The 57,203-nt window shown below is 68.2% G+C and carries 54 protein-coding genes, 3 tRNA genes and 1 pseudogene (2 of these 58 running past the window's edge); 42 read left to right on the top strand and 16 right to left on the bottom strand.

The features are described 5' to 3' along the window. The 5 genes from nuoL to EL340_RS07840 all read left to right on the top strand — a co-directional run. A protein-coding gene (gene nuoL, locus EL340_RS07860; RefSeq protein WP_126414148.1) for an NADH-quinone oxidoreductase subunit L crosses the window boundary here: on the top strand, positions 1-135 show its 3' portion. It extends 1,860 nt beyond the left edge of the window; the window shows 135 of its 1,995 coding nt (coding positions 1,861-1,995); the start codon falls outside the window, past its left edge; the stop codon is at positions 133-135. Positions 136-150: 15 nt separating this feature from the next. After that, positions 151-1,743, top strand: coding sequence for an NADH-quinone oxidoreductase subunit M (locus EL340_RS07855; RefSeq protein ID WP_126414147.1), 1,593 nt, complete (start codon positions 151-153; stop codon positions 1,741-1,743). Further along, positions 1,740-3,347 (top strand): NADH-quinone oxidoreductase subunit NuoN, encoded by a 1,608-nt coding sequence (gene nuoN / locus EL340_RS07850; protein ID WP_126414146.1) that lies wholly within the window; start codon positions 1,740-1,742, stop codon positions 3,345-3,347. The genes EL340_RS07855 and nuoN overlap by 4 nt, the downstream gene beginning before the upstream one ends. Continuing rightward, positions 3,344-4,450: a polyprenyl synthetase family protein gene (locus EL340_RS07845; RefSeq protein ID WP_126414145.1), complete on the top strand. Its 1,107-nt coding sequence runs from the start codon at positions 3,344-3,346 to the stop codon at positions 4,448-4,450. The genes nuoN and EL340_RS07845 overlap by 4 nt, the downstream gene beginning before the upstream one ends. Positions 4,451-4,622: 172 nt before the next feature. Further along, a complete protein-coding gene (locus EL340_RS07840) occupies positions 4,623-5,921 on the top strand; it encodes an OmpA family protein (protein ID WP_126414144.1) in 1,299 nt (432 codons plus the stop codon). On the opposite strand, the gene EL340_RS07835 is transcribed toward EL340_RS07840, so the two are convergent. Beyond that, the gene (locus EL340_RS07835) at positions 5,892-6,641 is read right to left on the bottom strand and encodes a transposase family protein (protein WP_197722279.1); all 750 of its coding nucleotides are present in this window, start codon (positions 6,639-6,641) and stop codon (positions 5,892-5,894) included. The genes EL340_RS07840 and EL340_RS07835 overlap by 30 nt on opposite strands. 218 nt (positions 6,642-6,859) lie before the next feature. Here EL340_RS07835 and EL340_RS07830 point away from each other — a divergent pair, with 218 nt between their 5' ends. Next, positions 6,860-7,102 carry a hypothetical protein gene (locus EL340_RS07830; protein WP_126414143.1) on the top strand — a complete coding sequence of 81 codons (243 nt, stop codon included), beginning with the start codon at positions 6,860-6,862 and terminating at the stop codon, positions 7,100-7,102. Between the two features lie 14 nt (positions 7,103-7,116). On the opposite strand, the gene EL340_RS07825 is transcribed toward EL340_RS07830, so the two are convergent. Then, positions 7,117-7,788 carry an HNH endonuclease signature motif containing protein gene (locus tag EL340_RS07825; protein WP_126414142.1) on the bottom strand — a complete coding sequence of 224 codons (672 nt, stop codon included), beginning with the start codon at positions 7,786-7,788 and terminating at the stop codon, positions 7,117-7,119. A 2,902-nt stretch (positions 7,789-10,690) separates the two neighbouring features. Between EL340_RS07825 and EL340_RS07815 the strand changes: the two genes are divergently transcribed. From EL340_RS07815 to EL340_RS07810, 3 genes are all read left to right on the top strand, one after another. Beyond that, on the top strand, positions 10,691-12,172 hold the full coding sequence (locus EL340_RS07815; protein ID WP_126414141.1) for an FAD-dependent oxidoreductase: 1,482 nt from the start codon (positions 10,691-10,693) through the stop codon (positions 12,170-12,172). Between the two features lie 566 nt (positions 12,173-12,738). Next, positions 12,739-12,984, top strand: coding sequence for a hypothetical protein (locus EL340_RS14930; RefSeq protein WP_134771934.1), 246 nt, complete (start codon positions 12,739-12,741; stop codon positions 12,982-12,984). 79 nt (positions 12,985-13,063) lie between these two features. After that, entirely contained in the window at positions 13,064-13,828 is a 765-nt protein-coding gene (locus tag EL340_RS07810; RefSeq protein ID WP_164719359.1) for a radical SAM protein, read from the top strand. 16 nt (positions 13,829-13,844) lie between these two features. Here the strand turns inward: EL340_RS07810 and EL340_RS07805 are convergent, their stop codons facing one another. Beyond that, a complete protein-coding gene (locus tag EL340_RS07805) occupies positions 13,845-14,807 on the bottom strand; it encodes an IS630 family transposase (RefSeq protein WP_232022928.1) in 963 nt (320 codons plus the stop codon). Positions 14,808-15,027: 220 nt separating this feature from the next. Next, on the bottom strand, positions 15,028-15,171 hold the full coding sequence (locus EL340_RS14925) for a hypothetical protein (protein ID WP_164719358.1): 144 nt from the start codon (positions 15,169-15,171) through the stop codon (positions 15,028-15,030). Positions 15,172-15,386: 215 nt separating this feature from the next. On the opposite strand from EL340_RS14925, the gene EL340_RS07800 reads away from it, so the two are divergent. The 11 genes and pseudogenes from EL340_RS07800 to EL340_RS07750 all read left to right on the top strand — a co-directional run bounded on the left by EL340_RS07800 (position 15,387) and on the right by EL340_RS07750 (position 24,431). Continuing rightward, on the top strand, positions 15,387-16,094 hold the full coding sequence (locus EL340_RS07800; RefSeq protein WP_101558692.1) for a hypothetical protein: 708 nt from the start codon (positions 15,387-15,389) through the stop codon (positions 16,092-16,094). 7 nt (positions 16,095-16,101) lie between these two features. After that, positions 16,102-16,791 carry an ATP-binding cassette domain-containing protein gene (locus EL340_RS07795; protein ID WP_126414139.1) on the top strand — a complete coding sequence of 230 codons (690 nt, stop codon included), beginning with the start codon at positions 16,102-16,104 and terminating at the stop codon, positions 16,789-16,791. Positions 16,792-17,173: 382 nt separating this feature from the next. Continuing rightward, entirely contained in the window at positions 17,174-17,518 is a 345-nt protein-coding gene (locus EL340_RS15390; RefSeq protein ID WP_232022927.1) for a hypothetical protein, read from the top strand. Positions 17,519-18,080: 562 nt separating this feature from the next. Continuing rightward, positions 18,081-18,863, top strand: a pseudogene (locus EL340_RS15940) (IS1634 family transposase); the annotation flags it as partial. Further along, positions 18,861-19,358, top strand: coding sequence for an alanine dehydrogenase (locus tag EL340_RS15935; RefSeq protein ID WP_408608583.1), 498 nt, complete (start codon positions 18,861-18,863; stop codon positions 19,356-19,358). The pseudogene EL340_RS15940 and the gene EL340_RS15935, both read left to right, overlap by 3 nt. Before the next feature lie 3 nt (positions 19,359-19,361). Continuing rightward, positions 19,362-19,946 (top strand): GNAT family N-acetyltransferase, encoded by a 585-nt coding sequence (locus EL340_RS07775; protein ID WP_126414136.1) that lies wholly within the window; start codon positions 19,362-19,364, stop codon positions 19,944-19,946. A 33-nt stretch (positions 19,947-19,979) separates the two neighbouring features. After that, a complete protein-coding gene (gene htpX / locus EL340_RS07770) occupies positions 19,980-20,849 on the top strand; it encodes a zinc metalloprotease HtpX (protein WP_126414135.1) in 870 nt (289 codons plus the stop codon). A gap of 2 nt (positions 20,850-20,851) precedes the next feature. Beyond that, positions 20,852-21,388 carry a P-loop nucleotide/nucleoside kinase family protein gene (locus EL340_RS07765; RefSeq protein ID WP_126414134.1) on the top strand — a complete coding sequence of 179 codons (537 nt, stop codon included), beginning with the start codon at positions 20,852-20,854 and terminating at the stop codon, positions 21,386-21,388. 59 nt (positions 21,389-21,447) lie between these two features. Next, positions 21,448-22,461: a phosphotransferase family protein gene (locus EL340_RS07760; RefSeq protein WP_126414133.1), complete on the top strand. Its 1,014-nt coding sequence runs from the start codon at positions 21,448-21,450 to the stop codon at positions 22,459-22,461. A gap of 78 nt (positions 22,462-22,539) precedes the next feature. Next, entirely contained in the window at positions 22,540-23,799 is a 1,260-nt protein-coding gene (locus EL340_RS07755; protein WP_126414132.1) for a sensor histidine kinase, read from the top strand. After that, the gene (locus EL340_RS07750; protein ID WP_126414131.1) at positions 23,787-24,431 is read left to right on the top strand and encodes a response regulator; all 645 of its coding nucleotides are present in this window, start codon (positions 23,787-23,789) and stop codon (positions 24,429-24,431) included. The genes EL340_RS07755 and EL340_RS07750 overlap by 13 nt, the downstream gene beginning before the upstream one ends. Here the strand turns inward: EL340_RS07750 and EL340_RS07745 are convergent. Continuing rightward, on the bottom strand, positions 24,400-25,695 hold the full coding sequence (locus EL340_RS07745; protein ID WP_126414130.1) for a serine hydrolase domain-containing protein: 1,296 nt from the start codon (positions 25,693-25,695) through the stop codon (positions 24,400-24,402). The two genes, EL340_RS07750 and EL340_RS07745, sit on opposite strands and share 32 nt — an antisense overlap. Before the next feature lie 34 nt (positions 25,696-25,729). Between EL340_RS07745 and EL340_RS07740 the strand changes: the two genes are divergently transcribed. Beyond that, on the top strand, positions 25,730-26,353 hold the full coding sequence (locus tag EL340_RS07740) for a TetR/AcrR family transcriptional regulator (RefSeq protein WP_126414129.1): 624 nt from the start codon (positions 25,730-25,732) through the stop codon (positions 26,351-26,353). Positions 26,354-26,410: 57 nt separating this feature from the next. On the opposite strand, the gene EL340_RS07735 is transcribed toward EL340_RS07740, so the two are convergent. After that, a complete protein-coding gene (locus EL340_RS07735) occupies positions 26,411-26,908 on the bottom strand; it encodes a YajQ family cyclic di-GMP-binding protein (RefSeq protein WP_126414128.1) in 498 nt (165 codons plus the stop codon). A 158-nt stretch (positions 26,909-27,066) separates the two neighbouring features. On the opposite strand from EL340_RS07735, the gene EL340_RS07730 reads away from it, so the two are divergent. The 6 genes from EL340_RS07730 to EL340_RS07705 all read left to right on the top strand — a co-directional run bounded on the left by EL340_RS07730 (position 27,067) and on the right by EL340_RS07705 (position 29,836). After that, positions 27,067-27,148 (top strand) — tRNA-Tyr (locus EL340_RS07730). Positions 27,149-27,260: 112 nt separating this feature from the next. Next, positions 27,261-27,333 (top strand) — tRNA-Thr (locus EL340_RS07725). 38 nt (positions 27,334-27,371) lie between these two features. Further along, positions 27,372-27,445 (top strand) — tRNA-Met (locus EL340_RS07720). A gap of 61 nt (positions 27,446-27,506) precedes the next feature. Then, positions 27,507-27,677, top strand: coding sequence for a 50S ribosomal protein L33 (gene rpmG / locus EL340_RS07715; protein ID WP_126414127.1), 171 nt, complete (start codon positions 27,507-27,509; stop codon positions 27,675-27,677). 112 nt (positions 27,678-27,789) lie between these two features. Beyond that, the gene (locus EL340_RS07710; RefSeq protein ID WP_232022926.1) at positions 27,790-28,626 is read left to right on the top strand and encodes a hotdog family protein; all 837 of its coding nucleotides are present in this window, start codon (positions 27,790-27,792) and stop codon (positions 28,624-28,626) included. A 505-nt stretch (positions 28,627-29,131) separates the two neighbouring features. After that, entirely contained in the window at positions 29,132-29,836 is a 705-nt protein-coding gene (locus EL340_RS07705) for a MarR family winged helix-turn-helix transcriptional regulator (protein WP_126414125.1), read from the top strand. Positions 29,837-29,871: 35 nt separating this feature from the next. Here the strand turns inward: EL340_RS07705 and EL340_RS07700 are convergent, their stop codons facing one another. Next, on the bottom strand, positions 29,872-30,525 hold the full coding sequence (locus EL340_RS07700) for a Maf family protein (RefSeq protein WP_126414124.1): 654 nt from the start codon (positions 30,523-30,525) through the stop codon (positions 29,872-29,874). 39 nt (positions 30,526-30,564) lie between these two features. Between EL340_RS07700 and EL340_RS07695 the strand changes: the two genes are divergently transcribed. From EL340_RS07695 to EL340_RS07680, 4 genes are all read left to right on the top strand, one after another. Continuing rightward, positions 30,565-31,464: a biotin--[acetyl-CoA-carboxylase] ligase gene (locus EL340_RS07695; protein WP_126414123.1), complete on the top strand. Its 900-nt coding sequence runs from the start codon at positions 30,565-30,567 to the stop codon at positions 31,462-31,464. A gap of 182 nt (positions 31,465-31,646) precedes the next feature. Then, on the top strand, positions 31,647-32,705 hold the full coding sequence (locus EL340_RS07690) for an adenylate/guanylate cyclase domain-containing protein (RefSeq protein WP_126414122.1): 1,059 nt from the start codon (positions 31,647-31,649) through the stop codon (positions 32,703-32,705). Positions 32,706-32,930: 225 nt separating this feature from the next. Beyond that, entirely contained in the window at positions 32,931-33,602 is a 672-nt protein-coding gene (locus tag EL340_RS07685) for a response regulator transcription factor (protein ID WP_126414121.1), read from the top strand. Positions 33,603-33,680: 78 nt separating this feature from the next. Continuing rightward, positions 33,681-34,757, top strand: a complete 1,077-nt coding sequence (locus EL340_RS07680) for a sensor histidine kinase (protein WP_126414120.1) — start codon at positions 33,681-33,683, stop codon at positions 34,755-34,757. A gap of 123 nt (positions 34,758-34,880) precedes the next feature. On the opposite strand, the gene EL340_RS07675 is transcribed toward EL340_RS07680, so the two are convergent. The 3 genes from EL340_RS07675 to EL340_RS07665 form a co-directional block, all read right to left on the bottom strand. After that, positions 34,881-35,600: a VTT domain-containing protein gene (locus tag EL340_RS07675; protein ID WP_126414119.1), complete on the bottom strand. Its 720-nt coding sequence runs from the start codon at positions 35,598-35,600 to the stop codon at positions 34,881-34,883. Between the two features lie 160 nt (positions 35,601-35,760). Next, positions 35,761-36,339 (bottom strand): GtrA family protein, encoded by a 579-nt coding sequence (locus EL340_RS07670; RefSeq protein WP_197722277.1) that lies wholly within the window; start codon positions 36,337-36,339, stop codon positions 35,761-35,763. A 49-nt stretch (positions 36,340-36,388) separates the two neighbouring features. Next, a complete protein-coding gene (locus EL340_RS07665) occupies positions 36,389-37,615 on the bottom strand; it encodes a putative hexosyltransferase (protein ID WP_232023300.1) in 1,227 nt (408 codons plus the stop codon). A gap of 111 nt (positions 37,616-37,726) precedes the next feature. On the opposite strand from EL340_RS07665, the gene EL340_RS07660 reads away from it, so the two are divergent. The 3 genes from EL340_RS07660 (at position 37,727) to galE (ending at position 40,837) form a co-directional block, all read left to right on the top strand. Beyond that, complete coding sequence (locus tag EL340_RS07660) at positions 37,727-39,022, top strand: 5-(carboxyamino)imidazole ribonucleotide synthase (protein ID WP_126414117.1); 1,296 nt, start codon at positions 37,727-37,729, stop codon at positions 39,020-39,022. 68 nt (positions 39,023-39,090) lie between these two features. Next, positions 39,091-39,645, top strand: a complete 555-nt coding sequence (gene purE, locus EL340_RS07655; protein WP_126414116.1) for a 5-(carboxyamino)imidazole ribonucleotide mutase — start codon at positions 39,091-39,093, stop codon at positions 39,643-39,645. A gap of 202 nt (positions 39,646-39,847) precedes the next feature. Beyond that, the gene (galE, locus tag EL340_RS07650; RefSeq protein WP_126414115.1) at positions 39,848-40,837 is read left to right on the top strand and encodes a UDP-glucose 4-epimerase GalE; all 990 of its coding nucleotides are present in this window, start codon (positions 39,848-39,850) and stop codon (positions 40,835-40,837) included. A 96-nt stretch (positions 40,838-40,933) separates the two neighbouring features. Here the strand turns inward: galE and EL340_RS07645 are convergent, their stop codons facing one another. After that, positions 40,934-42,439, bottom strand: a complete 1,506-nt coding sequence (locus EL340_RS07645) for an LCP family protein (RefSeq protein ID WP_232022925.1) — start codon at positions 42,437-42,439, stop codon at positions 40,934-40,936. A 15-nt stretch (positions 42,440-42,454) separates the two neighbouring features. Continuing rightward, on the bottom strand, positions 42,455-43,720 hold the full coding sequence (locus EL340_RS07640) for an LCP family protein (protein WP_126414114.1): 1,266 nt from the start codon (positions 43,718-43,720) through the stop codon (positions 42,455-42,457). Positions 43,721-44,052: 332 nt separating this feature from the next. Here EL340_RS07640 and EL340_RS07635 point away from each other — a divergent pair, with 332 nt between their 5' ends. Further along, positions 44,053-44,892 carry a glycosyltransferase family 2 protein gene (locus tag EL340_RS07635; protein WP_232022924.1) on the top strand — a complete coding sequence of 280 codons (840 nt, stop codon included), beginning with the start codon at positions 44,053-44,055 and terminating at the stop codon, positions 44,890-44,892. Between the two features lie 23 nt (positions 44,893-44,915). Here EL340_RS07635 and EL340_RS07630 read toward each other — a convergent pair whose 3' ends face one another. After that, positions 44,916-45,341 carry a DUF2304 domain-containing protein gene (locus tag EL340_RS07630; protein ID WP_126414113.1) on the bottom strand — a complete coding sequence of 142 codons (426 nt, stop codon included), beginning with the start codon at positions 45,339-45,341 and terminating at the stop codon, positions 44,916-44,918. A 38-nt stretch (positions 45,342-45,379) separates the two neighbouring features. Beyond that, positions 45,380-46,096, bottom strand: a complete 717-nt coding sequence (locus EL340_RS07625; RefSeq protein WP_126414112.1) for a glycosyltransferase family 2 protein — start codon at positions 46,094-46,096, stop codon at positions 45,380-45,382. Positions 46,097-46,347: 251 nt separating this feature from the next. On the opposite strand from EL340_RS07625, the gene EL340_RS07620 reads away from it, so the two are divergent. The 6 genes from EL340_RS07620 to EL340_RS07595 all read left to right on the top strand — a co-directional run bounded on the left by EL340_RS07620 (position 46,348) and on the right by EL340_RS07595 (position 53,642). Then, a complete protein-coding gene (locus EL340_RS07620; RefSeq protein ID WP_126414111.1) occupies positions 46,348-46,986 on the top strand; it encodes an acyltransferase in 639 nt (212 codons plus the stop codon). Further along, on the top strand, positions 46,986-48,119 hold the full coding sequence (locus EL340_RS07615; RefSeq protein ID WP_126414110.1) for a DegT/DnrJ/EryC1/StrS family aminotransferase: 1,134 nt from the start codon (positions 46,986-46,988) through the stop codon (positions 48,117-48,119). Before EL340_RS07620 ends, EL340_RS07615 begins: the two co-directional genes overlap by 1 nt. Position 48,120: 1 nt before the next feature. Beyond that, positions 48,121-49,191 carry a Gfo/Idh/MocA family protein gene (locus tag EL340_RS07610; protein WP_126414109.1) on the top strand — a complete coding sequence of 357 codons (1,071 nt, stop codon included), beginning with the start codon at positions 48,121-48,123 and terminating at the stop codon, positions 49,189-49,191. A 59-nt stretch (positions 49,192-49,250) separates the two neighbouring features. Continuing rightward, on the top strand, positions 49,251-50,603 hold the full coding sequence (locus tag EL340_RS07605; RefSeq protein ID WP_126415376.1) for a lipopolysaccharide biosynthesis protein: 1,353 nt from the start codon (positions 49,251-49,253) through the stop codon (positions 50,601-50,603). A gap of 79 nt (positions 50,604-50,682) precedes the next feature. Continuing rightward, a complete protein-coding gene (locus tag EL340_RS07600) occupies positions 50,683-52,011 on the top strand; it encodes a glycosyltransferase (protein WP_126414108.1) in 1,329 nt (442 codons plus the stop codon). A 32-nt stretch (positions 52,012-52,043) separates the two neighbouring features. Next, entirely contained in the window at positions 52,044-53,642 is a 1,599-nt protein-coding gene (locus EL340_RS07595; RefSeq protein WP_126414107.1) for a hypothetical protein, read from the top strand. Positions 53,643-53,831: 189 nt separating this feature from the next. Here the strand turns inward: EL340_RS07595 and wecB are convergent, their stop codons facing one another. After that, positions 53,832-54,914 (bottom strand): non-hydrolyzing UDP-N-acetylglucosamine 2-epimerase, encoded by a 1,083-nt coding sequence (wecB, locus tag EL340_RS07590; RefSeq protein ID WP_126414106.1) that lies wholly within the window; start codon positions 54,912-54,914, stop codon positions 53,832-53,834. Between the two features lie 303 nt (positions 54,915-55,217). Here wecB and EL340_RS07585 point away from each other — a divergent pair, with 303 nt between their 5' ends. Then, positions 55,218-56,405 (top strand): glycosyltransferase, encoded by a 1,188-nt coding sequence (locus EL340_RS07585; protein ID WP_126414105.1) that lies wholly within the window; start codon positions 55,218-55,220, stop codon positions 56,403-56,405. Here the strand turns inward: EL340_RS07585 and EL340_RS07580 are convergent. Further along, on the bottom strand, positions 56,356-57,203 hold the 3' portion of the coding sequence (locus tag EL340_RS07580) for an asparagine synthase-related protein (protein WP_126414104.1). 862 nt of this gene lie beyond the right edge of the window; the window shows 848 of its 1,710 coding nt (coding positions 863-1,710); its start codon lies beyond the right edge, outside the window — the gene reads right to left on this strand; its stop codon occupies positions 56,356-56,358. The two genes, EL340_RS07585 and EL340_RS07580, sit on opposite strands and share 50 nt — an antisense overlap.

Raw genomic sequence — 57,203 nt, 5'->3', positions numbered from 1 at the left:
GGCGCCGCCGCGGGAACCGGTGCCGTGGGGCGCCTGACCCGCCGCACCGAGTCCGGGTACGTGCGCTCCTACGCCGGCTACATGCTGGCCGGAACGGTCCTCGTACTCATCGCCGTCCTGGCTGCCAGGTTCTGAGAGGACACGAGACACATGCCGACTCTTCCCGCATCGCTGCCCGTCCTGACCGTCATGGCGATCGTGCCACTGGTCGGGGCGCTCCTGCTGTGGCTGGTCCCTCCGCTGCGCCGGCTCCACGCCCGCGCCGTGGGCCTGGTGCTCTCCCTGGCCGTCCTCGTCCTGGGCCTGTGGGCACTGAGCGCCTTCGACCTCGGCCACGCCGGCACGGTCCAGCTGACCGACACCTACTCGTGGATCCCCGCCATCGGCGCCTCCTGGGCCCTGGGCGTCAACGGCCTGGGCCTGGCCATGGTGCTCCTGGCCGCCTTCATCACCCCCCTGGTCCTGCTGGCCTCCTGGGGCGAGGTCCCCGCCGACCGGCAGGGCCTGTTCACGGGGCTCGTCCTGGCCCTGGAGTTCTTCGTCGTCGTCATCTTCTCGGCCCGCGACCTGCTGCTGTTCTACCTCTGCTTCGAGGCGATGCTCATCCCGGTGTACTTCCTCATCGGCTGCTTCGGCGGGGACAGGCGCCAGCGCGCCGCCCTGAAGTTCCTCCTGTACTCCCTGGCCGGCGGGCTCATCATGCTCATCGGTGTCATCGCGGTCTACCTGCACTCCGCCAAGGACGGCAGTCCCAGCTTCCTCATCGACTCGGTGGTCGCCAACCTGCACGTGTCGACCTCCGCCGGGCACTGGATCTTCCTGACCTTCTTCATCGCCTTCGCCATCAAGGCGCCCCTCGTCCCGGTCCACACCTGGCTGCCCGACACCGCCGAGCAGGCCACCCCGGGCACCTCGGTACTGCTCATCGGCATCCTGGACAAGATCGGCACCTTCGGGATGATCACCCTGGTCATCCCGATCTTCCCGGAGGCATCGCGCTGGGCCGCGCCCGTGGTCCTGGTCCTGGCGGTCGTCTCCATCATCTACGGGGGCCTGGCCGCCATCGCCCAGGACAACCTCTACCGGCTCATCTCCTACACCTCGGTGAGCCACTTCGGCTTCATGGTCCTGGGGATCTTCATCGGCAACCAGGTGGCCGCCAACGGCGCCATGGTCTACATGGTGGCCCACGGGCTGTCCATCGCCGGGCTCTACCTGGTCACCGGCTTCATGGCCCGGCGCACCGGGACGGTCGCCATCAGTGAGCTCGGCGGCATCGCCCGGGTCATGCCGCTGGTGGCCGGCACCTTCCTCGTGTGCGGCCTGGCCTCCATCGCCCTGCCGGGCCTGAGCGGGTTCGTGCCCGAGTGGATGGTGCTCACCGGCACCTTCTCGGTCTCGCTGGCCCTGGGCGGTGCGGCCGTCGTCGGCGTCGTCATCGCGGCCGTCTACATGCTGCTGCCCTACCAGCGGGTCTTCACCGGCGCGCCGGCTCCCGAGCGCGTGGGCAGCCCTGACCTCGACGGGCGCGAGCGGCTCGTCATGGTCCCCATCATCGCCGCGATGCTCGCGCTCGGCCTGGCCCCGGCCGTGCTCACCCACGCGCTCGACGACGTCGCCCGGCAGGTGACGCTCACGGTGAGCCGGGCCCCGGAGGCCGCCGCCTCCGGCGTCGCCCCTGATGACGACGGTGCCGCCGACGCGCCCACCGCCTCCACCGCTACGGAAGGGAACACCAAGTGAGCCCCTCAGACACTGCCCCGATCGTCAACTGGGACGCTCTGACGCCGGTGCTCATCATCCTGGGAGCCGGTGTCCTGGGTGTCCTCGTGGAGGCCTTCATCGCCCGTCCCGCTCGCCTGGCCGTCCAGGCCACGCTGAGCGTCCTGGCCATTCTGGCCTCCGGGGTGTCCCTCTTCCTGCGCTGGGACGAGGTCAAGGCCGCCGGGGCCGCCGTCGAGGCGAGCTACCAGGGCGCCGAGGGCTTCCTTCCGGGCGCCCGCATGTCCGCGGGCCTGACCGAGGACCCCTTCTCGATCGCCGCCCAGGGCATCCTCCTGGTCATCGGGCTGCTGGCCGTCCTGGTCATGGCCGACCGCACCGCCGTCGGCGACGGCGCCTTCGCGGCCCAGGCCGCCGACCGGCCCGGCAGCGCGGAGGAGAGCGAGTCCCTCCTGGCGGGGTGGACCACCACCGAGGTCTTCCCGCTGACCCTGTTCTCCCTGGGCGGCATGATGCTCTTCGGGGCCAGCAGCGACCTCATCACGCTGTTCGTCATCCTGGAGATGATCTCCCTGCCCCTCTACATCCTGGCGGCCACGGCCCGTCACCGCAGGCTGCTCAGCCAGGAGGCGGCGCTGAAGTACTTCGTGCTGGGCGCCTTCGCCTCCGCCTTCCTCCTCATGGGCTCGGCCTTGCTCTACGGGGTGGCCGGCGCCGTCGACTACCGCAGCCTCGGCGAGGCGGTGCGCACCGTGCAGGGGCAGGACTGGCTCATCCTGGCCGGTCTCACGCTGGTGATCGTCGGCCTGCTGTTCAAGGTGGCGGCCGTGCCCTTCCACGCCTGGAGCCCGGACGTCTACCAGGGCGCCCCCACCCCGGTCACCGGCTTCATGGCCGCCGGGGTCAAGGCCGCGGCCTTCCTGGCCCTCGTGCGCTTCTACTACGTCATCGCCGGGGCCATGGGCTGGGACCTGGCGCCCGCCCTGTGGGCCGTGGCGGCGCTGACCATGCTCGTGGGCACCGTCGTCGGCGTCGTCCAGCGCGACGTCAAGCGCATGCTCGCCTACTCCGCCATCGCCCACGCCGGCTTCATGCTCATCGGTATCCTCGCCTACTCCAAGGAGGCGATCTCCGCGCTCAGCTTCTACGCCCTGACCTACGGGGTGGCCACCGTGGGCGCCTTCGGCATCATCGCCCTGGTGCGCTCCAACCGCGACGGCTCCGTGGGCGGCGAGGACGGCGATCTGGAGGCCTTCAAGGGCCTGGGACGCCGTAGCCCCTGGGCGGCCGGCGCCATGACCGTGTTCCTGCTGTCCTTCGCGGGCGTGCCCCTGACGGCCGGCTTCATGGCCAAGTTCCGTCTCTTCGCCACCGGGCTGAGCGGCCACGGGGTGCCCCTCGTGGTGCTGGCGGTCGTCTGCTCGGCCGTCACCGCCTTCTTCTACATGCGGCTCATCGTGCTCATGTTCTTCCATGAGCCCGACGGCGAGCGCTCGGTGGTCGTGGCCAGCAACGGCCCGATCATCCTGGCGGTCAGTGTTGCGGTGATGGCCACAATCGGGCTGGGTATTCTGCCGCAGGCCGCCTTCGACCTGTTCGACCGTACGGCTATGCTCCTTCCGTGATCGGATCATTGCCGCTGAGCGCGCCCCAGCTGGAGGCGCGCATCGTTCCCGCCCTCCAGGCCATCGAGGACCGCCTCATGGAGGTGGTCACCAGTGCGGATGAGACCATCAACCCGCCGACCTCGCACCTGGCCGAGGCCGGGGGCAAGCGTCTGCGTCCGGTCCTGGCCCTGCTGACCGCCCAGCTCGGCGACCCGGCCCTGGCCACCGGCGAGCAGATCCGTGACGCGGGCGTGGCCGTGGAGCTGACCCATATCGCCACCCTCTACCACGACGACGTCATGGACGAGGCCCCGCTGCGCCGCGGCGCCCCGAGCGCCCAGACCGTATGGGGCAACTCCGCCGCCATCCTCACCGGCGACGTCCTCGTGGCCCGCGCCTCCCAGCTCGTGGCGGCCCTGGGACCCGAGGCCGTCATGGCCCATGCCAAGACCTTCGAGCGCCTGTGCATGGGGCAGCTGCACGAGACCCTGCCGCGCCCCTCGGGCACCGACCCGGTGGACCACTACATCCAGGTCCTGGCGGACAAGACCGGCTCCCTCATCGCCGTCTCGGCCCGCTACGGGGCGATGCTCACCGGCGCCGGGGAGCGCACTGAGCGGATCGTCGAGGACTTCGGCGAGAAGATCGGGGTGGCCTTCCAGCTGGCCGACGACGTCATCGACCTCATGAGCGACTCGGCCACCACCGGCAAGACCCCCGGCACCGACCTGCGCGAGGGCGTGGACACCATGCCGGTCCTGCTCCTGCGCAAGGCTCTGGCGGCCGGTGAGCTCGACGCCGCCGGCCAGGCGATCCTCTCTCGCCTGTCCACCGGTGACCTGTCCGACGACGCCTTCCTGGCCGACGTCGTCGCCCGGCTGCGGGAGCACCCGGTCCTGGCCCGCACCCGCGAGATGGCCATGGCCTGGGCGGCGGAGGCGGTTCAGGGACTTGAGGGTCTGGAGGAGGCCGTCATCGGCGGGACCCGACGGCGCCTGGCCGAGGCCGGCGTCGAGGGCGAGGCCGCCGCGGCCGCGGTGGCCGACGCCGGCGAGCGGGTGACCCAGGTGCGTGCCGCCATGGAGGACTTCGCCCGCATTCTCGTGGACCGGGCCGCCTGAGAGGGCGCCGTCGGGGTACGCAGCTCGCTGTCACTGCCCATGACTACCCATGACTCCCCATAGGGGGATGGGGAGCCGATGGGGAGAGACGGGTACCTGCCCATCGTGCGTGTGGGGCTTGCAGGGCTAGCCTGGCGGGCACATATTCCCGATGTGCCGAAAGGTCCCCGATATGCCGTCCTTCACGCCGCCGTCGACTGATCGCCGCGCCCAGCTGACTCGCCGCAGTGTCCTGTCCCTGCCCGCCCTGGTCGGCGCGGGTGTCGTACTGGCCGGATGCGGGATGCTGAGAAAGAGTGGCTCCGCCTCGGGGAAGGGGGCGGGTTCTGCGACCTCTGCTCGTGCAGCGGCGACGTCGACCGGCTCGCAGAGTGGTGTGATGCTGGAGACCGAGTATGAGGGTATTGCGCTGAATGTTGAAGTGGGGCCTGTTGTCGTCAAGGGGAAGCAGTCTGTGGTCCGCTTGGGCGTCGTCATGAACTCGGAGGCGCCGGAATCGTCCTCGTCCCCGATGCTCAGTCAGGCGCTTTCCGAGGACGGATTTTACTCGCTTAGAGGTGTCTTGATGATGTCCTTGGAGAATGGAGTGGTGTTCTCCGATCTGAATAAGAGCAGTGATGGGGTTCTTGATGGGATCGGTAAGGAGAAGCAGGTCGAGATGTTTGCCGTCTTTGCTGCTCCGGATGACAGTATTAAAAATGTTGAGATACTCCTGCCAAACCTGGGTGTGGTTACAGGTGTGCCTGTGGTCGGTGCTGATGAGGTTAGTTACTCAGTCGCCGATGCTCTGTCCAATGCTGAAATGGCGCAAGAGAGTTCCGGTCCGTTCAAGCTTGAGGGGTTGAGGGTGGCTGCTGATGGTTCGTCGGATACGAAGCAGGATGAGAAGTCGACGACGGTGGCGGTGGCCGGGGATGTCACCTTCGCAACTGACTCCGATCAGCTCTCGGCTCAGGCTGACAGTGTGTTGGCGAGTGTGGTGGAGCAGATCAAGAAGTATCCGTCTGGTGGTGATCTGACGATCACGGGTCACACGGATGACGTGGCTGATGATGCGCACAACCAGGATCTGTCGGAGCGTCGCGCCAAGGCGGTGGCTGAGCGGCTCAAGACGCTGACGGACCTGTCGAAGTGGAAGCAGTCGGTGTCGGGTAAAGGGGAGTCTGCTCCTCGGGTGCCCAATGACTCCGAGGAGAACAAGCAGGCCAACCGCCGCGTGGAGATCACGCTGACGCCCTCGAAGCCCGCCGAAGCCGGTGCGTCACCGAGTGCGAGTGAGGCTCCGTCGTCGACGGCACTGCCGGAGGCTACCGGTCCGGTGGGCAAGGGGCCCGAGGGCGTGGATGTGACGATGGGCGGGAAGACTGCGAGGCTGTCGATGAGTGGCGTGACCAGGGTTGGAAAATTTCTGATTGGAACACTCCTGTTCAGTGAAGGTTATTCAGGGGTTGGTGTAGGCGTAGAGGGCTAGGGTGGCTGTGATAGTTTCTTTGAAGGTGTGCAGGGGGCGCCTGTAGTCGTGGGCCAGGATCTTCCAGGATTTGATGTGCGCGATGGTTCTCTCCACGACATACCGGATTTCATTTAGGGATTTGTTGGCCTGCTTCTGGGCCTTGGTGAGCTCACTGTTGGGAGGTTTCTTGTAGGGGGTGAGAACCCCGGTTCCGATGTAGCCTTTATCGGCGATGCAGCAGGAGGGGTCGATCTCCTCCAAGAGACCGGAGGTGGTGATGGCCTTGGTGTCGTGGGTGGCCCCCGGTAGCGGGTCTGAGGCCCACCGCAGGCGCCCGGCGGGGCTGACCAGTACTTGCAGGCTCAGGCCGGTGCGCTTGTGCTTGCCCGACCACAGGTCCGTCCGATCCTTCCAGCTCCAGCACGGCAGGAGCGTACCGTCGATGATGTGCACGCCCCCATGGGGGACCTCCTCGACGGTCGCCAGCACAGGCCCCAAGACCCTGGCGATGATCCGGGTGACCACCGAGATCGCCCGCGAGATCGTCGGCTGTGACACCCCCATGATCTCGGCGATCGCCTCCTGGGAGGTGTTGGTGCGCAAATACATCAACGTCGCCCGCACCGCGGCCAGTGGGCCAAGAATTCTTGGCGCCAAGGAGATCTCAGTATCACCCAGCACCATTTCCACCAGGCAGCTCAACTGCGTTCTGTCCAGGCCTGTGATACCCTTACCCATGACGGCTCGTTCCTGAGAGGTTTCATGTAGCAATCTGATTCTCTCAGACCAACGAGCCGTCACCCATTCAACACACCGAACCCCTAAACCCCCATACACGCCCCTGAATAACCTTCAGTGTTGCCAGCGATATGTTGCTGGAATTGGGGTTGTTATCTCCGCCATCTTATATTTCTAAAGTACGGAGTCATGGGTGGACGCTGGATGGGTCTTGCAGTATGACTCTGCTCAGTGGTGGTTCGCGTGTCTTCATTGCTGATTATCCGGATGCCGAGAAGGTGTATCATCCGGTGACATCCACCTTCGTTCCGAAGCTGAAAGTGGGAGAGAATCGACATCTCCCCGCTGTCTGGCCGGACACTGGCCAGGACGTAGTGGTTCTCGACCTGCCGGGAGGACAGAACATACTTGGTGAAGCAATCGCTGCCCGCCTCACCGACATCCCGGTCACCAATGCGTAGTGGCGCCGGTCTGGTTAGAAGGGTGGGGCTTGGTCGATGAGGGGTGCGGGTCCGAGGGTGTGGGTGGCGTGGGGGTAGGGGGTGGTTTCGTAGTCTCCGGCTTTCTGGCCGGGGGTGGGGCCTCGGGTGGTGAGCCGGAGCGGGCTGTTGGTGTCGTTGGTGTTGTTGGTGCTGTGGGTGTTGGTCAGGGCGGTGTTGAGCCGGTCGATGATCTCGGGGCTGATCTGGTTGCTCAGGGTCGTGGGTACCTGGGCGCCGGGGAGGTAGTGCTGGCGCGGTCCGACTTTCTTGGGGAGGCGGTTGATGGTGGCGTCGGGGTGGCGCTGGTAGACGGTCTTGTCGGGGGTGTGCCAGGACAGCACCCCGGTGTCCTCGTTGCGGGTCAGGGCCCATCCGGGGGTGTGCTTGAGGCGGTGGTGGGCCTGGCACAGGGTGACCAGGTTGTCCAGGCTGGTGGTCCCGCCCTGGCTCCAGGGGGTGAGGTGGTCGATGTCGCACCTCTGGGCGGGGGTCTGGCAGGTGGGGTAGACGCAGGAGTGGTCGCGGGCGCGCACCAGGTCGGCAAGGCCTGCCGGGGGACGGTACCGGCTGCGGCCCACGTCGATGACGGTGCCGCTGAGCGGGTCGGTGACCAGGCGCCTCCAGGTACCCCCAGCCGCCAGGCACCAGGCAGTGGCCGCCGGCACCGCGGGCGCCGATCAAGACCTCAGCAACCTCGGCGGGGTCAGCGGGCTCAGCTAGGTCAGTGACCTCGGTGGCGTTGGCGGGATCAGTGAGCCCGGTGGTGTTGGTGGGCTTGGTGGTCTCGGTGGCTGTGGTGGCTGTGGTGGCAGCCCCGGTGACAGGGGCGGCCTGCGTAGGGGTGGGTGCTGTCGCGTGCGGGGCAGTCCCAGCGGGCACTGCGACAGGAACCCGGTCAACGGATCCGGCAGCGGGTTCGGCCTCGACGGCCCGCACGAGGCAGGTGGGCCCCTGGGAGGGCACCGAAGAGGTTGGGGCAGCAGGAACGCCCCGCCCGGAAGTAGGCAGACTCCTGCCACCGGTAGTGGGCAGGGTTCTGCCGCTGCTGGTGGTCTGGGGCGGCTGTCGGTCGGTGAGCTCAGGCGCGGTTGCAAGACCACCGCCACCGGGACCACTGTCGCCGTCTCCGCCGCCGGGATCGCCGCCGCTGCTGGTGGGGTCTGCTGGTGGTACCAGGCTGGTCAGGGGGACGGTGACGTTGACGTTGATGCGGATGTTGTTGGGCAGGGGCAGGCGCCCGGTGGGTGAGGGTCTCCACCAGGGGCTGGTGGATCCCACCAGGGAGCTCAAGGCGCTGAGGAGTCCTTCCAGGGGCACCCCGTCGGGCAGCAACCGCCCCGAGCCGATCGCCCCGGTGGCTGCCGAGCCGGCCGCCACCGCGCCAGAATCTCCCATCGCGCCGGATACCGGACCGTTGGGATCGGGCGGCGTGCCTGACCCGCCACCACAGCCCCGGCCACAGGCGCTGCCATGGGTGCTGCAGTAGGCGCCGCCATGAATATTGGCACACCCGCCGGCGGGGCTGCCGTGGCTGACAGGGGCACTGGCGCGCGTACCGGTGCTGCCGTGAGAACCCGCCGCCGCACAACCCGCCCAAGAACCTCGAACAGCCGGGAAACCCGTTGGGACCGCTGGGAAAGAAACCGACGCGCCCGAGCTCCCGGACAAGCTCGAGCCCTCCAGGCCGCTGCCCGCATCGCCGGCGTCCCCGCCCAGAGCGCCCTGCGGACGTAGGCAAGCGCTGGGATGGTCGGGACGCCCCCAGTCTGACTGTTGCTGCTCTGCGGCGCGCGAACCGGACTGGTTCGGGGCCTCCTGGCAGGCGGTCTGCTGGCTGGCCCGCAGGGTGGCCAGGGTCATGCTGGTGATGGCGTCGGCTCGTAGCTGGGCCAGGGTGCGTTCCTCGCCGGCGGCGCGTGCGCTGGCGGCGATGGCGTCCAGGGTGGCGTCCAGCAGCAGGGCGTCCATGGCCGGCAGCAGCATGCTCACCCGGCAGACCCCCTCACCGGCGGGCCTGGGGCGCGACACGCACCGCCGCGCCGCATTGGCCTGGGCGCGCTCGGCGTGGCCGTCGGGGTCAGCCTGGATGAGGGCTCTCTCGATGTCGTGTCCCAGCTGGCAGACGCTGCGCCGGGGCGCCTGGGGCAGCACCTGCTCTTGGACCTCCAGGGCCACCGGGGCGGGCACCCCCTCGAGACGACGAGTTACCAGGCAGGCTTTGGCTGAGTCCAGCACCCCGCAGCGCTCCATAGCCTCGACCGGCCCGAAACCGGCGCTCATCAAGGCGGTGCCGTGGTCGATGACCTGCCCGGCCCGGGTGCGGGAGACTCCGAGGCGGGCCGAAAGGAGGCAGGTGGTGTTCAAGCGCCGCTCGTCATAGCCCACCACGGGGGACACGGTGCCTGCTGGGCCCCACTGTCCGGGGTGGGTCGACAGCTCCTCGCACCCGGTCAGGCAGGCCGCCGCCAGGGCCTCACCCCAGGCGGCCCAGGCCGCCAGGCGGTGGCAGGCCGCCACCAGCTCCCCCAGACCCTCAGCCCCCAGGGCCATGAGTTCTGAGGAGGCGGCCTCCTCCACCCCCAGTGCCCGGTAGCGCTCGGCAGCAGCCACCAGAACCGCATCACCGCACGGCTCACCGGCGAACAGGCCCGCAGCCACCCCACCACCAGCACCGGCAGCAGCATCAGCGCCGCCGGTGAAGTCCGCCCCGGCGGTGCCGGGGCCCTGAGAGCCAGCGCCAGTATCAGCGCCGTCGGCGTCGTCGGCGGCGGTGGGGCTTTCGCCGTTGGGCCCCTGGGTGTCCACCAGCAGGCGGGCCAGCAGACCCTCGACCACGCCGGCCAGCACCCCACCCGCACCCAGGGACGCCAGTACACCCGCTACCTCCTCCGCCGGCACCGGCTGCGGGCCCGGGCCCGGTGCCGCGACCCCGGCGGGCGCGCCCACCCCGCCCGGCACCACAACAGCCGGGTCACAGGGAAGCACGCCCTCTTCGAACATATGTACAGTATAGCCCCGCCCACTACCGCCCGCACCCCGAGCGACCCCAGCAAACCGCCGTCATAGCAACGAAAACGCGATATCCATAAGAGTCGTTCGAGTCCGTTGAGGCGCTGAGTGCGCCGCTCAGGGGAGGGTCTGGGGAGGGTCTACTGTACGAGCCTCGGGTCCCACTGGATGAGGGCTAACCGCACTGCACGTGACCCGGAGTCTCGTGGAGTACATCCGCACCTCCTCCAGTAGTACCGAGACCTCGTGCAGTATCGACAGGCTGCCGCAGTGGCCACGCCCCGCAACGCTGCCGCCCCTCCGACGTGACGCGCCTCAAAGCCGCGATGTTGCCCGCGCCCTGGGTGAGGCTCCCCTTCGTCCATAGACTGTGCCGCGGTACCCGAGGCCGTGGCGCAGCACCCCGCTCGCGCCCGACCGTCCCAGCGGCACTCTGCCGACGCGCTGCCGACGCGCTGCTGACGCACTGCCGACGCTCCGCCGTCGCCTGGCCGTCCGCACCGGCCGTCCGGGCCCCGGGCACCACGTCCACATCCCCTGAGTCAGGAACGAAGAACAGTGAACGCACGTCCTCTCAATGTCGCCGTCATCGGAGCCGGTCCCGCGGGCATCTACGCCTCGGACATCCTCTCGAAGTCGGGCCTGGACGTCTGTATCGACCTGTTCGAGCGGCTCCCCGCGCCCTACGGCCTGGTGCGCTACGGCGTCGCCCCCGACCACCCGCGCATCAAGCAGATCATCGTGGCCCTCTACAAGATCCTCCAGCGCGGGGACATCCGCCTCATCGGCAACGTCGAGGTCGGCCGTGACATCTCGGTGGCCGAGCTCCACGAGCACTACGACGCCATCGTCTTCTCCACCGGCGCCGATACCGACGCCCCCCTCGACATCCCCGGCGTCGACGCCCCCGAGTGCCACGGCGGCGCTGACTTCGTCTCCTGGTACGACGGCCACCCCGACCACCCGCGCACCTGGGACCTGAGCGCCAAGGAGGTCGCCGTCATCGGCGTCGGGAACGTGGCCCTCGATATCGCGCGCGTCCTGGCCAAGCACGCTGACGACCTCATGACCACCGAGATCCCGGCGAATGTCGCCGCCACCCTCCAGCAGTCCCCGGTCACCGACGTGCACGTCTTCGGCCGCCGCGGCCCCGCCCAGGTGAAGTTCACCCCGCTGGAGCTGCGCGAGCTCGGCAAGCAGACCGACGTCGACGTCCTCGTCGACGAGGAGGACTTCGAGTACGACGAGGGCTCGCAGGCGGCCCTGGCCTCCTCCAACCAGCAGCGCCAGGTCGTCAAGGCCCTCGAGGGCTACGCGATGCAGGAGCCGGAGGACCTCACCGCCTCCCACCGCATCCACATCCACCTCTTCTCCGCCCCCCACGAGGTCCTCACCGACGACGACGGTCACGTCGTGGGCCTGCGCACCGAGCGCACCCGCCTGACCGGCGACGGCACCGTCACCGGCACCGGTGAGTACCGCGACTGGCCCGTCCAGGCGATCTACCGCGCCGTCGGGTACGCCTCCAGCGCCATCGAGGGCCTGCCCTTCGACGACGAGCGGCACGTCGTCCCCAACGAGGGCGGCCGCGTGCTCGGCGAGGACGGCAAGCCACTGACCGGCCTGTACGCCACCGGCTGGATCCGCCGCGGTCCCGTAGGCCTCATCGGCTCCACCAAGTCCGACGCGCAGGAGACGATCACGAACCTCGTGGCCGACGCCAACGCCGGCCTGCTGCACGCCGAGACCAACGACGAGGCCCAGGTCGGCCACGACGCCCTCATCGCCCTGCTGGAGTCCCGCGGCATCCCCTTCACCAACTGGGAGGGCTGGGAGCTGCTCGACGCCTACGAGCGCGAGCTCGGCGAGAACTACGGGGAGGTCGTCGTCACCGGCGGCGCCTCCAAGCCGCGCGAGCGCGTCAAGGTCGTCTCCCGTGACGCCATGACCGCGATCTCCCGCTCCACCGAGGTCCCCGAGGACCTCATCGGCCAGCCCGAGGCGGACCGCGTCCCCGAGCGCGTCGCCCACCGGCTCTGAGGAAGCGGGGGAGGGGCGGCCGGGAGGTCCCGGAAGACCGGGCGGACTGGTTCACCGCACCTCGCCCCGTCGTTGCGCCCTCATCCTCGCAGTTTGAGGGCGCGGGAGCGGGCCGAGACGGTTTCTGCGGGCCCGACGGCGCGAGAAGGGACGGCTACAGCGCGCAGGGACGTTGGGGGCAGCGCTCCGGCGGTGCTCTCGAGGGTCCAGGGTCGCTCAGGAGCGCCCAGCGCCGCTCTGGACGTCCCACTTGGGTGCGTGCCGGAGGCCAATCCCCGCCCGCGATCATCCAAGATCGGGCACGACGGGCGGCCAAGTCATATCCGCGCTGCCCACTCGTGGGCCGCGATCGGCGACTGTCTCCGTCCCGGCGCAGATCCGCTTCCCGCATCATTGCTCCAGGTGAGCCCGGGGCCGCCGAGGCGTCGCAGATGGGCCTCGGCTTGCTGACACAGCCTCCTTGAAGGAGTCGCGACCGTCATACTTTCGGATGAGTTTGGCGGTGCCAAAGGGCGATGTAGTACACCTAAGTCCGCACGAATGTGCGACATGCGGGGAACTTCCGCATGGTGCGCGATCCCCTACCCGTGGTACTCTGGAGCGAAATCGATCGGATGGTTGGCGCTGAAGGTGTGAACTGCCTGACGTTGGCGTTGCCAATCGACCGACAATTGAGCTCGATTGAGGGAGGTGAGATCATGCAGGATCTGCTCGATGCGCTTATCGTGGACGACCGAGTCGTCAAGTTGTCTGACAGCGATGACCTTGGTTGGGTTCTTGTCAGCAACAACTGGGTTGCCGCTGGCTGGTGACGGCTGCGAAGTGGGTGCGGGTGCCACTGGAGGCGCCCGCACCCATCGCCCAATTCGATACCACTATCAAGGTGTTCTAATGCAACGTGTGATTATCGCTCCGCATATGAAGTGCAATGCCAGATGCGCTCATTGCTGCGTGTCGTCCCACCCAAAGGATGAGAGGCACTTAGAGGATGCTACAGTTGTTCGTCTGATCGACGAAGCCATCGCCTCACCGTCGATCAAGATAGTCGCGTTCACTGGTGGAGAGGCGTTGCTGCGCAAGTCCTTCATACTGGAGCAGATGAGACGTTTGAAACGAGCTGGCAAACGAAGCACGATCGTTTCAAATGGATTCTGGGGGATCACGGAAGCGAGCGCCAGGGGAGTTCTTCTAGAATTGGCAGACGCTGGCGTCCGAACTATCACGATCAGTGCTGACACCTTTCATCTGCCTTATGTGCCAATCGAGCGAGTGAGGAACATCCTCAAGGTGAGGGATGTCGCGCCCGAAATTGAATTCGCTGTCAACATCTGCCAGTCGCGAAGTGAGCCCGCCAGTAAGACGCTGGACCAACTAGAAGGCCTCCTAGAAGGTGTGCATATCAACAGTTTCGATATTACACCTGTTGGGCAGGCCGAGGGCATCGCATCATGCGAGATAACGTACGATCATGTCTCAACCGAGAACCTGAAGTGCCCAGGACAGGTTTTGCTGTTCTCGGGTGACGGCCAAGTCTACCCATGCTGTTCGCTGGGTGTCATCAACAGCGCTCTTTCGGTTGGTGACGCCAATGAACTCACGATCGAGGAGGGGGCGCGTCGCATAGAATGCAACCTTGCATTCAAGATTATGATATAGTGGAGTTTAAACGAGATTATTTTGTGAGTCGGTAGGGGAACTTGTTTGCCTGGATGAAGGTCTCGAATGCTTGTCGGGTTTGGGGGAATGTGGCTCTTTGGTGGTTGCTGATACTGTCCTTTGCTTCTTTCCAGACGTGCTCGATGGGGTTCTCGTCGGGGCTGTAGGCGGGTAGGTTGATCAGGTGGATCCTCTCGAGGTTCTTGATGGTCTTGAGGCTGTTTGTGAGCTTTGCTGAACGGTGCCAGGAGGCGTTGTCCCACACGATGACGATCTTCTTCTTGTCGGGGTGCTTCACGGTCAGGTCGATCAGGGCCTGGGTGATGGTGCCGGTGTCCTGCCAGTCGAGGGTCATCAAGTCGACGGTGCCGTCGGTCTCGTGCAGGAAGCCGATGTAGGACTGGGCCTGGCGGCGGCGGTCGACCTCCAGGCGGGCGGCGTCCCCCCGGCGGATCCACGCCCTGCGCACGATCGCCTCGTGCTCGATACGCACCTCGTCGGCGCACACCACCATCACCTCGGGATCGGACCACTTGCGGACGATCTCGGAACGGATCTGGCTCATGCGCTGGTCAACGTCCGCCTGGGGCGGGCGGCGCTGGTCAACGGTCTGGGGGCGGTGGAAGGACAGGCCCGCCATGTGCAGCAGGAACCGGTAGGAGGCGGCAGAGGCGTACTCCACCTCGAAGTGGTCGTAGACCCAGGCCGCCAGATGGGGCACGTCCCAGAACCCGATGGGCAGGCCCTGCTCCGACGGGGGCCGGGACAGTACCCCGGCCACCTCCTGGCGCTGGGTGGCGGTGAGCCTGGAGGCGTTGAGGTTGCCGGCGTGACCGGTGTGGATTGAGGCCAGGCGGTACCGGTTCCACTCCCGAGCCCAGCTGCGCACCGTCTCGGGCGTGCGCTCGACGACCTGGGCCACGACCGCGGTATCCACACCCTTGGACAGCAGCACGACCGCCTCGGACTTCAAACGCATCAACCTGTAAGGCGCCTGGTGCTTATAGCCCTGCAAAACAGTCCACTCATCATCACTAACCACGACCCTGTCCATCCCAGCATGATATTCCGCCCTCGACCCGAGAGCTCACACGAAACGCCGACAACACAAGAGACGACAACAAAAGAAGCCAGCACCAGCAGCCAAGCACCCCACGAGAAAGCGACACCCCCACATCGGACGCCCCACGAATACCCGATCACCAACCCAACAACAAAACCAGCAACACGAATCTTGTTTTAATCACACTATAGAAGAAGGCCTGGGGTGGTTTGTGGAAAAACTCAAGAGGAATGGAGATGAACGATTCGCCGAGCCTTTTCCCGTTGTCGATGCCTGTCATCTGTGCAGCGTGATCTTCGCAGACAAGAGCAGAATCAGCGAGTTGCGGAATGATTTCGAGGAGTACAAGGCTCAATATGTGAGTGAGCGCTGAGCCGAGGGGATGGAAGCGTCTTGTCAAACCGACTCGATCGACTCAGTCGACTCAAAGAACGGCCGTCGTGGCAGTCGTGCTGCGAGGACGACATCGAAATCGTCAGGCACGGAGATCGTGTTGTGATACATGATCGCGCTAGCGATACCTACTTCAAGACGACCTTTGTGGTGATTGGGGAGAGACCTGTTGCCTGGGTGGACAAGGCTTCTCGCCTGTCGACGCTATGGCTGGGCGTCTACGTCATGCTGTTTCTCACGATGTTGATCAATGGGTTGCTATGGCTGCTGGGGTATCTCGCTTCAGACGTGGCTTCAGAAAGGCTCAACGGAGGCGGAGGCCTCGTCCTGGCGGCGACGTTAGTTGTCAGTAATCTGCTCATCCATGAGGCTGGTCATGTCCTGGCGTTGCGATGGTGCGGAAGGCGTCCTGACAAGGTGGGATTCAAGATGAACTATTGGGTCATGCCGGCATTCTTCGTTAGAATGAATCAGGTATCCCTTCTCCCTAGAAGGGAAAGGCTGCTCTGCCACTCTGCCGGACTCTTCGCTAACTTGATCGCCGTGAACCTGCTCGTATTGTGCCAGGAAGTTCTGGGCCTGGGTGAGGAGGGGAGATATGGAACTGCCTTGGTGATGATCTTTGTCGCCACCAACTTGTTGCCCTTGTGGAATGCGGATGGTCAACGTATGCTATTGGCGTGCTTCGATCTTGAGGAAGTCGAGGGCTGGTCGGATGCGCCAAAGCCCATTCTGGTTCTGAGGATTGTCTCGCTCGGGGTATTGGCCTATATTATCATTTTCGTTGTCGTGTCGTTCCTTTGGAGGTGATCTGGATATGGGTGATATTGTTGTTGAAGGGATTCGCCTTTCGGTGTCTTACGGCAAGCATCGTGCGGTCTCGGACATGAGTTTTAGAGTAGACGCGGACGATGGTGTTGTCGGCATGTTTGGCCCGAACGGTGCCGGGAAAACCACGTTGTTCAAGACGGTCTGTGGCGATATTGGGAGATATGACGGTGCGCTGAGGTGCCCCAGTCGAGATGAGATCGCCTATCTACCAGATAAGCCGTTCTTGTTCTCCTGGATGACAGTTGGGCAGGCGATTGATCTGTTTAGCGCGAGGCACCAGGATTTTCGCGATGATGTCGCGGAAGAGTTTCTCGCTGGGTCCGCGATTAAAAGGTCGGCGCCTGTGGGAAGCCTTTCGAAAGGGATGTCGGAGCGCTTGCATCTGGCTCTGATCATGGCGAGGCGGCCAAAACTATATGTCTTGGATGAGCCGTTAGCTGGCGTCGATCCCCTGACTCGTGATCGCTTGATCGAGAACATCATCGAAGTTCGATGTCAGGAGGCTCCAATGTTGTTGAGTACCCATCTGATCGAGGGGGTTGAGCGCGTCTTCGACGCTGTCATGATGGTGGTGGACGGGCGGCTGCTCCGCTCTGGAAAGGTTGCCGATGTTCGGCGGATCGGTGATGGGTCCCTCGAGATGGCATTTAAACGTTTGGTGGCCGCACATGAATGATTTGAGGATGGTCCTGCGTCGTCATGGACGGTTCTTCCTGCCCATCTTGGTACTCGCGTTGGTCGTTGCTGTCGCAGGGCGGGTGGGATCTGGGCAAATGGTGGCACAGATGCACGCGCTGGGTGTCATGCTGCTCTCATTCGGAGCGTCATTGTATGCGCTAGATTACTTGGTGCGGCATGTGGCCCTTTGCAGTGAGAGGATCTTCTTCCTCTCTCCACTGCCGAGATGGAAGATGGCGGGTTTGCACGGTTGTGTTCTCTGGTCGTTTTTGATGGTTTTGTACGCCGTCGTTAGCCTTCCGGATTCTGGTCGAGGCGAGACTAGTTGGAGTGCGGTGCTCCTAGGGCTCATCGCAAAGGGGGTCGCTCTAGCCTGTGGCATGTTGATGATGCTCATAGGCGCTTCTGCTGGCAAGCGGGTCGCCGGGCCTGGTATGGCGCGCTCGGTCTCATGGGCCATGTTCGTCTTTATGCAAATTCTTGCGTTCGCGACGCTGTATTTCTCCCTCGTCAGGCGTTTTGCTGATCACTGGGTCGTGGGCGCAGTGACTGGTGATGATTTCTCGAGCTACTATCTCGGAATGATCCCGCTTCAGGGGCAGTACGTGGTGGATCCTGAATATCGGATGCTTCAGCTAGTCTGCGCGAACGGCGTGCTCCTGGCGCTTCTGGTCGGGGTGTGTCTCCTCATCGGGAGGACGCGGCAGAATTATCTGGAGAAGTAGAGCGCGATCAGTCGGTGAATCCTGTCCTGGGACAAGCGGTCGTGTCGTGGTCGCATCGTCGGGTGCCTTGAGCACCGGTGGTTGCGCCTAGCACCTTCGGGCGCGGTGAGAACGCAACCCAAGGTGCCAGGCGCAACCACCGGTGCAGAATGTCGCCGCCGGTGCCACGCGCGCCTGACGTCACCGCTTCCAAACTTCGCCCAGATCGTTCCAGGACGTCTGAGACGCCAACACCGTCCCAGATGTCCTGACACACCACAGTCTTGATCCTGATGTCCACCGGTCTCGCGCGCGTAACTCGGGGCGACTGCACAGGGCGCGCACAGGTGGCTCCGCTACTCTGACGGCATGTCGGCGATCTACCGAGGCACCAACCACCACAACGGCCTGAAGACCACCGCCCTCCTGGGCGGCATGTGGGGCCTGCTCATCCTCATCGGCTACCTGCTCACCTGAGTTGCACAGGTTGGGGTGGTTTGTGTTTCAGGGTGGGGTTTTTCGTTGGGATTGTGGGGGTGGGGTGGTTGTTTCGGGGCACTAAGGCGGCGGTAGGATCTGGTGGGTGAGTCCGTACCTGCGTCAGGTTAAGACAGTCTCGGGGGCCACGGCCGTGCAGGTCGTGGCCAAGGACCATGGTGTGCGCCGGATCGTGGAGCACCTGGGGTCGGCCCATGACGAGGCTGAGCTGGCAGCGCTGATGCGTCTGGGGCGCCAGCGGCTCCTGGCCGGCCAGCAGGTCCTGGACCTGGGGCCGGCACTCAACGACGACGCTGACGAGGTGGGTGGTCAGGCACCCGGTGACGGTGGTGCGGTGCGAAGGCCGCAGATCGTCTCGCGCAGGTCGGGCTGGCCGATCGAGGCCATCCGTTCGGCCTACAGGCGTCTGGGGCTGGGTGAGGCGGTCGGGGGTGACCAGGCCTTTGAGCAGATGGTCGCCGCTCGCCTGGTCGAGCCGACCTCCAAGGCCGACACTCCCCGGGTCCTGTCCGAGATCGGCTGGCCGGCCCCGGCCCACCGCAACACCCTGTACGCGTCCCTGGCCCGCGCTCAGGAGCGGGGCTACCGCCAGGCGATCTCTGGGGCCTTGTTCGAGCACGTCACCAACACCTCCGGTCTGGCCCTGTGCCTGTACGACGTGACCACGCTCTATTTCGAGGCCGAGCGTGAGGACGACCTGCGGCGGGTCGGCTACTCCAAAGAGCGGAGGGTCGACCCCCAGGTCATCGTCGGCCTGCTGGTCGACCGGGCCGGCTTCCCCCTCCAGGTCGGCTGCTGGGAAGGGAACAAGGCTGAGACCACCACGATCATCCCGGTGGTGGAGGCATTCCAGGCCGCCCACGGCATCGAGGAGCTCAACGGCGGAACCATCCGCACCCGCTTCTCCACCGAGCTCGACGTGGCCCAGGCCTGCGCCGGGGCGGACCTGGTCATCGGCGCCGTCCTCGTGCCCGGGGCCCGCACCCCGAACCTCGTCACGCGGGCCATGGTGGAGACCATGCGGCCCGGCAGCGTGCTGGTCGACATCGCCATCGACCAGGGAGGCTGCTTCGAGGACTCCTGCCCCACCACCCACTCCGAGCCCACCTTCGAGGTGGACGGCAAGATCTTCTACTGCGTGGCCAACATGCCCGGAGCCGTCCCGCACACCTCCACCTACGCGCTGACCAACGCGACCCTGCCCTACACCCTGGCCCTGGCCGATGAGGGCTGGCGTGGCGCCATCGCGGCGCGCCCCGACCTCGCCCGCGGACTGAGCACCCACGCCGGGACGCTCTACACCGCCGCGGTCGGCCAGGCCCTGGACCTCCCCGCGGCCGACGTCGCCGACCTGCTGGGCTGAGCGATGAGAACCCGTCGCATCCGCTTCGCCAGCAGAACCGACCGCTGGGCGCATGACCTCTACCTGCGTGCCTTCCCCGAGGATGAGCGCCTTCCCTGGGCGCTCATCCACCTGCTCAGTGCGCGGCGCGGCGTCGACCTCGTCGCCTGGTGGGACCAGCCCGCCGGACCGACCCGTGCGGCCTCGCCGGCCCCCGTCGCCCTGACCTGGACCGTGCGCCGCCCCGGCTCCCACCTGCTCTACCTCTTCTACCTCGCCGTCGACGACGTCGCCCGCGGCCGGGGCCTGGGTACTCGCATCCTGGCCGAGCTCGAGCGACGTCACCCCGGCTGCACCATCGTCCTGGACATTGAGCCCGTCGTCGCCGAGGCCGACAACGCCGAGCAGCGACGCCGTCGGCTCTCCTTCTACGAGCGCTCCGGCTTCCGCGACACCGGGTACGCGGTCCAGGACTCGACGGGGGAGTACTGGACCCTCGTGCGTGAGGCGCCAGGAACCACCTTCGACCCCGACGACTTCCGCGATGCCCTGCACTGCCTGGACTGCGGCCTCATCACCGCGCGAGTGGTCCCGCGCCAGCAGACATAGGTCAGACACAGGTTCATCCCATAGTCTCCACCCATGACAAGGACCCACCACTACAACGGTCTCAAGACCGCCGTCCTCCTGGGCGGCATGTGGAGCCTGCTTCTCCTGCTCGGCTACGCGCTGGCCAGGGGGACCGGCTCCGCCATCTGGCTGATCATCGCGCCGGTCATCGGCCTGGTGCAGACCGCCTACGGCTTCTGGAACTCCGACAAGATCGCGGTGCGCTCCATGGGCGCCATCGAGGTCACCGAGGCCCAGCAGCCCCAGATGTACGCCATCGTGCGTGAGCTCTCCGCCGCTGCTGGCCAGCCCATGCCGCGCCTCTACGTGGCCCCCACGATGAGCCCCAACGCCTTCGCCACCGGCCGCAGCCCCTCGCACGCCGCCGTGTGCTGCACCCAGGGCATCCTTCAGCTACTCAACGAGCGTGAGTTGCGCGGCGTCCTGGGCCACGAGCTCTCACACGTCTACAACCGCGACATCCTCACCTCCTCGGTGGCCGCGGGCATCGCCGGTGTCATCTCCTCGGTGGCCTCCATGGCTCTGTTCTTCGGCGGCGGCAACCGGCGCGACCGGGACGGCGGCAACATCATCGCCGTCCTGCTGCTCTCCCTCCTGGCGCCCCTGGCCGCCACCGTCACCCAGTTCGCCATCTCGCGCACCCGCGAGTACGACGCTGATCACGACGGCGCCGAGCTCACCCAGGACCCGCTCGCCCTGGCCAGTGCGCTCAGCAAGCTCGAGTCGGGTATCTCGCGTGTGCCCATGGGGCAGGACCCGCGACTGGAGCCGGTCTCCTCGATGATGATCGCCAACCCCTTCGGGAGCCTGCGCAACCTCTTCTCCACCCACCCGCCGATGGACAAGCGCATCGCCCGCCTCGAGCAGATGGCCGGTTACTGACGGTGACCCTGACCGTCGTCGGCGGGCTGCCGGCCGTCGGTAAGACCGCCGTGTGCCGAGAGGTTCTGCGTCTGCGCGCCGAGGCGCACTCGCATAGCCGGATCCCGACCTGGTTGCGCATCGACTCCATCGAGCAGGCCCTGCGGGACAGCGGCGAGATGCTTCCCGGTGCGCCCGGGGGCGCCGGCTACTATGCCGCCGCCGCCGTCGCTCGGGACGTCCTGGCCACGGGTGCTGACGTGCTGGTCGAGTGCGTCAACCCGCTGCCCGTCACCCGTCGCCTGTGGGAGGAGGCCGCGTCGGCCCTGGGGTGCCGCTTCCTCGCCGTCGAGCTCGTCTGCTCCGATCAGGCCGAGCACCGCCGCCGCGCCCGGCAGCGGGTCAGCGACATCGAGGGCCTCGAGCTGCCGGACTGGCGGGCGATCGAGCAACGCGACTACGCCCCCTGGCCCGAGGCCGGTCTCCGGCTGGACACCGCCGAGCTCACCGCCACCGAGGCCGCCCAAGCCATCGTCGACGCGAGCAGTGTCGGTGCTTAGATCTGTGGCTGGTTCTGCGGCTAGCTTGGTGGCCCCAGGCGCGGTGGTGAGATAGGGCAGTGCACGCTCCGCCCCCGCCCGACGACCTCGCCCGACGTGTTCGGGCCGCCGTCGACGCCGGCCGGCTCCGCGGCGTGGGCACCGGACCGGTTAAGCCGCTCGGAGCCGGAGAGAGCTATACCGCCTGGCGGATCGGCTCCGGCCCGCGGGCCCGCGTCCTGCGCGTTCCACGTCGCGCCGGCCGCGAGATGCCCCGTTCCATGACCGCCGAGTTCGAGGCCCTTAGGCGCGTTCCGCCTGAGATCGGCACCAGCGCCGTCGCCCTGGAGGCCGGCTCCGACAACCCGCTCGGCGCCCCCTACATGGTGACCACCCACGTCCCCGGCCGAGCCCTGCGAGCCGGCGACTGGAACCCGGGGCTCGTGGCCGCCCTCGCCCACCAGATCGCCCGCCTGCACGCGGCGCTCGCGGCGGACCTCGCGGCCGGCCCTGCTGCCAACTCTGCGCCGTCGACCGCGCGAGTTCTGAGCGCTAGCGAGCAGGGAGAGGAGCTGCTGACCTGGTGGGGAGAACGCCACCCGAATACGCTCACCGATCCACGCGTCGCCTCGCTCCTGCCCGCCTGGCGCCGCGAGCTGGCCCGTCTCGATCCCGCCTTCTCGGGAGTCCGCGCCCACCCGCTCATCCACGGCGACCTCGTCGCCACCAACGTCATCCTCGGCCCCGACGGCGTCCCGCGGTTCATCGACTTCGAGTGGTCGGGTCCCGGTGACGTTGCCAAGGACCTGGCCCTCATCGGCGGCCGGGTGACCGGAGGCCCCTGGTACCTGCCCCTGACGCCCGACGCCGTCGCCGCCCTCGTCACTGAGTACTCGTGGTACGCGCAGCGCATGAGCATCCCGCCGGCCACCGGCGCCGACGAGCCGCAGCAGCTGCTGGCCCGCCGCAGCGCCTACGAGCTCCTCGACCGCCTGGGCAACCTCCTGTACTGCCTCAGCCGCCCCGACAAGGCCTGCTACGGGACGTGGGCCGACGAGCTCGCCCGCAGCCTGGTCGCCCGACTCACAGACTGACATGTCGGGCTAGCCCCACCAAGGCCTCGCCAGGTGACAGGATTGGGCATGATTCCAGGCCTGAGGAGGATATGAGGCATGAACCGATCAACATGGGCCTCGCGCTACCGCCGACTCGGCCGGGACGCCACCTTCCTCCTCCTGAGCTGGCCGCTGAGCCTGCTCGCCTTCTGCCTCGTCCTGCCGCTGACCGCCCTCGGTACGGGCACCGTCATCATCTGGGTGGGGCTGATGGTGCTCGTCCTGGCCCTGAGCATCGCCGGGGGCTTCGCCAACCTGGCCCGCCTCGCCGTGGCGCGCCTGGACGGGCGCGAGCCGGTGCCGGGCGGCTACCTCGAACCCGAGCCGGGAACCTCCCTGCACCGCATGATCCTGCGACGCCTGCGCGACCCTCAGCGCTGGGTGGACCTGCTGTGGGTCATCGTCTTCTTCCCGGTATCCCTCGTCAGCTGGATCCTCACCGTCGTGTGGCTGGCGGCGGCAGTGGGCGGCCTCCTCGGCCCCATCGCCGATGTCATTACCGAATCAATCCTTGGAGATCAACGCAATGGTCTGTCCGATCTTCTGGGTCTGTACCCGCCTCTGCTCTGGGACGTCGTGATCGACCTGACCGTCGGCGTCATCTTCATGCTCACCGCCCCCTTCGTCCTGCGGGGCCTGGCCGCCATGCAGGCGGGGCTCATCCGCGGCATGCTCTCCTGGCGCAGTGAGGTCAGCCGCCTCCAGACCTCCCGGGCCGCCGTCCAGCGGGCGGAGGCGGACACCCGCCGCCGCCTGGAGCGCGACATCCACGACGGACCCCAGCAGCGTCTCGTGCGCCTGCGTATGGACCTGGCCCGTGCCCAGCGCCAGGCCGAGAAGGACCCGGTGGCCGCCTCCGCGATCATCCAGGGCGCCATGGACCAGACCCAGCAGACCCTTGACGAGCTGCGCCAGCTCTCCCGCGGCATCGCTCCGCCCGTCCTCGTCGACCGCGGCCTGGCCGCCGCCATCACCGAGGCCGCCACCCGCTCCTCCGTCCCGGTCACCGTGAGCACCGAGCTGTCCGAGGACCTGCCCGACCACGTCTCCCAGGCCGCCTACTTCGTCATCAGCGAGTCCCTGGCCAACCTCAACAAGCACTCCGGGGCCACGGCGGCCGCCGTCGAGGCCCGCGTGGCCGATGGCGTCCTGCACGTGACGGTCAGCGACAACGGCATCGGCGGGGCGTCGACCGCCAAGGGCCACGGCCTGGCCGGCCTGGTCGAGCGCCTCAACGGCGTCGACGGTAGGCTCGCGCTCATGTCCCCGGCCGGCGGGCCGACCACAGTGGAGGCGATGATCCCGTGCGCGTTCTGATCGCTGACGACTCCGTCCTGCTGCGCGAGGGGCTGGCCCTCATCCTGGCCGACGGCGGCCACGAGGTCGTCGGGGGAGTGGGGGACGGTGACGCCCTCGTGAGTGAGGCCCTGCGGCTACGCCCCGACGTCGTCGTCGCCGACATTCGGATGCCGCCCTCCCACACCGATGAGGGCCTGCGCGCCACCACCCGTATCCGCGCCCAGTGGCCGGGCGCACCGGTCCTGCTGCTGAGCCAGTACGTCGTCGCCGGCTACCTGCCCGATCTCCTGGCCGACGGCGGCGGTGCGCTCGGCTACCTCCTCAAGGACCGGGTCGGCGACATCGACGCCTTCCTCGGGGCGGTCGAGCGGGTGGCGCGCGGCGAGCTGGTGCTCGACCCCGACGTCGTCTCCCAGGTCCTCCAGCGCGGACGGCGCAACGACCCGCTCGAGGAGCTCACGCCCCGGGAGCGGGAGGTCCTGGCCCTCATGGCCGAGGGCCACACGAATGCCGGCATCGCCGAGGTCATGGTGGTCACCGAGGGCGCCGTGGAGAAGCACACCCAGCGGATCTTCGCCAAGCTCGGCCTGCTGCCCGACGCCGCCGTCCACCGACGCGTCAAGGCCGTCCTGACGCTGCTGTCGTCCTGAGCCGGCACAGGGATGCCGTCGCAGCCACCAGGAGCGCCAGGGTCAGCATACCCGCCGCTACGAGCGTCCCAGGCTCCCACAGCCACAGGTAGCGCGCCGGGTATCCCGACCACATGAGCAGCCCGACGCCGGATGAGGTCAGCGCCGTGAGCAGCGCGGTCCACGTCAGTGCCGCGCGGCGTGAGCGCCACCTGAAGCCGGCAGCCATGACGAGGACAGCACTCCCTGCGAGAGCGGTCGGGATGAGCGTGGCGGCGAACGAGCCGGCCTCGGTCGCCGGCTTGCGGTCAGTGCTTCGATCGAAAGCCGCTCGGGCCACCGAGGCCAGCTCCTGCTCATGCAGGTATCCGGAGGCGTTGAGAAGCATGGCTGTCCCGTCTCCGCTGGAGATATCAAGATATATGGCGCTGAAGTACCCGGGGACCGTACCGGTGTGCCAGTGGGTGAGGCGTCCGTCGTCCTCGTGGGTGAGACGCCAGCCTCCGGCGTACTGCTGCTCATGCTGGCCGGTGTCCACCACGTCCGTCAGGTCCGGATCCCTCACATGTTGCTGGGCGAAGGACGCGAGAGTGCCGATGTCTCCGCATGTGTACCCGTAAGCACCGCCAGCGCCGTCGTAGCCGGAGTCGAGCGGGAGCGCTATCGGCCCGGCGAGCCGGTGTCCCTGGATACGGTGCTCGCAGAACTCCTGGCTGGCACCGGCACCCGGGAGGCTCTCGCTGACGAGGCTGTGGTAGGAGCCTCCAGAGGCGGATTCCAGGACCGCCTGGAGATGCAGGTATCCCAGGCTCGAGTACTGGTACCCGCCTGCCGTACTAGTGGCCGGGTGGTCCGCCACGACGTCGCGGGCGTTGGCCCTCGGTCGGTCGACATCAAGCTCCTTGGCGCCGAAACCGAGACCGGAGGTGTGGTTGACCAGGTGGCGCACCGAGGCTTCCGTGCTACCCGGTGCGTACTGCTCGGCCGGTGCGTTCGGATCAAGGCGGCCCTGCGACTCCAGCTCACGAGCGATGGAAGCCGCAACCGGCTTGGATACCGAACCCCACAGGAACACCGAGTCCGGGTTCGCCTCGCCGAAGGTCTCGACCTGCACGACCTCTCCGTCCCTCAGAAGCGCGAAGGCGCCCGAGGGGGCGCCGGCCTCTTTCGCCTGGGAGATCGCCGTATCCAGCTCGGAACGTGATGCGGTTGCCGGCGCCGAGGCGTGCAGCAGGGCCACTGCGGTCAGAAGCGCGGACAGCCTGAACCATAATTGAATGCTCATACGGTATTGATATCACGGCGTTACCATCTCTTCCATGGCACGAACCGCGGATCATGATGCGCGCCGCCGGCAGATGGCGCGGGCTGCGCGTGACGTCGCCTTGGATGAGGGACTCTCCGGGGTCACGGTGGCCTCCGTGGCTCGCCGTGCCGGTGTGTCAGTTGGACTGGTTCAGCACTACTTCTCGTCCAAGGGTGCGCTGATGCAGCGTGTCTTTGTCGATCTGCTGGCTGACGTTGATAGCCGTGTGGCCACGATCGTGGAGCAGGGGGAGGAGGAAGCCGCTTCCATACGCGAGATGGCTGCTCTCGGCCTGGCCGAGCTCCTCCCCTTGGATGCCGCGAGGATCCGTGAGTGCCAGGTGCGTCGGGAGTTCCATGCCCTGGCTGCGGGAGATGAGGGGATCGCAGCGGTTGCTCGGGATTCTGACCGGGCCTTTCGCGAGAGACTCGCCGGTGTGGTCCGCAACGCCCAGCGGTGCGGGGAGGCGGCGCCCGACGTGGAGCCTCAGCGGGTTGCTCAGCAGTTGTGGGTAACCGTCGTCGGAATCGGCGCCACGATGCTGCTCGACCCGAGTCTGTCCGGGACCGAGCTGCTGCGCGACGCAGTCACGAGTGCCTTCCCCCATCCCTGCGGGCGTCAGCGGGCCGTCATGTAGGCCTGTGCGCCGAGGGCCGTGACGTCCTCGGGCTCATGTCGCGGATTGCGTGGCGTCCTAGCGGTAGTTGACGAACTGGAGGGCGGCGTCGACGTCGAGGTTCTTGAGCAGGGAGATGACCGACTGGAGGTCGTCGCGGGACTTGGAGGTCACACGCACCTCGTCACCCTGGATCGTGGCCTTGACGCTCTTGGGGCCCTCGTCGCGGATCGCCTTGGTGATCTTCTTGGCGACCTCCTGGGTCAGCCCCTCGCGCAGCGGGCAGACCAGGCGGTAGAGCTTGCCCGAGGGGCGCGGCTCCTTGTCGCCCAGGTCCAGGGCCTTGAGGGAGACGCCGCGGCGGAAGAGCTTGGACTCCAGGACGTCCAGGATCGCCAGGACCCGCTCGGCGGTGTTGGCCTCCAGGGTGATGGTGTCGCCGGACAGGCTCACGGAGGCGTCGACGCCGCGGAAGTCGTAGCGCTGGGAGATCTCCTTGGCGCACTGGTTGACGGCGTTGTCCACCTCCTGGCGGTCGAGGCGGGAGACGACGTCGAAGGAGGAGTCGTTGGCCATGGCGGCAGTCCTTTCCGGGGTGGGACTTCGGTCGAGGCGAGTCTAGGCGGGTTGTTCTGTGAGGAGGGTCCTACGGGGGCGATTGGCGCTGCGCGCCACCACCTTGCTATTCTTCCACGGCGCCAAGCGATGGCCGAGAGGCCGGAGCGCGGAGCCGAGGCGGGTTGCCCGAGCGGCCAATGGGAGCTGACTGTAAATCAGCCGCGTAATGCTACGGGGGTTCGAATCCCTCACCCGCCACGCTGATCACTCGTTGATCGCATCTCGCCCCAGCGGCGAGGCCCGCAGTGAGCGAAGCCACGGCGGACCGAATTGCCAGCGCGGTTCGGATCTGCCTAGGATTCGGCTCGTTGCCCCGATAGCTCAGTCGGCAGAGCGTCTCCATGGTAAGGAGAAGGTCAAGGGTTCGATTCCCTTTCGGGGCTCTCGCAGCGGGGGCCACTGGCCCCCATTGTGTTCCTATGGCGAGGTAGCTCAGCTGGTTAGAGCGCACGACTCATAATCGTGAGGTCGAGGGTTCGAGTCCCTCCCCCGCTACGCAAGGTTTCGAGTACAGCGCACCCGTCGCATGCTCGAGGATCGACACGAGGAGACAAACGTGGCCAGCAAGTCCGCCGACGTTCGCCCCAAGATCACTCTGGCCTGCTCGGAGTGCAAGGAGCGGAACTACATCACCAAGAAGAACCGTCGGAACACCCCCGACCGTCTCAGCATCTCCAAGTTCTGCTCGCGCTGCGGCAAGCACACCGAGCACCGCGAGACCCGCTGAGCAGCGCGTTCCGATCTCGGGAGCAACCACCTGCAACCGAGGAGCAGGCCCCGTCGGCATGACGTCGGCGGGGCTTCGTCGTGCCCGGGGGATACCACCTAGCATCGGTGACGTGAACGGTTCCAGCCTCTCCGACGACGTCGTTGAGCAGCTCGCGACGATCCTTGCCGAGGTGCTTGCGACGGGGGCGTCCGCACCGTCAGGGCCGCCCGAGCTCTCCGAGGCGGAGGCGGTTCGTCTCGCTCGGCGTGGGGCGACGGCGGTTGTCCCCGCGGTCCTGGCCATGCAGCAGGTCCAGGAGTGGGTGCGGTCCCGTGAGACGACCACCGCCTGGGACGGTCTGCTGCACCGTCGCTGCCTCATGGAGCCGATCCCCTCACGCGTTGACGGGGCCGAATCGGCCTGTGGCCTCGATGGGGGTACTGATGAGCCTACGGTTCAGCGGACCGGCCGCGCAGGCTGGGAGCTCCTCCGAGCCGCGACCGAGGTGGAGGCGGGCGGGAGGTGCTGGCGAGTAACCCACGAGCTCGCCCGACGCGCCCCGGCGTCTCGGGCGACCGCGGTCCGGGCGGGGAAACTCACGGAGTCCGGGGTCGGATTTGATCCGCCGCCCGGCGCCCGCTTCTACCGGCTCACCCGCGGCGACATCGCCGCCTGGGCAGAGGCCACCGGGGACGGCAACCCCATCCACCTCCTTGCCGGCAGGGCGGCTGAGGCCGGGCTGCGAGCCGGTCCCGACGACGTCGTGGCTCATGGTCTTCTGCTCGGCGCACTCAGCCTCGCTCTCGCCCAGTCTTCACCTGATCGGTGGATATCCCTGAAATTCATTGGTTCAGCTGATGTCCCGGCTTCCCGTCGGGATGGGGCGGCGCCCTGGGCGACGCTCGCCGTCGACCCCGACGGCATCACCATCAGTCAGGACCGACGCCCCGTTCTGCGACGCCGATGACGGTTCTTGACCGGCACTGGATGTCAGGGGCCGCCGCGGGCGCTGGTCGACCCCCTATCGCCTCGTGAGGAAAAAATGATTACCCCCTGAAGGGAATTCTGACGGCGATTCACTGTTGTCTCGATGGCGACGAGATGAGAGGCTGGAAATGAATTATCGACCTCCCCCAATCATCGGTCAGTGGGGATGATAACGTAACAAAGGTGGGTAATTGCAATGTCAATCTGATGGATGTCAGGGTGACGTGAAGATAGTGTGGAAATTGCTTTCCGACGGCGGGCAGACGGACGCAGATCCCTGTGGTGCCAACGAAAAGTCGGTGTGTGATCGGTGTCTTCACGGTTGCCCGGCGCTCCGGGTGGTTGTACCGACGTTCTGGCGCTCTGACCGAGTGTGATAAAAAAGAAGTGGAGTTGCACTTGTATGAAAGCCAAAAGGCAATCGGCAGGTGCGCGCTTTGAGGGTTCGCGACCTATCCGGGTCGGTGCTGAGAGGAGTCGATAAGGTGATTACCGCAGAACGAACGATGGTGGAGCCGACGGCCTACACTGAGGACGTCGAGATGAAGTGGACTCAGAGCGATCAGGAAGCCGTCGAAGCCACCTACAGCCAGGAGTCGGCTGGGGCCGCCGGCTCGGCCGGTGGCGGCCAGGAACCGGCGGCCACCTGTGGTCAGGAGCCCGCCCGGACCTGCGGTCAGAGCGACTCCGCGGTCCAGCCGGAGGGCTTCCGCCGACTCGATGAGATCGAGATGGATGCCTGGCGCTCCTTCCTGGCGGCCTCCACCTCCGTCACCGCCCGCCTCAACCGGGAGCTCGAGGCCGGCTGCGGCATCTCCATGCACGAGTACGAGATCCTGGTGCGCCTGTCCGAGGCGCCCGACCGGACGCTGCGCATGTCGACCCTCGCCGAGCACGTCTCCCACTCCCGCTCCCGCCTGACTCACACGGTCCGGCGCCTCGAGAACGTGGGCTACGTCGAGCGCAGCTCCTGCGACTCGGACCGTCGCGGCGTCAACTGCACGCTGACTCAGACGGGCCTCGACTTCCTGCGTGAGGCCGCCCCGGTCCACCTCGACGGCGTGCGCCGCCACGTCATCGACCGGCTCAGTCGTGAGCAGCAGGTCGCCCTGGCCGAGCTCATGACGGTCATCGCCCAGGCCCCGGACTCCTCCGGCGCCTCGGCGCCGTCGGCCTCGTCACCGTCCTGATCCTCCTCAACGACCGTCCGTAACGGTGGGCGTCGTCAGTCGGTTCCACTGCCGGCCGGCGGCGCCCACAGGTCTGTCCAGCGCACTCCCAGATCAGCCAGGAGCCGGCGCAGCAGCGGCAGGGAGATGCCGACGACTCCGTGCGGGTCCCCGTCGATCCCCTCGATGAAGGCGCCGCCCAGGCCGTCGATGGTGAAGGCCCCGGCGCACCACAGCGGCTCGCCGCTGGCGATGTAGGCCTCGACCTCGGCCTGAGAGGGGGAGCCGAAACGGATGGTGGCCGAGCTGACCCCCTCGGCGATGGCTCCGTCCGCGGTGCGCACCAGGAAGTGCCCCGTGTACAGGGTCCCGGTGCTCCCGCTCATCGTCCTCCAGCGCTCGCGGGCCTCCGCGGCATCGGCGGGCTTGCCGACGACTCTGCCGTCGATCTCCAGCATGGAGTCGCAGCCCACGACCACCTCGGCCTCCTGCTCGCCGGTGGAGGCCGCGACGTCGAGCGCCTTGGCCCGGGCCAGGGCCTGCACCTGCTCGGCGGCGCTCGGGGCTGTCAGGCCTGCCGTCCGACGCCGCCTGGTCAGCTCGTCGAGCACGACGTCCTCATCGACCGAGGAGACTCGCACCAGCGGCTCGATGCCGGCGGCTCGCAGGGTGGCCAGGCGGCCGGATGACTTCGAAGCCAGGAGAATCACGGTGCCACCCTATACGGCCGCGGCCGCTAGGCTCGGCTCATGAGCTCTGGCAGCGGTCCTTTCTCACGTCTTGTCACCGTCCCCGTCACCGGATCCACCCAGGACGACCTGCGCAGCGCCCTCACGGGAGCCGAGGCCGGATCCTGGCCGCACCTGTCGGCCCTCCGAGCACTGAGGCAGACGGCGGGCAGAGGGCGATCCGGGCGGGCCTGGGTCACCCCCGACGACGGTGCCCTCCTGGTCTCCGTGGTCCTGCGACCACTCGTCCCGGCCGAGCGTCTGGCCTGGCTGCCACTGCTGGCCGGCCTGGCCGTGCGAGACGCCTTGGCCCCCTTCGTCGAGGGGCTGCCCTGGCGGCTGGGCACCAAGTGGCCCAACGACGTCGTCGCCGTCCCCGAGGATCCGTCAGCGGTTCCCGTGGTACCCGGATGGGCCGGCACCCGCAAGATCGCCGGCGTCCTCAGCGAGCTCGTCACCCCGGAGCCTTCCGAGAACCGCGCCGCTCAGCGGCCCGCGCCCGACGAGGTACCGGCCGGCCGCGATGAGGCCCCGACGGTCATCCTCGGCGTCGGTGTCAACATCGGACAGGACGCCGGCGAGCTGCCGGTGGCCTGGGCGGGATCGCTGCGCACCCTGGGCGCGGCGGATACCGGTGAGGACGCTGCTGAGGCCGCTCTCGTGGCGGTCGGTCAGCGGCTGGCTGAGATCCTGGAGCAGTGGGAGGTGGTGGGCGGTGACGTCGACGCCGGGGACGGGGCTCTCGGGCGGCGGTTGCGCTCGGTGCTGACCACTCTGGGGCAGCGGGTCAGTGTCCAGGCTCCCGACGGCGAGCTCAGCGGGCTGGCCGTCGGCGTCACCCCCGCCCTGGTGCTGCGCAGCCAGGTCGGGGACACCGAGGTCCGCGCGGGCGACGTGACCCTGGTGCGCGTCAAGAGCTGAGCCCGTCTGAGTTGCGGACCTGTTGCGGTCTGGAGCGGAGAGCTGCCCGATGAGCATCGGCTTGTGATCTGCGCTACTCTGGCGGGGTGATATTAGACAGCCAAGCGAGCAAGGGGCGCGCAGGGGACTCGCACGGGGTCCGGCAAGACGCCCAGCAGGAGGCTCACGCGGGTGCCCTACGTGTGGAAGGCGAGGCCGCCGCTGGGGCGGGCCCCGCGGGGCGGACCACCCTGGCGGGGCACGAGCACCTGCTTCTGGGGGAGGCCCCCAGTCTCACTCTGACCGAGGTGGCCCAGCGAGCCGGAACCAGCCTGGAGATGGCGCAGAAGTTCTGGCGGGCCATGGGCTTTGCCGACGTCAGGCCCGATGCGGTCCGCTTCACTGAGCAGGACGTCGCCGCGCTGCAGGACACCGTGACGCTGCTCGATGAGACCAGTGACTCCGCCCTGGCCGCGGCCAGCGTGCTCGAGCTCCTGCGGGCCCAGTCCTACACGATGGACCGTCTGGTCCTGTGGGAGCTGGAGACCTTCGTCACCGACCTCAGCGAGCGTCTCGACCTGGATGACACCTCGGCGCGGCTGGTCGCCCTGGACCGCATCGACAGCCTGGTGGACCTCCTGTCGCGTCAGCTGACCTACGTGTGGCGCCGCCACATGGCCTCCATCCTGGGGCGCACCGACGCCGAGGTCTCCGCCCGGGGGCGTGAGGACACCGGCCCCGACCTCTACCCGCTCATCCGCTCCCTGGGCTTCGTCGACATCGTCTCCTTCACCCAGCGCGCCCAGGGCATGAGCAAGGCCGCCCTGACCCACATGCTCGAGGACTTCGAGAACACGGCCCGCGACGTCATCACCTCGCGGGGTGCTCGCGTGGTCAAGACGATCGGCGACGCCGTCATGTACATCTCCGACGACCTGCTCGTCGCCGCCGACGTCGTCACCGCCCTGGTCGACGAGCTCCAGAAGGGGCCGGACGCCATCCGGGTGAGGGCCAGCCTCGTCGAGGGCCGGGTCATCTCCCGCTCCGGGGACGTCTTCGGCCCCACCGTCAACCTGGCATCACGGCTCGTGGACGCGGCCGAGCCCGGTGGGATCCGCCTGGACGAGTCTACCGCCATGGCCATCCTCCACTCGCCCCAGGCCAGCAGGTACCGGGTGGGGCAGTGCCATGAGGTCGTGGCCAAGGGGCTGGGGCAGATCGTGCCCTGGTCGCTGGAGAGGACCTCTCCGACCCGGCCCTGAGGCCGTGAGGCGGAGCGGGAGCACCGTTATCATCTCGTTATTCTTTGGTTGCGCAGCTCCCGGAATGTCACGGCAGGGTCGCGGTTTGCCGCTGTATCTCCTGGGAAACATATTCCGCTCGTGCAAGCGCAGTGAGCCCGGCCCCTCGGTGCTGGTCACGTCTCGGTATCTTCTCCACCCCGGGGACGATGGCGGGTTGTTGCGTCGTCGCCTAACATCGCGGATGTGACAACTGTTCTGCTCGTCGAAGACGACCCCGCCATCTCCGAGCCCCTCGCCCGTGCCTTTGGGCGCGAGGGCTATGAGGTCCTGACTCACGGCACCGGCAAGGGTGCCCTCGAGGAGATCTCGGCCGCTGACATCATCGTCCTGGACCTGGGACTGCCGGACATCGACGGTCTGGACGTGGCCCGCCAGGTGCGCGCCCAGGGCCTGACCATCCCGATCCTCATGCTCACCGCGCGTAGCGAGGACTCCGACCTCGTCGTCGGCCTGGACGCCGGTGCCGACGACTACGTCACCAAGCCGTTCCGTCTGGCCGAGCTGCTGGCCCGGGTGCGGGCGCAGGTGCGCCGCGCCTCGGGGGAGGCCACGGAGGACGAGCTGAGCGTCGGAGAGATCCGGGTCGACGTCGCCGCCCACCGGGCCTTCGTCGGCGCCCGAGAGCTGCAGCTGACGACCCGCGAGTTCGAGCTGCTGCGCGTCCTGGTGCGTGCCGGCGGCGAGGTCGCCTCCGGTGAGGACATCCTCAAGGAGGTCTGGGGCGAGGACCCCACCGGCAGCCCCCAGACCCTCCAGATGCACGCCACCTGGCTGCGCCGCAAGCTCGGGGACGATGAGGAGCAGCCCACGCTCCTGCTGGCCCAGGAGGACGGCTACCGCCTGGCCATCGGCTGAGCCACTGACCGGGACGGCTTCTCGGGGTCACCGAGCGGGCCGTCGCGGATAACCGACCGCGTCTGAAGGAGGACAGCCATGCGCCGCTACGCCATGACGATGACGATGGCAGCGGTGTCCGTGGCCATCCTCCTGCTGGGACTACCGCTGGGAGGCGCCTGGATCGCCAGCGCCTTGCGCACCTCCGGAGGTGGGAACCGGGTCACCATCATCGGCACGGTCATCCTCACGGTCCTGGTCCTGACCATCACCGCGCTCACGGCGGCCTCCGTTGTCGCCTCCCGGGCGGCCCGGCGCATCTCCGCGCCCCTCATCTACCTGGCGGCCGAGGCCGAGCAGCTCGGCAGCGGGCAGGTGCGTCCGCGGCTGCGCTCCTCGGGGATCGAGGAGATCGACCTGGTTCAGGCCGAGCTCGTGCGCTCGGCGGAGCGAGTGGCCGGGCGCATCGCCGCGGAGCGCCAGTTCGCCTCCGACGCCTCGCACCAGCTGCGCACGCCGCTGACCAGCCTGTCCCTGCGCCTGGAGGAGATCGAGCTGCTCGCCGGCGAGGAGGAGGTGCGCGTCGAGGCCCACGCCTGCCTGGAGCAGGTCGAGCGGCTCACCGGCGTCGTCGAGGACCTGCTCAAGGTCTCGCGCCGAACCGGCGGCGGAACCACCGAGGCCCTTCACCTCAAGGATATCTTCGCCCAGCAGCGCGAGGAGTGGGAGCCGGCCTTCGAGCAGGCCGGTCGCACCATCATCTTCCGCGACGAGATCAGCCACCCGGTCCTGGCCACGCCCGGGTCACTGGCCCAGGTCCTGGCCACCGTCGTCGAGAACTCCCTGCGCTACGGGGCCGGGACGACCTCGGTCAGCGTGCGCAGCGCCAACGGCGGCCACGCGGTCTTCATCGACATCGCCGACGAGGGCGAGGGGGTGGATGAGGACATCGCGCCGCACGTCTTCGAGCGGCACGTCTCCGGCTATGGCTCCACCGGTGTGGGCCTGGCGCTGGCCAAGGACCTCGTCGAGGCCGACGGCGGCCGCATCGAGCTGTCCCAGCGCAAGCCCGCCGTCTTCTCCATCCTGCTCAACGCCGTCCCCAAGTCCCTGGACCCCAACAACGTCCTTCCCCAAGGTGCGCTCGTCTCCGTGGGTCGACGTCGTCGCATCTGAGCCTGAGCCTCAGGTCTGGCTGCAACGCGCGGACGCACCATAGGCCTCGACGACTGAACCTGTGGGAGCAGTCCGCGAGCTCGATGGTGCGTCCGCGGGGAAGAGGAGGGAAAGTCAGGCGCGTCAGGACTTCTGACGGCGGGACTTGAGGAAGTTGGCGATGGCGGAGACGAGCATCGGCGCCACCGAGACGAAGACGATCCCCAGGATCATGGCGTCGATGTTGTCCTGGATCCACTTGATCGTGCCCAAGAAGTAGCCCAGCCAGGTGATGCCGAAGGCCCAGAGGGTGGCGCCCAGGATGTTGAAGGTGATGAAGTGGCGGTAGTGCATCCTGCCCACGCCGGCGATGACCGGGGTGAAGGTGCGCACGATCGGCACGAACTGGGCCAGGGTGACGGCCTTGCCGCCGTGGCGCTCGAAGAAGTCGGAGGTGCGATCCACGTACTCCTGCTTGAACAGGCGCGAGTCGGGCTTGTTGAAGATCGCGGGGCCGGCCTTGCGGCCGATGAGATAGCCGGTCTGGTTGCCGGCGATGGCGGCCAGCCACACCAGGGGGGCGGCCACCCAGATGGGGACGGGGACGCCGTCGGCAGGACTGGTCTCGCCGATGGCCACGAACATGCCCAGGGTGAAGAGCAGGGAGTCGCCGGGCAGGAAGAAGCCGATGAGCAGTCCCGTCTCGGCGAAGATGACGAGCATGACGCCGACGATGGCCCAGGGGCCGATCCAGCCGACGAAGGCTTTGATGATGAAGGTTGCATCGAGCCACTCGGGTCCGAGCATCGGGGCGTGGGCGGCGGGCAGGTTCAGTGCCGGGGCCAAGGCGGTCAGGGCAGTCACCGTGCAAGGCTAAGCGGTGGCCCTGTGGCCGTGCCGTGAGAGTGGTCCCCTCCGGGTTGTGGAATCGGGCACCCTCAGCCGGTGCGTCAGGGCGCTCCGGTCTGCGTCAGTGCGGCGTCGGCTCTGTGCTGGTCCGGTGTCGGTGCGGTGTCAGTCCGGCTCAGGGGCGAGCTGCGGCCGGGACCTGGGGCTCGACGTCGTCGTCGGCCGGGTCCTGGATGTCAGTGCTCGTGTCACTGTTGGAGTCACTGCGGGTCTCGGGGCCGTCGTCGTCGGCACCACGGTCCTTGTGACCGGTGAAGACGATGTAGTGGTAGAAGACGAAGCGGAAGGCGGTCCCCAGCCCGAAGCCGACGACGTAGGCCGCGATATTGTCCGCCAAGGGCGAGGTCAGCCCCAGCACGTGGTGGGTGAAGAGCAGGCAGAACTGCGTGATGGCGATTCCGCCCAGGTTGGCCAGGACGAACAGGGTGGCCTCGCGGGCGACGTTCTTCTGGGTGCGGCCCCGATAGGTCCAGTAGCGGTTCGCCAGCCAGGAGAAGACTGTCGCGATCGAGGAGGCCAGGAGCTGGGCGGAGTTCGGGTGTCCGGAGAGGAACCCCACGGGGCCGTGCTGGAACAGGTTGAACAGGCCGACGTCGATCACGTAGGCCGCAGCGCCCACCATGCCGAACTGCATGAACTCCTTGATGATGGCGATGAGCCGCTGCGTCAAGGAATTGCTGGAGGAACGCGTCATGATCGGCATCCTATGCAGGTCGCTGTCAGGTCACGCAAGCCGAGACCGGTCACGGCACCCACTGAATACTGACGCTGCCGAAGTCCCAGACCCAGGAGACCCACACCAGCTGGCCGACGACGCAGGCGGCCAGCAGCGCCAGTCGCCGGCGGGTGGTGCCGGCCGCGGTGGCCAGCGCCCAGCCCGCCGGGGCCAGGGGCAGCAGCAGGCGCAGCACCGACGTCGTCGGGTCGAAGAAGGCCAGCAGGTAGAACAGGTATCCCAGGCACCAGAACCAGACCGCGGGCCCCAGGGAGCGCAGGCCCGGGGCGCTCAGCAGCAGACCCACGGCGACCAGCACGACGGCGAGCAGGAGCAGCCCCAGGTGTGGGCCCACCCAGTCGCCCAGTCGGGTCAGCCACGGGGCGAAGGGAGCCAGGTCGGCGCCGCGCCAGGAGGTCTCAGTAGCCGTGTAGGCGTCCTGCCTGCCCGTGACCAGCCAGGCGATCGCCGGCCAGGCCAGGGCCGCCGCGCAGGTGAGCAGCGCCAGCGTCAGCAGCCGCCAGCGCCCGCTTGCACTGAGAGGATCGCGCCCCGGCAGGAGACGGGAGGACCAGGAGGCCGGGAGCCAGCCTCGAGCGCAGCCCACCTCCCAGGCCCACCACAGCCCCAGAGCCGCACCCAGGGGAACGCCGACGGGGCGGGCGAAGCAGGCGGCCAGGGCGAAGGGGATCGCCGCAAGAGCCCGCCCGCGGCTCGCCAGCCACAGCGTCAGCCCCACCAGCACCATCCCCAGGGACTCGGCGTAGGGAACCTGGAGGACCGCCGCGCACGGCGAGGACCAGACCAGGGCCACCGCCCACAGGGAGGTCCGACGCCCCGCCAGCGGTGAGAGCCAGCGGTCCATGACGAGGGCGGCTCCCGCCGAGGCCAGGATCGACACGATCGCGGCACGCGTGTAGAAGGACCAGCCCGTCCAGGCCAGCAGGGAGACCAGGGCGCTCAGCAGCGGCATGAAGGCCCAGGTGTTCTGAACGACCTGTCCGCCGGCACCGACCGGCAGCCGCTCGGGGTAGCCCTCCTCGACGATCCGGTTGTACCAGCCGGCGTCCCAGAAGCTCATGTGCTCCTCCCAGGACGGCGCGGCCCCGCCCCACGGGGTGGCCGGTGTGTCCTGGGCCCCCAGTCGCAAGATGAGGAAGGTCAGGGCGCTCGCCGCCGCCCAGACCGCCAGGACCTGGATCGAGCGAGGCAGGCGCGAGAACGGGCCGTACGACGTCGTCGGGGCGGAGGGCAGGTGCTGCTGGGCGGGGATGGGGTCTGCGGCGGGTGGCGTCACGGACTCCACCCTACGGTCTCGCCCGCCGCCTGCGGTGAGGGCTTGCTGGGGGCGGGTAGCCTTGGGGGCGTGAGCGCACCCATTGTTGCCGTGATCGGAGGCGGGCAGCTGGCCCGCATGATGCAGGAGGAGGCCAGCGCCCTGGGTATCCACCTGAGGGCCCTGGTGGAGGTCGCTGACGGCTCCACCGGCCAGGTGACCCCTGACGCCCCCGTCGGCGCGGCCGACGACGAGGCGGCCGTGCGCGCCGTCGTCGCCGGTGACGGCACCGAGGCGCCCGGTGGTGAGCCGGCCGCGGTCCTCACCTTCGAGCACGAGCACCAGGACGCCGACCTCCTGGAGCGTCTCCAGGCCGAGGGCGTCAGCGTCCAGCCCGCGCCGCAGGCCCTTGAGCTGGCCCGCGACAAGCTGGCCATGCGCCGGGCGATGAGCGAGGTCGGGATCCCCCAGCCCGCCTGGGTCGAGGTCGGTGGACCGCAGCAGGAGACCGCCGAGCAGATGACCGACGCCATCGCGGCATTCGCCGGCGAGCACGGCTGGCCCGTGGTGCTCAAGACACCGCGCGGCGGCTACGATGGCCACGGGGTCCTGCTCGTGCGCAGCCCCGAGTCCCTGCGTGAGGGCGAGGCCGCCGAGTGGATCGCCTCGGTGGCGCGGGCCCGCGCCGGTCAGACCGACGGCCAGGGGGCCGGCGGGGGAGGCAGCCTCGGCGGGGCCGCGGTGACCAGCCTCCTGGTGGAGCAGGCCATCCCCTTCACCCGCGAGCTGGCCGTCCTGCTGGCCCGCACCCCCAGCGGGCGGATCGCGGTGTGGCCGGTGGCCCAGACGGTTCAGGAGGACGGCATGTGCGCCGAGGTCCTGGCTCCGGCGCCCGGTCTCGACTCGGCCGCCGTCGAGGAGGCCGAGCTCATCGGACGGGCAGTGGCGGAGCGCGCCGGGGTGACCGGGGTGCTCGCCGTCGAGCTCTTCGCCGTTGAGACCTTCGGGGAGCCTACGCGGTTGTATGTCAACGAGCTGGCGATGCGCCCCCACAACTCCGGGCACTGGACCCAGGACGGGGCCGTCACCAGCCAGTTCGCCCAGCACCTGCGGGCGGTGCTCGACCTGCCGCTGGGCGCCGCTGACGCGACGGCGCCCACCACCATCATGGTCAACCTCATCGGCGGGCGGCACCGGCCCGGTGCCGACGCCCTGGCTCGGGCCATGGCCGCCCAGCCGGACGCACGGATCCACCTCTACGGCAAGCAGTGGCGTCCCGGGCGCAAGCTCGGGCACGTCAACATGACGGTCGGGCCGGACCAGGAGGTCGGTGAGGTCGTCGAGCAGGCGCGCGAGGTCGTCGCCATCCTGCGCGGGGACGCCTGAGCCGGGACCCGGGGACACCGCGCACGGCTAACACACAGCAACACAGCACTCAGAGACAGGGGCGGCGTATGAGCGAGAGCAGCGCAATGAAGGCAGGAATGAAGGCAGGTACGACTCGGCCGGTGGTCGGCATCGTCATGGGCTCGGACTCGGACTGGCCGGTCATGGGCGCCGCCGCCGACGTGCTCGACGAGTTCGGCGTGGCCTACGAGGTCGACGTCGTCTCCGCCCACCGCATGCCCACCGAGATGATCGACTACGGGCGCGCCGCCGCTGGGCGGGGGCTACGGGTCATCATCGCCGGTGCCGGGGGAGCGGCGCACCTGCCCGGGATGCTGGCAGCCGTCACCGAGCTGCCGGTCATCGGGGTGCCGGTGCCACTGAAGTACCTCGACGGCATGGACTCCCTGCTCTCCATCGTGCAGATGCCCGCCGGGGTGCCGGTGGCCACCGTCTCCATCGGCGGTGCCCGCAACGCCGGGCTGCTGGCGGCACGGATCCTCGCCTCCGGTCCGGGTGAGGAGGCCGCGCGCCTGGCTGCGGCGATGCGCGACTTCCAGAAGGACCTGGGTGAGGTGGCCCATGCCAAGGGCGCCGCTCTGCGCGAGCGCCTGCAGAGTTGATGATCAACCGACCGCGCGAAGGCGTGTCCGCTGCGTGGTCGCCGTATTCCTCGGTATTCCTCGGCCTGCGGTGAGCGCGTCAGTCCCTCGGTGCCCACAGGAATGACGTTGGAAGGACCCCGGTGCGCGAGGACCTCGATGACGCATTGATCTCAAAGTTCGTTTCTGTTCGATTCTGGGGGATCGTGTGTAGACTGGGGACATGAGCATTCTCGTTGCTGGAGGCGCCGGCTACATCGGCGCGCACGTGGTCCGACTTCTCCTCGAGCGCGGGGAGGATGTCGTCGTCGTCGACGATCTCTCCTACGGGACGCCGGAGCGAGTCAAGGGTGCCGCCCTGGTCGAGCTCGATGTTGCCGACGGCCAGGCCCCTGAGGCCCTTGCCGAGGTCATGAGCTCGCGCGGCGTCACCGCCGTCATTCACTTCGCCGCCCGCAAGCAGGTGGGCGAGTCCGTGGAGCGCCCGGCCTGGTACTACCAGCAGAACGTGGGCGGCCTGGCGAACGTGCTGCTGGCCATGGAGAGAGCCGGCGTCAACCAGATGATCTTCTCCTCCTCGGCGGCCGTCTACGGCATGCCCCCGGTGGAGGTCGTGCCCGAGGACATCGATTGCCGCCCCATCAACCCCTACGGCGAGACCAAGCTCATCGGCGAGTGGATGATGGCCGACGCCGAGAAGGCCTGGGGGCTGCGCTGGGCCGGCCTGCGCTACTTCAACGTCGCCGGCGCCGGCTGGGACGACCTGGGAGACATGGCCACCCTCAACCTCATCCCCATGGTCCTCGACCGCCTCTCCAGGGGAGAGACCCCCAAGATCTTTGGCACCGATTACCCGACCCCCGACGGCACCTGCGTGCGCGACTACATCCACGTCAAGGACCTCGCCGTCGCCCATATCGCCGCCCTGGACTACCTGGCCGGTGGTCAGGAGATGGCCGAGCACGTCTTCAACGTCGGTACCGGTCAGGGCGCCTCGGTGCGCGAGGTCGTCTCCAGGGTGATCGCCTCCACGGGGCTGGACCTGGAGCCGGAGGAGCTGGCCCGGCGTGCGGGCGACCCGCCCCAGCTCATCGGCAACGCCACCCGTATCGGCGAGGTCCTGGGCTGGCGGGCCGAGCACGACCTGGACGACATCGTCACCTCCTCCTACACCTCCTGGCAGGCTGACCCCAACCGGCCCCACTTCGCCTGAACGGCCGCGTCCGACCGGATCGGAGACCCACGCGGGCGGGCCGGCACCCCTGATCGGGGGTGCCGGCCCGCCCGCAGCCGTCACGCGTTCGGCGTATCAGGCCTGGTTGAAGTCCGCTGCCGTCAGCTTTCCGTCGCGCAGCTTGGAGAAGAAGTCCGGCGCGGTCGTGTCCTGCAGCAGCACCGCCTCCCCGATATCGGCGTCGTCGGGGGTGTAGGCCGTGTCCTCGATGGGCGGGGCACCGGTCAGGCCGTCACCGGAGGCCGAGCGGAAGGCCAGTACCATCCTGGCGATCCCCAGGTTGCCGGTGCTCTCATCCACCGTCAGGGCGTTCGTGCCGGCGTCGACCAGGGCGTCCTGGCGCGAGAAGGAGACGGCGGTGTACGGAGAGGCCGCCTTGGACACCACCGCGGAGATGACGGCCCGCTGACGCAGCCCGCGCCCGACGTCACCGGTCGGGTCGGACTTGCGCATCCGAGAGTAGGCCAGCGCCTTCGTCCCGTCCACCGTCTGGCACTCGCCCTGAGAGGTGTCCCAGACCATCCCCGAGTCCTCGTCGGCGACATCGGACGACCAGCAGAGCTCCACCCCGCCGACGGCGTCGACCATCTCCGAGACGCCGGTCATCCCGACCTCCACATAGTGGTCGACCGTCAGACCGGAGAGCTGCTCCACGGTCTGAACCAGCAGCTTGGGGCCGCCGAAGGAGTAGGCCGCGTTGATCTTGTTCTCCCCGTACTCGGGGATGTCCACGAAGGTGTCGCGCGGCAAGGAGGTCAGGCTCGTCTGTCCGTTCTCCGCCCGGTGCAGCAGCATGACGGAGTCGGCGCGGGCACCCTCGGTATCATCCTGGATGACGCCGCCGCGTGCGTCCGAGCCGACGATGAGCCAGGTCTCACCCGGCGTGTCCGCGGCTCCGGACAGGGCGTCGACCCGGTGGAGCTGTGAGGAGACGTCGTGCCACAACCAGGCGACCCGAGCCGCGATGAGCGCCAGGACGACGACGATGACGACGATCGTCCAGCGCAGGATCCGGCGCCAGCTCGGCCGGGGCCGCTTCGGCCGACGCGGTGGCTCCGGCTCGGGTGCCGGCCTGACCAGGACGGGCTCCTCCGGGGACTGAAGGGCCCGGGCTCCCACGGGATAGGTGTCGCGCCGGGCGGGCATCGCCTGAGTGCGCTCGGGCCCGGCGCCGCGGCCGTCGGCGCCCGACTCCAGGGGCACCGCGCTGGAGCCGGCTCGGGCGTGACTGCCACGTTGAGACTGGGACGGAGCCCCGCTTCGACGTGGCTGAACCGAGGGGGGCTGCTGGGCCGCCTGTGATGCCTGTCGTGATGACTGCTGAGAGGGGGACGATTCGCCGCCGTTCTGACGTCCCAGGACTGAGTGCCGCTGGGGCTGAGAGGCGGAGGCCGACGAGGCCGGGCGTCGCGGCGAGCCGCCGGCGGGTTCGGAGGCGGCGCCGGCCTCATCTCGAGGCGCCTCTGCGCGCTCGCGGCTGCGCTGGTTGACGGCGTCGATGGGACGCTGCCGGCGCTGGGGCCTGCCCCCGCCGGAGCCGGGGGTGATCGAGGGTGGAAGCGAGTCGTCTGTCGGGGTCACGCCTATGATTCTGCCTCAGGCAGGGCAGGTCTGAGCGCTCGGTTTCGCGGCGGGCTGCTGGGAGGAGGAGCCCGTCTGAGGCGCCTGTGTCTGGGGCGCCGGCGCCGTGGTTCCCTCATCGGCCTCAGCCCCCTCGGGGGCCTCCTGCGAGGCGGCGGAGCCGTCCGTGGCGGCGCCCGCGTCCGTCGTGGCCGGCGCTGCGGCGTCGGCGGGAACAGGCTTGTCCTCCTTGAGCGCCTTCCAGACCTTCTTGGCGTTCTCGGTGGGAATGACGCGGTTCTCGTCGGCCGCCGCCTCGTTGGGCATGGTGATGAAGTTGATCTTGTCCATGCCGACGCCCTGGACGGAGTAGGCCAGGCCCGACAGGTTCCCGATCTGGCCGATGTGCTCCGAGGTGGTGAGGGTCTCCAGGGTGCTGGTCAGGAAGCCGGACTGGGTGAGCACGTTGGAGGACAGCGCCTTGGAGGCCATGGCGTTCATGAGCTTCTGCTGGCGGGAGATGCGGGAGATGTCCGAGCCGTCGCCGACGCCGTGGCGGACGCGGGCGTACTGCAGTGCGGTCTGGCCATCCAGCTTCTGGCAGCCCGCATCGAGCTGCAAACCGGTGTACTCGGAGTCGTCAATGGCCTCGTCCACCTGCACGTGCACGCCTCCGAGGGAGTCGACCACCTTGGACAGCCCGTTGAAGTCGACGACGACGAAGTCGTCGATGCGGATGCCCGTCATCTTCTCCACGGTCTTGAGGGTGCAGGTCGCCCCTGAGGCGACGGCCTTCTTGTCGTTGCCGGTGCCGGCTCCGTTGGCGAAGGCGGAGTTGAACTGGCCGTCCTCCTCGGCGCCGGTGGTCTCACCGTCGAGGCTCGTGCACTCGGGGATGTCCACCAGCGTGTCGCGGGGGATGGAGACGGCCTCAATGCGCTTGCGATCGGCGGAGATGTGCATGACGAGCGCCGTGTCGGAGCGGGCCACGGAGACCTCGTCACTGCCCTCGGAACCGTCCACGTTGTTGTCCCCGGAACGGGAGTCGGTGCCCAGGACCAGCAGGTTGACGGCCCGGCCGTCATAGCTGTCCGGCGGCTTGGTGCCGGGCCGGTCCTCCTCGGAGAGGATGCTGTCGACGTTGTACCAGGTGATACGCGACTGGATGTTGTGCCATGCGAAGCCCGCGGCCGAGACGACGAACAGCATCACCGCCAGGACGCTGAGCCCTGCTCGGCGGGCCAGGCGGCGTCCGAGCTCTTTGGAGGAGTGCCGCGCGCGCGGCTTACTGAACTGAGGCACGGGAGCGATGATAGGGAATCACTGGGGAGATCTATATGGGTCTTCCTACACCTGTTGCATGAGATTCGTCCCGAGAGGGGTGAAGCCTCTCACGTCGGTCACAGCGCTAGGCTCTTTCCGTGACCAATGTTGTGGAACCCACGCCAGCCTTTGCCTCAAGCGCTCCCGGCAGCACCCCGAATCCGGTAGGCGAGCCCTCCGCCCCTCAGGCCATTGCCTCTCCTGAGCGACAGACGGACGGACGACCGGTTGGTGAAAACAGCCAACCGGACAGCTTGTCGGAACGGCCCTCGGAAGGTGCGCTGGTCCCCGACGCTCCCGACGATCAGAGCGTGCGGGTGGTGACGGTGGCCTTCAACCCGGGTGAGGAGCTCGAGCGCTTCCTGGCCTCCCTGGCCACGGCGACGGCGCGTCGGCTCACCGTCGTCATCGCCGACAACGGGACCGAGCACGACGTCGTCACCGCCGCGGCCGAGCGCCACGGCGCCCGCGTCGTCGGCGACGGAACCAACCTCGGCTACGGGGCCGGTGCCAACCTGGCGGCCGCCGACCTTCAGGAGGACTGGGTCGTGGTGGCCAACCCCGACCTCGTCTGGCAGCCGGGCAGCCTCGACGCCCTCATCGACGCGGGCCTGGCCAACCCGACGGCCGGCTGCCTCGGGCCGCTCCTGCTCAACACCGACGGCACCGTCTACCCCTCCGGGCGCGCCCTGCCCTCGCTGGTCAAGGGCGCCGGTCACGCCGTCCTGGGCAGGATATGGCCGAGCAACCCCTTCTCCGCCGCCTACCACACCGCCGACCACTCGGGCTCGGGCGGGTCGCGGACGGTGGGGTGGCTCTCGGGGGCCTGCCTGCTGCTGCCGGCGGCCGCCTGGAGGCGCCTGGGGGGATTCGACGACGACTACTTCATGTTCTTCGAGGACGTGGACCTCGGCGAGCGGGTCGGCAGGGCCGGCTGGCTCAACGTGCAGGTCTACGACTCCGTCGTCATCCACGAGCAGGGGGCGAGCTGGAAGGCCCGCCCCGAGAAGATGATCCGCGCCCACCACGCATCGGCCCGGCACTACCTGTCGGGGGTCTACGACGCGCCGTGGCAGGCGCCGGTGCGCTGGGTGCTCTCCGGCGGGCTGCGCCTGCGCGAGGAGCTCGAGGTCCGGGCCTCTCGACGCTGACGGGGCAGGGGCCCGCTACCGGCTCACCGTTCGCGAGGGGCCTCGTGCTCGGGCGTGAGCCTGGCCGCGGCGGGCGGCTCGGGGGCCTCGTCCAGGGCGATCCGCCGGGCCAGGTGCGTGATCTGCCGCTCGCGTGCGCCGTTGCGGCGGAAGGAGGAGAGGATCTGCGCCAGGAAGGCGATGACCAGGGCGTACAGCAGCAGGTCCGCGCCTCGTCCGACCCCCACCCGGTGCGCGATCGAGGTCGTCACCGAGGGGAAGGCGATGGTGAAGATGGCGAAGGCCACGAAGGCCAGGGTGGCCAACCGTCGGCCGGCCTGATGCCGGGCTCCGCCCGGAGTGCGCAGCATCATCCAGCCCACGGCCGCCACGGCCACGATGAGGGCGGCCTGGATGAAGAACTGGTGGTTCGTGGTCGGAACGACCTGGGTGGCGAACTGATGAATCATGGGTCCGTGCCTTCCGTGCCGGGCTCAGGAGAGAGTGCTCAGGAGAAGAGCAGGTCGACCAGGATGTTGACCGAGTTCCACAGGGACTGGCCCTTGGAGCGGGAGTACTCGGTGTAGACGATGTGCACCGGGAACTCGCGCCAGGGCAGGCCGGTGGCGCCGATCTGGCGGATGATCTCGCTGGCGTGAGCCATCCGGTTCTGCTTGAGGTCGAGGCGCGCCAGGACGTCGCGGCGGATGACTCGCAGGCCGTTGTGGGCGTCGGTCAGCCGCATGCCGGAGGTGCGGGAGCTGACCGCCGCGGCCGTGCGCAGGACGAGCCGCTTGAGCCAGCCGACCGGGGAGGGTCCCTCCAGGAACCGCGACCCGAGCACGACGGCGAGCCCCTCCTCGCGCGCCGCGGCGACCATGGCGGCGGCATCGGTCGCGGAGTGCTGGCCGTCGGCGTCGAAGGTGACGACGTAGTCGGCGTTCGTCTTCTCCAGGACGTAGGAGAAACCGGTCTGCAGCGCCGCGCCCTGACCGAGGTTGACCGGATGGCGCACGACGATGCCCCCCGCGGCGGCCGCCTCCCGGGCCGAGTCGTCCTTGGATCCGTCATCGACGACGACGACGTAGGGGAAGATCTCGCGGGCCTGGGAGATGACCTCGCGCACGACGGTCGCCTCGTTGTACAGGGGGATGACGAGCCAGGCGTCGGTGATCTGAGGCACCGGGACGGGCTCGTCGGCCCGTGTCGCGTTGGAGGTAGTCACCGCTGCATTCTCGCACGCGACGACTGGGCTCCGTCCGGTGTGTGACGCCCCGGACCTCCGGGCCCGGGTGGGGTAGGTCTCGTTCCGGTCACGTCCCGGCGTCGTCTGAGACCGGCGCGTCCCCTAGGATGGGGCCGGTCGTGCAGCGCCCGCCGCCCCGGCGACCGGAGTGGCACGGCCCCGGCAACCAGCAGGTTGACCGGCCTCACTCGACCGTCAGGGCGGCCCGGGCCGTCCGCACAGGAGTCGCCGTGGCTACCCGAATCGCCCCGTCAGCCGACGTCTCCGAGGACGCCACCCTCGGAGATGGCACCAGCATCTGGCACCTCGCCCAGGTTCGCGAGCACGCCGTCCTCGGCCGGGACTGCATCGTGGGCCGCGGCGCCTACATCGGTGAGGGCGTGGTCATGGGGGACAGCTGCAAGGTGCAGAACTACGCCCTGGTCTACGAGCCCGCCCGGCTGGCCGACGGCGTCTTCATCGGCCCGGCGGTCACCCTGACCAACGACCACTTCCCCCGGGCCGTCAACCCCGACGGCACGCGCAAGTCGGCCGACGACTGGGAGCCCGTGGGGGTCACCATCGACGAGGGCGCCTCGATCGGCGCCCGCGCCGTGTGCGTCGCCCCGGTGCACGTGGGCGCCTGGGCCACGGTGGCCGCCGGCGCCGTCGTCACCAAGGACGTCCCCGCCCACGCCCTGGTCGCCGGGGTTCCGGCCCGCCGCATCGGCTGGGTCGGGCGCGCCGGCGAGCCGCTCACTCCCGCCGATCCCGGTCCCGACGGCCTCCGGCGCTGGCGCTGCCCCGTCACCGGGACCCTGTACCAAGAATCCGGCACCGGGACCGAGTCGGGCCCCGAGTCCATCACCATCCGAGAGGTCACCCACTGATGTCACGCGAGTTCATCCCCGCCGCCAAGCCGATCATCGGGCAGGAGGAGCGTGAGGCCGTCGACGCCGTCCTCGCCTCCGGCATGGTCGTCCAGGGGCCCCAGGTCAAGGCCTTCGAGGAGGAGTTCTCCGCCCAGGTCGTCGACGGCGTCGAGTGCGTGGCCGTCAACTCCGGCACCTCGGCCCAGCACGTGGCCACCCTGGCCAGCGATCTGGGGGAGCGCGCCGGGGCCGCCCCGGAGGTGATCGTCCCCTCCTTCACCTTCGCCGCCACCGGCAACTCGGTGGCCATCAGCGGCGCCGTCCCGGTCTTCGCCGACATCGACCCGGTGACCTTCACCCTGGACCCCGCCAGCGTCGAGGCCTCCATCACCGAGCGCACGGCGGCCATCGAGGTGGTCCACCTCTACGGGCTGCCCGCCAACATGCCCCAGATCCTCGACATCGCCGAGCGCCACGGCCTGGCCGTCTTCGAGGACTGCGCCCAGGCGCACGGCGCCGCCATCGACGGCAAGCCGGTGGGAACCTTCGGCGCCTGGGGCTCCTTCTCCTTCTACCCCACCAAGAACATGACCAGTCTCGAGGGCGGCATGATCACGACGGCCGACGCCGAGCTGGCCCGCCGCTGCCGTCTCATCCGCAACCAGGGCATGGAGCAGCAGTACGCCAACGAGCTGGTGGGCCTCAACAACCGCATGACGGACGTGGCCGCCGCCGTCGGCCGCGTCCAGCTCACCAGGCTGGCCGACTGGACCGCCGTCCGCCAGGCCAACGCCGCGCGCCTCAACGCCGAGCTGGCGGAGGTGGACGGCGTCGTCACCCCCTACGTCCCCGAGGGCTACACGCACGTCTACCACCAGTACACGATCCGCCTGGAGGGGGCCACGGCCGCCGAGCGCGACGCCGTCCAGGTCGCCCTGCGCGAGGAGTGGCAGGTGGGCAGCGGCGTCTACTACCCGATCCCCAACCACCGCCTGGCCTCCCTGGCCCGCTACGCCGAGGGCCTTGAGCTGCCCGGCACCGAGAGGGCCGCCCGCGAGTGCCTCTCCCTGCCGGTCCACCCCTCGCTGAGCGAGGCCGACCTGGAGCGCATCGGCCAGGCCGTGGCCGCCACCGTCAAGGCGGGCGCCTGACATGTGCGAGAACGTCGCCCTCGACGGCCTGGCCACGACCACCGGCCTGCCCGGCGCCCACTACCTGTCGGACAAGGGCACGGCCGACAACCCCCTGCGCGTGGGCCTCATCGGCCTGGGCTCCATGGGGCGCCACCACGCCCGGGTCATCCGCGCCACCGAGGGCATGGATCTCGTGGCCGTGGCCGACCCCGGCGGCGACCGCTTCGGCGTGGCCGGTGAGCTGCCGGTCCTGCCGGACGTCCACGCCCTCATCGACGCCGGGCTCGATGCTGCCATGGTGGCCGTTCCCACCGTCTACCACGAGGACGTCGCCCTGGCCCTGGCCGAGGCGGGCGTGCACACCATGGTGGAGAAGCCCATCGCTCACGACGCGGCCGCGGGCCGCCGCGTGGCCGCCGCCTTCGCCGAGCGCGGGCTCGTGGGCGCCGTCGGCTACGTGGAGCGCTGCAACCCCGCCCTGCGGGCGCTTCGCGAGCGCCTCGACGCCGGTGAGCTCGGCGAGGTCTACCAGGTCCTCACCCGCCGCCAGGGCCCCTTCCCGGCCCGCATCAGCGACGTCGGCGTCGTCAAGGACCTGGCCACCCACGACATCGACCTGACCGCCTGGGTGGCCGGCGCCCGCTACACCTCCGTGGCCGCGCAGGTCACCCACCGCTCCGGCCGTCAGACCGAGGACATGATGGTGGCCACCGGTCTGCTGGAGGGCGGCATCGTCGTCAGCCACCAGGTCAACTGGCTCACGCCCTTCAAGGAGCGCATCACGATCGTCACCGGTGAGAAGGGCGCCTTCGTGGCCGACACCCTCACGGGCGACCTCACCTTCCACGCCAACGGCACGGTGGCCTCCACCTGGGACCAGGTCGCCGTCTTCCGGGGGGTCAGCGAGGGCGACGTCATCCGCTACGCGATCCCCAAGCGCGAGCCGCTGGCCCTGGAGCAGGAGAACTTCCGCGACGCCGTGCGCGGCGTGGCCCAGCGCCACGTCACCATGGCCGAGGGCGTGGCCACGCTCGACGTCGTCGAGGCGGTCCTGACCTCGGCCAGCGAGAACCGGACGGTCGAGCTCTGAACCGCTCGGCCGCACCGGTCGGACCCGTGGCGGGGCTGCTCGCCCGGGTCCGCTCGGTCATGGAGTCCTCACCGTTCCTGCGCCATGTCCTGACGCTGGTGACGGGCACGGCGGTGGCCCAGGGCGTCACCTTCCTCATGAAGATCGTCCTGGCCCGGGTCTACACCCCGCACGACATGGGGCTGCTGGGCACCTACATCTCGGTGGCCTCGATCCTGGTGGCGGTCGCCGCACTGCGCTACGACATGGCGATCATGCTGCCCAAGCGGGAGTCCGAGGCGCTGAGCGTGGCCCGTCTGGGCATGGTGTGCCTGACGGTGGTCTCGCTGCTGGCCACGGTGCTGTCCTTCCCGCTCAACGGTGTCATCACCCGGCAGTGGGGGCACGAGGTGGCCCTGTGGATGCCGATGGTGGGTCTGACCACCTTCCTCATGTCCGGCGTGGAGCTGTTCAAGTACTGGTTCAACCGCAACAGCGACTACCGTACGATCGCGGTCAACCAGGCCGAGCAGCAGATCGGCCTGACCGGCGGCCAGTTCATCCTGGGGGTCGCGGGCCTGGGAGGAATGCCCGGGCTGGTGCTCGGGCACACGGCGGGCCAGCTCTTCGCCTTCGCCAACCTGGGACGCCAGGCCAAGGAGCTGTGGCGTCGGCTTCCCGAGGGCGCGCCCTCCCTGCGCTGGGTGGCCCGCCGCTACCGGCGCATGCCCCTGCTCAACGGTCCCAACGCCCTGGGGGACGCGCTGCGGACCAACGGCATCGCCCTGCTCATCTCGGGCTACTCGATCTCCTCCCTGGGGCAGTTCCAGATGGCGTGGGGGGTCCTCGACGCCCCACTCATCCTCATCAACGGTGCTGTGGCCAGGGTCTTCTTCCAGAAGCTCTCCACGATCGAGCCCGGGCAGATGCGTCCGCTGGTCCGGGTCACCATCAGGCGGGCGGTGCTCATCGGAATCGTTCCCTTCGCGCTCATCTACGTGCTCTCGCCGTGGATCTTCCCGTTGCTGTTCGGCTCGCAGTGGGCCGAGTCCGGGAGCTTCGCCCGCGCGCTGACCCCCTGGCTGTTCATGATGCTCATCACCTCGCCGATCTCGAATCTCTTCATCGTCACCGAGCACCAGGACTGGATGCTGGGGTTCAACGTCTTCTACACCGCGCTTCCTCTGGCCTGGCTGAAATGGTCCCCCCTGGACCTGCTGTCCACCTGCTACGTCCTGGGCGCCATGATGGCCGGGCTGCTGGTGGCCAACACCGCTCTGGCCGACCACGCCGCCAAGCAGTTCGACGCCGGCAAGCGCGTGGGCAGCTTCCAGGAGGCGAAGAACCGGGAGGGGCGCACGGGCCAGGAGGACGCGCAGGAGGGGGCTGCGTCGTCGGCCGTCTCCGGAGGGCCGGAAGACGACGCGAGCTGAGGACGCCTCGGGCACACTGGTTGCGGGGCATAGTGCCCGATCGTGACCGGACCCGCCGAACCGGAAGGAAGAGCGAGAGATGACGCCCACCACGCCCCGCAGGTCCGAGACGGAGCCGACTGGTGCGCCCGTCGGGCGAGGCGGCCGGCAGGGGCTACGCAGCCTGCTCCTGCTCACCGACTTCTACCCCTACGAGGTGGGGGAGGAGTTCCTCGAGCAGGAGATCGAGACGCTGTGCGCCGCCTACGACGAGGTCGTCGTCGTACCGGTGCGCCTGAGCGAGGGGGCTCGCCAGACCCGTGAGCTGCCGGCCAACGCCCGCTGCGCCCTGCTTCCGGCCTCCCGCCTGCCGGACTGGCGCTTCCACGCGGTCCTGCGCGCCCCGCGGATCCTGTTGGGACGGGAGCGGATGGTGGAGACGCCGCCGTGGAAGAGCTTCGGGCGCTTCGGGATGGATGTGCGCTTCGCGGCCATCGCCCTGAGCGCCTACAGCCGGATGCGTCGGCTCCTGCCGGGCCTCGGTCTGGAGCGGTCCGGGCACCTGACCATCTACTCCTACTGGTTCTTCACCGGGGCGGCGCTGGGCGGCATGCTGCGGCGCCGCGAGCTGGCGGGACGTCGGGTCAAGGTCGTCTCCCGGGCGCACGCCTACGACGTCGACGAGGACGACGCGCCGCGCGGATACGTCCCCTCGCGCCGCTTCGTCATGCGGGCGGTGGACAAGGTTTACCCGATCTCACGGTACGCGGCCGGGTTCCTGCGCCGCCGCTTCCCGAAGGCGGGCAACATCGAGGTGCGTCGCCTGGGTGTGCCGGCGGCCCCGCGCCACGAGCGGCGCCGGACCGAGCCCTTCCAGCTCGTCTCCTGCTCCCACATGGCCCCCTACAAGCGGGTCCACCTCATCGTGGAGGCCGTCGCCGAGCTGGAGCGACGCGGCCGGAGGGTCACCTGGACCCACATCGGTGAGTTCGACGCCGAGCGCCTGGCCGCCATGCGGGCGCGGGCCGAGGAGCAGATCGCCTCCACCCCGGTCACCTTCACCGGGCACCTGACCAATGCCGAGGTCCGTGAGCTCTACGCCACCACGGACTTCTCCTGCTTCCTCAACTGCTCCGACGGCGAGGGCGTGCCGGTGGCCGTCATGGAGGCCCAGGCCGCCGGGCTGCCGGTGGTGGCCACGGCCGCCGGGGGCACCGGGGAGATCGTCCACGATCGTGAGAACGGTCGGCTCATTCCGGTGGAGACGACCGCCGAGCAGATCGCCGACGCCATCGAGTCCGTCATGGACCTCAGTGATGAGGAGTATGCGGCCATGAGCCGGGACGCGCACTCCACCTGGGCCCAGATGTCCGACGCCCAGCGCCAGTACCGCGAGTTCGTCGAGGGCCTCATCGCCCTTGAGGACTGAATTCAGGGCGATTTCAATAGTTGAATCAGCAGGTGATGCCTGTTGATTTAAGGGCGATGCTTCTGCTCGTCGAAACCTGGCGGTTCGTACTGCGCGGTAGATATGCTGGACCCATGGGGAAGAGTAGACGTAAGAAGTCTCAGGAAAAAAAGCGAAGTGGGCGTCGTCGTCAGGATTCGCGAGTCAGTGATGGCGCCGAGGGTAAAAAGGGGGTGGAGGTTATGGCCGGCAGTCGTACTTATCGAAGTCAGGAGAGGGTGCGCTCGTCGAATCCGGGTATTTTTGGGGCTGTTTTCGGTGTGGTGATGTGTAGTGCGTTGTTCCTGGTCGTCACTGGTGTAATTTTGAAGTTTTGGTTGAATGTCCCTTATGAAAATGTTGTTTCCAGTTTGTTTGAGGGTGTTGATGAGGCCGCATATAATCAAGGTGTCGGGGGGTCTCTTGCCATATTGGCCGGTATTGCGGCGATTGCCCTTACTTTGAGGGGGATGAGCTGGCGGTCTAGGGACTTGCCGACGGACCCCAGTCTTCATCGTGCGTGGCTCCAGAAAATACTTGAAGACTCTGCTCGGGAGAGTTGGGCCTTTGGTTTGCTGGTGGTTCTTTCTAGTCTTTATGGTGCTGTTGTCGTGAGTTATGGGTTGCTGGCTGGATATGCTGGATGGCCAGGAGTCAGTAGGGTATTTCTGATATTCCTTTCTGTTATGTATGTTGTTGTCGCAACTTTACCTGCATTCGTTCCGAAAAGTGAGATCGGAACCATTAAGGGGTACGTAGAGGCTCTTGTGAGTCTGGCAAATCTCGGAGAGTGGAGATACTTCAATTTCTTTGACAGTACATTTAACAATAGCAATGGTGGTCGAGTGAGATCAACTATTAGTTGGAGGGTGCTGAGGGCGCTCTGCGTGGAGGATATTAAGTGGAAGTGGCATTATGTGGTGAGATTTTCGGGGGTGTGGGGAACTGCGACGGTGTTCGTTGTTCTTGTATTGGTGGCGTTCGTTGAGTCCGGGTTTGCGGGTGCGGGGGTAAATCTCAAAGTACTTCTATATATGATTCTTGTGTGTCTGCTGCCTGAAGCAATGCTGGTGTGGATGCTTGGGGTAAGGTGTCGGATTATTTCGGCAGGAAAGAGTGACGTTGCTGTAGTTGTTGAGGTTGTATATATTGCACTTATTTCGGCGTTGATCTGGTGGTTTCAGTGGTATGTCATGCCCGGTTTTCTTTTTAAGAATGTAGTAGTTGTCTTGTTTTTGTGGTGGTGTGTTAGGGCGATTCTTGCGTTTACGATAAAATCGGAGCGCCGGAGACGGTGTCCTTCTAGGTTCTGGGAGCGCTTGGAAGTTGTGATTGGATTGCGCTGTGTTATGGGGGTCTGGGTGGATCAGGCGCTGCAAGCAACGAGGAATCAAGTCGGTTCATATTCTGACGTAAATCTACCGGTTGTTGATGAGCTGGCTGCAGTGGCGAATTTAGTAGTACCCAAAGAGTGCGTTGTGAATCGTGGTCGCGACGATGGGCAGGTTGAGTCGACGAATCTGAGGAAGTATTTGTCTGAGGTGGTGAAGGTGACCTTGCCTACGGTGCCGGAGTCTGGCTCTGGCGCCGGAAAGCAGGGGGAGGGGGAGTGAGAACGTACTTTTCTCGCGAGGACTGCGCTTTGTTGTCGACAACTGATGTCGGCTAGCAGTTGCCGACAAGGGAAGTATGCCCTCGAGACGAATCGCAGTTCTCGAGGCGCGCAGAAGTAAGCTCAGGTCCGGCCGCCCGGCTCTGGTGTGCCGGGAGAGTGCCTGCCATGTGCCGTTGGCTCCGGAAGGTCAGCCGGGCAGGTGGGCGGTGAGTTCCTGGACGACGCGGTCGGCGGCGTGACCGTCGCCGTAGGGGTGGGCGTCGGCCTCCCGGGGCTCGGCCGGGCGCGGCCTTGAGGCGGCCTCCACCAGCTCGTCCCCGGGCTCGACCAGCCGGTTCCAGCCCAGCTCCACCGTCTCCACCCACTCGGTCTGAGGGCGCACCGTGGTGCACGGGACCCGCAGGAGGAAGGCCTCCTTCTGCAGCCCGCCGGAGTCGGTGATGACACCGCGGGCGTGAAGCGCCGAGGCGATGAGGTCGGGGTAGGCCAACGGCGGGTGAACCAGCAACGACCCCCGGTTCTCCAGGGGCAGGCCGTGCTCGGCGCACTTGGCCACCAGGCGCGGGTGGGCCAGGATGACGACGGGATGGTCCACCCGGGCCAGGGAGTCCAGGACGGCCCCCAGGCGCTCGGCGTCGTCGGTGTTCTCGGCGCGGTGAATAGTGGCCAGGGAGTACGCGCCCTCGGCCAGGGAGAGCTCCTCCATGACCGGGCTGGGAGAGCCCGAGACCCGATCGCGCACCTGGAGCAGCACATCGGTCATGACGTCGCCGACGACGACGGTGCTGCCCGCCAGCCCCTCGTCGGCCAGGTGCTCGGCCCCCACCGCGGTGGGCGTCAGGAGCAGGTCGGCCGCGTGGTCGGTCAGGACTCGGTTGATCTCCTCAGGCATGGCCCGGTTGAAGGAGCGCAGCCCCGCCTCCAGGTGGGCCACCGGAATGTGCAGCTTGACGGCCGCCAGAGCCGCGGCCAGCGTCGAGTTCGTGTCCCCGTAGACCAGGACCCAGTCCGCAGACAGGGACGGCAGGGTCTCGTCGAGCGCAGCGAGCATCGCCCCGGTCTGGGCCCCGTGCCCGCCCGAGCCCACCCCCAGGTGCACGTCGGGCGCCGGAATACCCAGGTCGGTGAAGAAGACGTCGGAGAGCATGGGGTCGTAGTGCTGCCCGGTGTGGACGATGACGTGCTCCACCCCGGCCGCGGCCATGGCGTGGGCCACCGGGGCGAGCTTGACGAACTGGGGCCGGGCCCCGACGACGGAGACAACGCGCATGGGCCGATCCTACGGGCCGCAGCGGCCGCCCACCCAAGTTCGGATCGGCGGCGGGGCGCTGGTGTGCCGTATGGGCTGCGCAACCAGCGCTCACATCCGGCCACCTGAGGTGGCGCCGATCAAGCCCGGCGCGACACGACCGGCCGCAGGCGCCGTCGGCGGCCAGGGTGTCCACCCCAGGTGGATCCGTGCCACCTGACCTCACGGGATTCCAGCGACCATCACGTAGCTCGAACGCGTGCACCGAGCCAGGCCCTCACACGGCCACACTCCTGCCGAGCGATAGGCCCTAGCATGGGAGGCATGCGCGTCACCGTCGTCACCACCTGGCTCCCCACCGACCGGGCCCCCAGTTCGGGCTCCTTCGTCCTGCGCGACAGCGCGGCGATCCGCGACGCCGGGCAGGATGTGCGCATCATCCACCTGGTCCCACCCCACCAGGACGACGGCGCCCGTCACCGCACCCTGGAGGGCATGCGCGTCCTGTCCATCCCCATGAAGCCCTCCAGCCCCCTGTCCGTTGCCCGGGCCGCCGGCCGGCTGCGTCCGGCGCTCGAGGGCACTGACGTCCTGCACTCCATGGCGATGAGCTCCCTTCTCCCGCTCACCGCCCTGGACCACGCCCGGGCCCTCACCCTTCCCTGGGTGCACACCGAGCACTGGTCCGGCCTGACCAACCCCGACACGCTCGGCCCCGCCCTGCGCGCCGCGATCCCCGTCGTCGGGCACGGTCTGGCCCGCCCCGACCTGGTGACCGCCGTCTGCGAGTACCTGGCCGCCCCGATCCGCGCCCTGCGGCGCGGCCTGCCCACCGCGGTCGTCCCCTGCATCGTCGAGCCCCAGGACACGGTGGCCGAGCTTCCCGGTGGTGACAGCCCCGACGGCGTCGGGAGCACCGACGGCATCAGCATGGTCACAGTGGGCGGGCTCGTGGAGCGCAAGGACCCCATGGCCTGCCTCGACGTCCTCGCCGAGCTGACCGCGCGAGGCCGCCCGGCCACGATGACCTTCGTGGGGGAGGGGCCGCTGCGGGCCGACATCGAGGAGCGCCTGGCCGCCGACCCCTCCCTGGCCGAACGCACCCGTCTGACCGGCAACCTCGACTCGGCGGGCGTGCGCGCCGAGCTCGCCCGCGCCGACGTCTTCATCGGCCCCACCCGTGGGGACAACTTCTTCGTCTCAGCGGCCGAGGCCATCACGAGCGGGCGGCCCGTCGTCGTCTCCGACGCCGGAGGTCAGACCGAGTACGTCACGCAGGCCAACGGCACGGTCCTGCCCCTGGGGGCCGACAGCGGGCAGTGGGCCGACGCCGTCGTCGAGACCGTCGAGCGCCTCGCCCCCCGCGGCGCGGCGTCCATCGCCGCCACCATCGGGGACAGGTTCTCCTCGGCCCAGGTGGGCGGTGCCTACCGCCGGCTCCACGAGGAGGTCGCCAGCGCCTTCACTGCTGCGCCTCCAGCTCGGCGGGAGTGGCGACGGGCAGGTCGGTGAACAGCCGGCACCGTCGGCACCAGGTGTCGTTGAGGAAGGCGCGCGTCCAGAAGCCCAGGAGCTTGCGCCCGCCCATGAGCTGGACGGCCGCCGACGGCAGGGAGGTGTCGGTGATGAATGCCTCGAAGGACATGGTCGAGTGCAGTGTCGCCCACGCTGAGAAGGTCCGCTCAGCCAGACCCAGCAGGTGAAGGCGCGACAGCGCGGACTTGAGCCGCGAGCGCGTCTCCTCGCTGACCTCGGTGGCGGCGAAGTAGGGCAGGTCGGCGTCCTCGGTGGGCTCGATGGCCTCCGCCCCGGCGCCGTCTGCCAGGGCGGTCGCCCGGGCCCACAGGCGCGCGATGAGGACCGCGTAGAAGTCCCGCGTGGCCGTCAGCTCCACGGCGCCGCGGTGCCAGGCGTTCCAGAACTCCACGTCCAGCATGGGCAGCGCCCACTCCAGCCCCAGGTGCTCGTAGGCGCGCATGGAGTTGTTGATGTACTTGGTCTGGCGCTCGCGGACGTTGTAGGACTCCAGAATGCTCTGCACGTCGCGCGGGCTGCCGGTGAAGGGCCACAGAGCCAGAAAGTCCCGGACCTTCGCCGCCCGGTAGGGGTCGGCATAGGCACGTCGCTGGTCCCCCTGGAGCTCCTGGTGGTGGACGATGATCGCCTTGGCCACCTGGCCGCGCGTGACGCCGGGCTCCTCCAGCAGGTGCTCGTCGTGCATGTTGCCCACGATCGTGTGCCCCGGAAGGACGACGTCGCCCGGACGCACCGCACCGCTGGCCATGAGGCTGCGCAGGGCGTACCAGTCCT

This window comes from Actinomyces viscosus, from assembly GCF_900637975.1.
GTDB lineage: Bacteria > Actinomycetota > Actinomycetes > Actinomycetales > Actinomycetaceae > Actinomyces > Actinomyces viscosus.
Note: the sequence above shows the minus strand (reverse complement) of the source record. Positions and strands in the feature narration are given on the sequence as shown.

Excerpts from the sequence above, each read along its gene's own strand:
- EL340_RS07855 (WP_126414147.1), top strand. The coding sequence starts at position 151 with ATGCCGACTCTTCCCGCATCGCTGCCCGTCCTGACCGTCATGGCGATC.
- EL340_RS07840 (WP_126414144.1), top strand. The coding sequence starts at position 4,623 with ATGCCGTCCTTCACGCCGCCGTCGACTGATCGCCGCGCCCAGCTGACT.
- EL340_RS07835 (WP_197722279.1), bottom strand. The coding sequence starts at position 6,641 with ATGGGTAAGGGTATCACAGGCCTGGACAGAACGCAGTTGAGCTGCCTG.
- EL340_RS07830 (WP_126414143.1), top strand. The coding sequence starts at position 6,860 with ATGACTCTGCTCAGTGGTGGTTCGCGTGTCTTCATTGCTGATTATCCG.
- EL340_RS14930 (WP_134771934.1), top strand. The coding sequence starts at position 12,739 with ATGGTGCGCGATCCCCTACCCGTGGTACTCTGGAGCGAAATCGATCGG.
- EL340_RS07810 (WP_164719359.1), top strand. The coding sequence starts at position 13,064 with ATGCAACGTGTGATTATCGCTCCGCATATGAAGTGCAATGCCAGATGC.
- EL340_RS07805 (WP_232022928.1), bottom strand. The coding sequence starts at position 14,807 with ATGCGTTTGAAGTCCGAGGCGGTCGTGCTGCTGTCCAAGGGTGTGGAT.
- EL340_RS14925 (WP_164719358.1), bottom strand. The coding sequence starts at position 15,171 with ATGACAGGCATCGACAACGGGAAAAGGCTCGGCGAATCGTTCATCTCC.
- EL340_RS07795 (WP_126414139.1), top strand. The coding sequence starts at position 16,102 with ATGGGTGATATTGTTGTTGAAGGGATTCGCCTTTCGGTGTCTTACGGC.
- EL340_RS15390 (WP_232022927.1), top strand. The coding sequence starts at position 17,174 with ATGTTGATGATGCTCATAGGCGCTTCTGCTGGCAAGCGGGTCGCCGGG.
- EL340_RS07775 (WP_126414136.1), top strand. The coding sequence starts at position 19,362 with ATGAGAACCCGTCGCATCCGCTTCGCCAGCAGAACCGACCGCTGGGCG.
- htpX (WP_126414135.1), top strand. The coding sequence starts at position 19,980 with ATGACAAGGACCCACCACTACAACGGTCTCAAGACCGCCGTCCTCCTG.
- EL340_RS07755 (WP_126414132.1), top strand. The coding sequence starts at position 22,540 with ATGAACCGATCAACATGGGCCTCGCGCTACCGCCGACTCGGCCGGGAC.
- EL340_RS07745 (WP_126414130.1), bottom strand. The coding sequence starts at position 25,695 with ATGAGCATTCAATTATGGTTCAGGCTGTCCGCGCTTCTGACCGCAGTG.
- EL340_RS07740 (WP_126414129.1), top strand. The coding sequence starts at position 25,730 with ATGGCACGAACCGCGGATCATGATGCGCGCCGCCGGCAGATGGCGCGG.
- EL340_RS07735 (WP_126414128.1), bottom strand. The coding sequence starts at position 26,908 with ATGGCCAACGACTCCTCCTTCGACGTCGTCTCCCGCCTCGACCGCCAG.
- EL340_RS07695 (WP_126414123.1), top strand. The coding sequence starts at position 30,565 with ATGAGCTCTGGCAGCGGTCCTTTCTCACGTCTTGTCACCGTCCCCGTC.
- EL340_RS07680 (WP_126414120.1), top strand. The coding sequence starts at position 33,681 with ATGCGCCGCTACGCCATGACGATGACGATGGCAGCGGTGTCCGTGGCC.
- EL340_RS07670 (WP_197722277.1), bottom strand. The coding sequence starts at position 36,339 with ATGACGCGTTCCTCCAGCAATTCCTTGACGCAGCGGCTCATCGCCATC.
- purE (WP_126414116.1), top strand. The coding sequence starts at position 39,091 with ATGAGCGAGAGCAGCGCAATGAAGGCAGGAATGAAGGCAGGTACGACT.
- galE (WP_126414115.1), top strand. The coding sequence starts at position 39,848 with ATGAGCATTCTCGTTGCTGGAGGCGCCGGCTACATCGGCGCGCACGTG.
- EL340_RS07630 (WP_126414113.1), bottom strand. The coding sequence starts at position 45,341 with ATGATTCATCAGTTCGCCACCCAGGTCGTTCCGACCACGAACCACCAG.
- EL340_RS07615 (WP_126414110.1), top strand. The coding sequence starts at position 46,986 with ATGTCACGCGAGTTCATCCCCGCCGCCAAGCCGATCATCGGGCAGGAG.
- EL340_RS07610 (WP_126414109.1), top strand. The coding sequence starts at position 48,121 with ATGTGCGAGAACGTCGCCCTCGACGGCCTGGCCACGACCACCGGCCTG.
- EL340_RS07605 (WP_126415376.1), top strand. The coding sequence starts at position 49,251 with ATGGAGTCCTCACCGTTCCTGCGCCATGTCCTGACGCTGGTGACGGGC.
- EL340_RS07600 (WP_126414108.1), top strand. The coding sequence starts at position 50,683 with ATGACGCCCACCACGCCCCGCAGGTCCGAGACGGAGCCGACTGGTGCG.
- wecB (WP_126414106.1), bottom strand. The coding sequence starts at position 54,914 with ATGCGCGTTGTCTCCGTCGTCGGGGCCCGGCCCCAGTTCGTCAAGCTC.
- EL340_RS07585 (WP_126414105.1), top strand. The coding sequence starts at position 55,218 with ATGCGCGTCACCGTCGTCACCACCTGGCTCCCCACCGACCGGGCCCCC.